The sequence below is a fragment of the Roseivivax sediminis genome (assembly GCF_900112685.1).
In the GTDB taxonomy this organism is placed as follows: Bacteria; Pseudomonadota; Alphaproteobacteria; order Rhodobacterales; family Rhodobacteraceae; genus Roseivivax; species Roseivivax sediminis.
In genome coordinates, this window is record NZ_FOMS01000008.1 from 1 (window position 1) to 56681 (window position 56681).

The 56681-nt window shown below is 68.0% G+C and carries 53 protein-coding genes (1 of these 53 running past the window's edge); 14 read left to right on the forward strand and 39 right to left on the reverse strand.

Translation table 11 applies throughout. The annotated features are described in order from the left end of the window. Positions 1-267, reverse strand: a 267-nt coding sequence (locus F3H57_RS13065; RefSeq protein WP_188129603.1) for a transposase, incomplete at its 3' end; no start/stop codon positions are given. A 424-nt stretch (positions 268-691) separates the two neighbouring features. After that, the gene (locus F3H57_RS13070) at positions 692-1912 is read right to left on the reverse strand and encodes an acyl-CoA dehydrogenase (protein WP_149756574.1); all 1221 of its coding nucleotides are present in this window, start codon (positions 1910-1912) and stop codon (positions 692-694) included. Between the two features lie 99 nt (positions 1913-2011). Between F3H57_RS13070 and F3H57_RS13075 the strand changes: the two genes are divergently transcribed. Next, on the forward strand, positions 2012-2926 hold the full coding sequence (locus tag F3H57_RS13075) for a LysR substrate-binding domain-containing protein (protein ID WP_223163073.1): 915 nt from the start codon (positions 2012-2014) through the stop codon (positions 2924-2926). On the opposite strand, the gene kynU is transcribed toward F3H57_RS13075, so the two are convergent. From kynU to F3H57_RS13140, 13 genes are all read right to left on the reverse strand, one after another. Continuing rightward, positions 2923-4134 (reverse strand): kynureninase, encoded by a 1212-nt coding sequence (gene kynU / locus F3H57_RS13080; protein ID WP_149756367.1) that lies wholly within the window; start codon positions 4132-4134, stop codon positions 2923-2925. The genes F3H57_RS13075 and kynU overlap by 4 nt on opposite strands. A 1-nt stretch (position 4135) precedes the next feature. Beyond that, the gene (locus F3H57_RS13085; RefSeq protein WP_149756368.1) at positions 4136-4969 is read right to left on the reverse strand and encodes a tryptophan 2,3-dioxygenase; all 834 of its coding nucleotides are present in this window, start codon (positions 4967-4969) and stop codon (positions 4136-4138) included. Between the two features lie 129 nt (positions 4970-5098). After that, positions 5099-6727 carry an indolepyruvate oxidoreductase subunit beta family protein gene (locus F3H57_RS13090; RefSeq protein WP_149756369.1) on the reverse strand — a complete coding sequence of 543 codons (1629 nt, stop codon included), beginning with the start codon at positions 6725-6727 and terminating at the stop codon, positions 5099-5101. After that, positions 6724-8868, reverse strand: coding sequence for a thiamine pyrophosphate-dependent enzyme (locus tag F3H57_RS13095; protein WP_149756370.1), 2145 nt, complete (start codon positions 8866-8868; stop codon positions 6724-6726). The genes F3H57_RS13090 and F3H57_RS13095 overlap by 4 nt, the downstream gene beginning before the upstream one ends. A gap of 138 nt (positions 8869-9006) precedes the next feature. Further along, positions 9007-9492, reverse strand: coding sequence for a MarR family winged helix-turn-helix transcriptional regulator (locus F3H57_RS13100; RefSeq protein ID WP_149756371.1), 486 nt, complete (start codon positions 9490-9492; stop codon positions 9007-9009). Between the two features lie 123 nt (positions 9493-9615). Continuing rightward, on the reverse strand, positions 9616-10404 hold the full coding sequence (locus F3H57_RS13105) for a cyclase family protein (RefSeq protein WP_149756372.1): 789 nt from the start codon (positions 10402-10404) through the stop codon (positions 9616-9618). A gap of 106 nt (positions 10405-10510) precedes the next feature. After that, positions 10511-11656 (reverse strand): iron-containing alcohol dehydrogenase, encoded by a 1146-nt coding sequence (locus F3H57_RS13110; RefSeq protein WP_149756373.1) that lies wholly within the window; start codon positions 11654-11656, stop codon positions 10511-10513. A gap of 31 nt (positions 11657-11687) precedes the next feature. Continuing rightward, a complete protein-coding gene (locus F3H57_RS13115) occupies positions 11688-13070 on the reverse strand; it encodes an aldehyde dehydrogenase family protein (RefSeq protein WP_149756374.1) in 1383 nt (460 codons plus the stop codon). A gap of 66 nt (positions 13071-13136) precedes the next feature. Then, positions 13137-14501 (reverse strand): glutamine synthetase family protein, encoded by a 1365-nt coding sequence (locus F3H57_RS13120; protein ID WP_149756375.1) that lies wholly within the window; start codon positions 14499-14501, stop codon positions 13137-13139. A 76-nt stretch (positions 14502-14577) separates the two neighbouring features. Next, positions 14578-15618 (reverse strand): TRAP transporter substrate-binding protein, encoded by a 1041-nt coding sequence (locus F3H57_RS13125; RefSeq protein WP_149756376.1) that lies wholly within the window; start codon positions 15616-15618, stop codon positions 14578-14580. Between the two features lie 64 nt (positions 15619-15682). Then, positions 15683-17011 (reverse strand): TRAP transporter large permease, encoded by a 1329-nt coding sequence (locus tag F3H57_RS13130; RefSeq protein ID WP_149756377.1) that lies wholly within the window; start codon positions 17009-17011, stop codon positions 15683-15685. Then, a complete protein-coding gene (locus F3H57_RS13135; protein ID WP_394349834.1) occupies positions 17001-17546 on the reverse strand; it encodes a TRAP transporter small permease subunit in 546 nt (181 codons plus the stop codon). The genes F3H57_RS13130 and F3H57_RS13135 overlap by 11 nt, the downstream gene beginning before the upstream one ends. Continuing rightward, on the reverse strand, positions 17543-18310 hold the full coding sequence (locus F3H57_RS13140; RefSeq protein ID WP_149756378.1) for an N-formylglutamate amidohydrolase: 768 nt from the start codon (positions 18308-18310) through the stop codon (positions 17543-17545). The genes F3H57_RS13135 and F3H57_RS13140 overlap by 4 nt, the downstream gene beginning before the upstream one ends. A 118-nt stretch (positions 18311-18428) precedes the next feature. Here F3H57_RS13140 and F3H57_RS13145 point away from each other — a divergent pair, with 118 nt between their 5' ends. After that, complete coding sequence (locus F3H57_RS13145) at positions 18429-19295, forward strand: MurR/RpiR family transcriptional regulator (RefSeq protein WP_149756379.1); 867 nt, start codon at positions 18429-18431, stop codon at positions 19293-19295. A gap of 119 nt (positions 19296-19414) precedes the next feature. After that, positions 19415-21400 (forward strand): copper amine oxidase, encoded by a 1986-nt coding sequence (locus F3H57_RS13150; RefSeq protein ID WP_149756380.1) that lies wholly within the window; start codon positions 19415-19417, stop codon positions 21398-21400. A 320-nt stretch (positions 21401-21720) separates the two neighbouring features. Here F3H57_RS13150 and F3H57_RS13155 read toward each other — a convergent pair whose 3' ends face one another. Genes F3H57_RS13155 through F3H57_RS13190 form a run of 8 tightly spaced genes read right to left on the reverse strand, consistent with a single transcriptional unit; the run spans position 21721 to position 30081 of the window. After that, positions 21721-22443, reverse strand: coding sequence for an SDR family NAD(P)-dependent oxidoreductase (locus F3H57_RS13155; protein WP_149756381.1), 723 nt, complete (start codon positions 22441-22443; stop codon positions 21721-21723). Further along, positions 22440-23222, reverse strand: coding sequence for a cyclase family protein (locus F3H57_RS13160; protein WP_149756382.1), 783 nt, complete (start codon positions 23220-23222; stop codon positions 22440-22442). Before F3H57_RS13160 ends, F3H57_RS13155 begins: the two co-directional genes overlap by 4 nt. Next, positions 23219-24469, reverse strand: coding sequence for an SDR family oxidoreductase (locus F3H57_RS13165; protein ID WP_149756383.1), 1251 nt, complete (start codon positions 24467-24469; stop codon positions 23219-23221). The genes F3H57_RS13160 and F3H57_RS13165 overlap by 4 nt, the downstream gene beginning before the upstream one ends. Next, complete coding sequence (locus F3H57_RS13170) at positions 24466-25635, reverse strand: thiolase family protein (RefSeq protein WP_149756384.1); 1170 nt, start codon at positions 25633-25635, stop codon at positions 24466-24468. The genes F3H57_RS13165 and F3H57_RS13170 overlap by 4 nt, the downstream gene beginning before the upstream one ends. Then, a complete protein-coding gene (locus F3H57_RS13175) occupies positions 25632-27248 on the reverse strand; it encodes an AMP-binding protein (protein WP_188129683.1) in 1617 nt (538 codons plus the stop codon). The genes F3H57_RS13170 and F3H57_RS13175 overlap by 4 nt, the downstream gene beginning before the upstream one ends. A 5-nt stretch (positions 27249-27253) precedes the next feature. Further along, positions 27254-27757, reverse strand: coding sequence for an aromatic-ring-hydroxylating dioxygenase subunit beta (locus F3H57_RS13180; protein ID WP_149756386.1), 504 nt, complete (start codon positions 27755-27757; stop codon positions 27254-27256). Further along, the gene (locus F3H57_RS13185; protein WP_149756387.1) at positions 27754-29106 is read right to left on the reverse strand and encodes an aromatic ring-hydroxylating dioxygenase subunit alpha; all 1353 of its coding nucleotides are present in this window, start codon (positions 29104-29106) and stop codon (positions 27754-27756) included. Before F3H57_RS13185 ends, F3H57_RS13180 begins: the two co-directional genes overlap by 4 nt. An 18-nt stretch (positions 29107-29124) precedes the next feature. After that, positions 29125-30081, reverse strand: coding sequence for a PDR/VanB family oxidoreductase (locus F3H57_RS13190; RefSeq protein ID WP_149756388.1), 957 nt, complete (start codon positions 30079-30081; stop codon positions 29125-29127). A gap of 174 nt (positions 30082-30255) precedes the next feature. Here F3H57_RS13190 and F3H57_RS13195 point away from each other — a divergent pair, with 174 nt between their 5' ends. From F3H57_RS13195 to F3H57_RS13210, 4 genes are read left to right on the forward strand one after another with little or no spacing between them, the layout of a single operon-like run. Continuing rightward, positions 30256-31281, forward strand: coding sequence for a TRAP transporter substrate-binding protein (locus F3H57_RS13195; RefSeq protein ID WP_149756389.1), 1026 nt, complete (start codon positions 30256-30258; stop codon positions 31279-31281). Further along, positions 31278-31796, forward strand: coding sequence for a TRAP transporter small permease (locus F3H57_RS13200; protein ID WP_149756390.1), 519 nt, complete (start codon positions 31278-31280; stop codon positions 31794-31796). The genes F3H57_RS13195 and F3H57_RS13200 overlap by 4 nt, the downstream gene beginning before the upstream one ends. Before the next feature lies 1 nt (position 31797). Then, positions 31798-33084, forward strand: coding sequence for a TRAP transporter large permease (locus tag F3H57_RS13205; RefSeq protein ID WP_149756391.1), 1287 nt, complete (start codon positions 31798-31800; stop codon positions 33082-33084). Positions 33085-33089: 5 nt separating this feature from the next. Then, on the forward strand, positions 33090-33572 hold the full coding sequence (locus tag F3H57_RS13210) for a MarR family winged helix-turn-helix transcriptional regulator (RefSeq protein ID WP_149756392.1): 483 nt from the start codon (positions 33090-33092) through the stop codon (positions 33570-33572). A gap of 333 nt (positions 33573-33905) precedes the next feature. Here the strand turns inward: F3H57_RS13210 and F3H57_RS13215 are convergent, their stop codons facing one another. Both F3H57_RS13215 and F3H57_RS13220 read right to left on the reverse strand, forming a co-directional pair. Then, positions 33906-34298, reverse strand: a complete 393-nt coding sequence (locus F3H57_RS13215; protein ID WP_394349836.1) for a RidA family protein — start codon at positions 34296-34298, stop codon at positions 33906-33908. A 5-nt stretch (positions 34299-34303) separates the two neighbouring features. Continuing rightward, positions 34304-34696, reverse strand: coding sequence for an acyl-CoA thioesterase (locus F3H57_RS13220; RefSeq protein WP_223163074.1), 393 nt, complete (start codon positions 34694-34696; stop codon positions 34304-34306). 227 nt (positions 34697-34923) lie between these two features. Here F3H57_RS13220 and F3H57_RS13225 point away from each other — a divergent pair, with 227 nt between their 5' ends. Beyond that, entirely contained in the window at positions 34924-37212 is a 2289-nt protein-coding gene (locus F3H57_RS13225) for a bifunctional salicylyl-CoA 5-hydroxylase/oxidoreductase (RefSeq protein WP_149756395.1), read from the forward strand. Next, entirely contained in the window at positions 37209-37973 is a 765-nt protein-coding gene (locus F3H57_RS13230) for an SDR family NAD(P)-dependent oxidoreductase (RefSeq protein ID WP_223163075.1), read from the forward strand. The genes F3H57_RS13225 and F3H57_RS13230 overlap by 4 nt, the downstream gene beginning before the upstream one ends. 76 nt (positions 37974-38049) lie before the next feature. On the opposite strand, the gene F3H57_RS13235 is transcribed toward F3H57_RS13230, so the two are convergent. The 8 genes from F3H57_RS13235 to F3H57_RS13270 all read right to left on the reverse strand — a co-directional run bounded on the left by F3H57_RS13235 (position 38050) and on the right by F3H57_RS13270 (position 45526). After that, positions 38050-39288: a flavin-dependent oxidoreductase gene (locus tag F3H57_RS13235; protein WP_149756396.1), complete on the reverse strand. Its 1239-nt coding sequence runs from the start codon at positions 39286-39288 to the stop codon at positions 38050-38052. A gap of 4 nt (positions 39289-39292) precedes the next feature. After that, complete coding sequence (locus tag F3H57_RS13240; RefSeq protein WP_223163083.1) at positions 39293-39736, reverse strand: cupin domain-containing protein; 444 nt, start codon at positions 39734-39736, stop codon at positions 39293-39295. 159 nt (positions 39737-39895) lie between these two features. Continuing rightward, complete coding sequence (locus F3H57_RS13245) at positions 39896-40582, reverse strand: ABC transporter ATP-binding protein (RefSeq protein WP_149756398.1); 687 nt, start codon at positions 40580-40582, stop codon at positions 39896-39898. A gap of 127 nt (positions 40583-40709) precedes the next feature. Then, entirely contained in the window at positions 40710-41465 is a 756-nt protein-coding gene (locus F3H57_RS13250; protein ID WP_149756399.1) for an ABC transporter ATP-binding protein, read from the reverse strand. Further along, the gene (locus F3H57_RS13255) at positions 41462-42445 is read right to left on the reverse strand and encodes a branched-chain amino acid ABC transporter permease (protein WP_149756400.1); all 984 of its coding nucleotides are present in this window, start codon (positions 42443-42445) and stop codon (positions 41462-41464) included. The genes F3H57_RS13250 and F3H57_RS13255 overlap by 4 nt, the downstream gene beginning before the upstream one ends. Continuing rightward, positions 42445-43362 (reverse strand): branched-chain amino acid ABC transporter permease, encoded by a 918-nt coding sequence (locus F3H57_RS13260; RefSeq protein WP_149756401.1) that lies wholly within the window; start codon positions 43360-43362, stop codon positions 42445-42447. Before F3H57_RS13260 ends, F3H57_RS13255 begins: the two co-directional genes overlap by 1 nt. Before the next feature lie 26 nt (positions 43363-43388). After that, positions 43389-44585, reverse strand: coding sequence for an ABC transporter substrate-binding protein (locus tag F3H57_RS13265; RefSeq protein ID WP_149756402.1), 1197 nt, complete (start codon positions 44583-44585; stop codon positions 43389-43391). A gap of 110 nt (positions 44586-44695) precedes the next feature. Then, positions 44696-45526, reverse strand: a complete 831-nt coding sequence (locus tag F3H57_RS13270; RefSeq protein WP_188129684.1) for an alpha/beta hydrolase — start codon at positions 45524-45526, stop codon at positions 44696-44698. A 232-nt stretch (positions 45527-45758) separates the two neighbouring features. On the opposite strand from F3H57_RS13270, the gene F3H57_RS13275 reads away from it, so the two are divergent. From F3H57_RS13275 to F3H57_RS13290, 4 genes are all read left to right on the forward strand, one after another. Next, positions 45759-46172, forward strand: coding sequence for a MarR family winged helix-turn-helix transcriptional regulator (locus F3H57_RS13275; RefSeq protein ID WP_149756578.1), 414 nt, complete (start codon positions 45759-45761; stop codon positions 46170-46172). Beyond that, complete coding sequence (locus F3H57_RS13280) at positions 46169-46969, forward strand: enoyl-CoA hydratase family protein (protein WP_149756403.1); 801 nt, start codon at positions 46169-46171, stop codon at positions 46967-46969. Before F3H57_RS13275 ends, F3H57_RS13280 begins: the two co-directional genes overlap by 4 nt. Beyond that, positions 46969-48126: an acyl-CoA dehydrogenase family protein gene (locus F3H57_RS13285; protein WP_149756404.1), complete on the forward strand. Its 1158-nt coding sequence runs from the start codon at positions 46969-46971 to the stop codon at positions 48124-48126. The genes F3H57_RS13280 and F3H57_RS13285 overlap by 1 nt, the downstream gene beginning before the upstream one ends. Before the next feature lie 94 nt (positions 48127-48220). Then, on the forward strand, positions 48221-49834 hold the full coding sequence (locus tag F3H57_RS13290; RefSeq protein WP_149756579.1) for an AMP-binding protein: 1614 nt from the start codon (positions 48221-48223) through the stop codon (positions 49832-49834). A 298-nt stretch (positions 49835-50132) separates the two neighbouring features. On the opposite strand, the gene F3H57_RS13295 is transcribed toward F3H57_RS13290, so the two are convergent. From F3H57_RS13295 to F3H57_RS13320, 6 genes are all read right to left on the reverse strand, one after another. Further along, a complete protein-coding gene (locus F3H57_RS13295; protein WP_149756405.1) occupies positions 50133-50921 on the reverse strand; it encodes an aspartate/glutamate racemase family protein in 789 nt (262 codons plus the stop codon). A gap of 3 nt (positions 50922-50924) precedes the next feature. Then, positions 50925-52241, reverse strand: coding sequence for a TRAP transporter large permease (locus F3H57_RS13300; RefSeq protein WP_316633270.1), 1317 nt, complete (start codon positions 52239-52241; stop codon positions 50925-50927). Between the two features lie 13 nt (positions 52242-52254). Further along, the gene (locus F3H57_RS13305; protein ID WP_149756406.1) at positions 52255-52755 is read right to left on the reverse strand and encodes a TRAP transporter small permease; all 501 of its coding nucleotides are present in this window, start codon (positions 52753-52755) and stop codon (positions 52255-52257) included. A gap of 66 nt (positions 52756-52821) precedes the next feature. Then, a complete protein-coding gene (dctP, locus tag F3H57_RS13310; protein ID WP_149756407.1) occupies positions 52822-53805 on the reverse strand; it encodes a TRAP transporter substrate-binding protein DctP in 984 nt (327 codons plus the stop codon). Between the two features lie 47 nt (positions 53806-53852). Further along, positions 53853-54833 (reverse strand): 3-hydroxybutyryl-CoA dehydrogenase, encoded by a 981-nt coding sequence (locus tag F3H57_RS13315; RefSeq protein ID WP_149756408.1) that lies wholly within the window; start codon positions 54831-54833, stop codon positions 53853-53855. Continuing rightward, the gene (locus F3H57_RS13320) at positions 54833-55909 is read right to left on the reverse strand and encodes an NAD/NADP octopine/nopaline dehydrogenase family protein (RefSeq protein ID WP_149756409.1); all 1077 of its coding nucleotides are present in this window, start codon (positions 55907-55909) and stop codon (positions 54833-54835) included. The genes F3H57_RS13315 and F3H57_RS13320 overlap by 1 nt, the downstream gene beginning before the upstream one ends. Before the next feature lie 263 nt (positions 55910-56172). On the opposite strand from F3H57_RS13320, the gene F3H57_RS13325 reads away from it, so the two are divergent. Continuing rightward, on the forward strand, positions 56173-56681 hold the 5' portion of the coding sequence (locus F3H57_RS13325; RefSeq protein WP_149756410.1) for an acetyl-CoA hydrolase/transferase C-terminal domain-containing protein. The gene runs 1324 nt beyond the window's last position; only the first 509 of its 1833 coding nucleotides appear in the window; it begins with the start codon at positions 56173-56175; its stop codon lies beyond the right edge, outside the window.

Consider the following 56681-nt stretch of genomic DNA (forward strand, 5'->3'; position numbering starts at 1 on the left):
GGTCCAGTCGAGGCCGACCAGGCGGAGCAGGCTCTCCACGAACCCGGTCGTCTGCCGGAGGGCCATACCGAAGAGGACTTTCATCGTCAGGCACGTCTGGATCGCGGCATCGCTATACTGCGGCTGCCTGCCTTGCTTGCCGGTCGGTGGCGGCACCCAGACCATGTCGGGATCGAACCAGATCGTCAGGGAGCCACGCTGCTTCAGCGCTTCGTTGTAGGCCGGCCAGTTCCTGGTCTTGTAGCTCGGCGGCGTAGGTCTGCTCATGCAGACCAGCTACCACGCTGGATTCACGAGATGAATCCCTCACCCCGCCTTTGCCCAACAAAGCCGATGTCGGTGGGAAAATATCCGGCTGAGAGTTGCTTCAATCTTCCGCAGCCGCTTTCGCAAGACCGCCGCAAGGCGTCCTCAGGCCCTACTCGGCCGGGCCGCTCCGAAGTCGCCGCAAATTCGGAGGCGGCAGCAGCGGTCGCGAGCGATTGTGGACAAGCGATGCCAAGGGATCAGGTAGCCGAAAGCTCCGTTTGTGCGGGCAACATCGCCGAGACCAAGCCGACAACGATCGGCAAAGACGCCCCCCCCTTCGCCGATCTGCTTGAGCTGTTGTTCGGCCTTGAACCGGCGCCACCACGTAGCGCGCCGGCCCTCTCGCTCGGGGCACTCCGGCAGGGGCGGCGGCGACAACGCGTCAGAAGAACGCCTGCAGCCCCGTCTGCGCGCGCCCGAGGATCAGCGCGTGCACGTCGTGAGTGCCCTCGTAGGTGTTCACCGTCTCGAGGTTGACCATGTGGCGGATCACCTGGAACTCGCCCGAGATGCCGTTGCCGCCGTGCATGTCCCGCGACATCCGCGCGATGTCGAGCGCCTTGCCGCAATTGTTGCGCTTGAGGATGGAGATCATCTCGGGCGCGGCCTTGGCCTCGTCCATCAGGCGGCCGACGCGCAGGCAGCCCTGAAGGCCGAGCGCGATCTCGGTCTGCATATCGGCAAGTTTCTTCTGGAAAAGCTGCGTCTGCGCGATCGGCCGGCCGAACTGCTTGCGGTCGAGCCCGTAGCCCCGCGCCGCCTGCCAACAATACTCTGCCGCGCCCAGAACGCCCCAGGAAATGCCGTAGCGCGCGCGGTTGAGGCAGCCGAACGGCCCCTTGAGGCCCTGCACGTTGGGCAGGAGCGCATCCTCCCCGACCTCGACGCCGTCCATCACGATCTCGCCGGTGACGGAGGCGCGCAAGCTCAGCTTGTTGCCGATCTTCGGCGCCGACAGACCCTTCATGCCCTTTTCCAGCACGAAGCCGCGGATCTTGCCCTCGTGCGCGTCGGACTTCGCCCAGACGACGAAGACATCCGCGATGGGCGAGTTGGAGATCCACATCTTGGAGCCGGAGATCCGGTAGCCGCCATCGGTCTTCTCCGCCCGCGTCTTCATCGCGGCGGGGTCCGACCCGGCATCGGGCTCGGTCAGGCCGAAACAGCCGATCCATTCGCCGCTGGCGAGCTTAGGCAGGTACTTCTGCCGCTGCTCTTCCGACCCGTAGGCGTAGATCGGGTAGATCACCAGGCTCGACTGCACCGACATCATCGACCGGTAGCCCGAGTCCACGCGCTCGATCTCGCGCGCGACGAGGCCGTAGGTCACGTAGGACGACCCGAGCCCGCCGTATTCCTCGGGCAGGGTCACGCCGAGAAGGCCCATCTCGCCCATCTCGGGGAAGATCTCGGGCGCGACGGTTTCCTCTTCGAAGGCGTCGCTGACGCGGGTCTGCAGGTTTTCCTGCGCGAAGGTGCGCGCGCTCTCGGCGATCATGCGCTCGTCTTCATCGAGTTGATCGGTCAGCCGGAACGGGTCCTGCCAGTCGAAGGGGCCGAGGTTGGGGGCGTCCTTGTCGCGCAGGGTCGGGGTCTGGCTCATCTCGTTCATGTCGGGTCCTCCTGGATTTGCGCGCAGCATACCTTGCGCCGGGCGCATGAAAAATCGACAATTGCGCAAGAATGCATGAGGAAACCGCAAGTGACGACGCTCTCCCGTCGCACCATCCCGCCGCTTGGCGCGCTGCGCGCGCTCGAAGCGCTCGACCGGCTGGGATCGGCCACCGCCGTCGCGGAGGAGCTCGACCTCAGCCAGAGCGCGGTCAGCCGGCAGATCCGCACGCTGGAGGACACGCTCGGCGTGCCGCTGGTGCGGCGCGAGAAGCGACGGCTGGAGCTGCTGCCGGCGGCGCGGGACTATGCCCAGACGGTGCGCGGTGCGCTCGACCGAATCGCGCAGGCGTCGCTGGCGCTGCGGCTGCCGGAACGGGCGGGCAGCCTCGATCTGGCGATGCTGCCGACCTTCGGGATGCACTGGCTGGTGCCGCGCCTGCCGGATTTCGCCCGCCGGCACCCGGACGTGACCGTGAACCTCGCCACCCGCATCCGGCCCTGCGACTTCGCCGCCGATCCCTTCGATGCGGCGATCGAGTTCGGCGGGGCGGAGCCGCGCCCCGGCACGCGCCGCCTGCGCCTGCGGCCCGAACGCATGCTGCCGGTCTGCGCCCCGGATCTGCTGCCGGGCGGGCCGGCGAGCCCCGCCGCGCTTACCGACTTGCCGCTTCTTCACATGGAGACGCGGCCGGCCTCCTGGCGCGACTGGTTCGCGGCGCAGGGCGTCAGCGCGCCGGGCCAGGCCGGGACCACGTTCGATCAGTTCGTCGCCATGCGCGAGGGCGCGCAGGCGGGACTGGGCGTGGCGCTGCTCCCTGATTACCTGGTGGAGACGGAGCTTGCGACGGGCCGGCTGGTGCGCGCGGCGAATGCGGCGCCGGTGACGCTCGGCGCCTATCACCTCGTCTGGCCGGCGGAGCGGGCCGAGAGCCGGGCGCTCAGGCAGTTCCGAGACTGGATCGCGACAGAGGCGGAGGCGGAGGACGACCCGCTACCGCGCTAGGTCACCGCCGACCGTGCCTGGTACTTCGCATCGCGCCAGAGTTCCTGCGACAGGACCTCTTCCAGCACGTCGACCGCGGCGCTCACGTCCCCGGAATCGAGGTAAAGCGGCGTGAAGCCGAAGCGCATGATGTCGGGCGCGCGGAAATCGCCGATCACGCCCCGGTCGATCAGTGCCTGCATCGCGGCGTAGCCTTCGGCGAAGCGGAACGACACCTGGCTGCCGCGCTGGCCCGGATCGCGCGGGCTGGCGAGGGACAGCTGCGGGCAGCGCGCCTCCACCTCCTCGATGAACTGCTCCATCAGGGCGACGGCGGCGGCGCGCACGTCGGTCATCGACACCCCGTCCCAGACGCGCAGCGCCTCTTCCAGAGCGGTCATCTGGATCACCGGCGGGGTGCCGACGCGCATCCGCTCGATCCCGCCGGCGGGCCGGTAGTCGAGGTCGAAGGCGAAGGGCGCGCCGTGGCCCATCCAGCCCTGAAGCGCGGGCCGCGCCCCGTCCGCGAGGTCGGGCCGGACATAGATGAAGGCCGGCGCGCCGGGTCCGCCGTTGAGGTACTTGTAGGTGCAGCCGACCGCGAATTCGCAGCCCGATCCGCCCAGGTCCACCGGCACGGCGCCGGCGCTGTGCGCGAGATCCCAGATCATCACCGCGCCCGCGTCCTGCGCCGTTCGGGTGATCGCGTCCATGTCGTGGCGCCGGCCGGTGCGGTAGTCGACCTCGGTCAGCATCACCGCCGCGACATCCTCGTCGATGGCGCCCGCCGCCTCTTCGGGCGCGACGACGCGCAGCTCGTGGCCCTGGCCCAGCGTCTCAAGAAGGCCGCGCGCCATGTAGAGGTCGGTGGGAAAGTTGCCGCTGTCCGACAGCACGACCCGGCGGCCGGGGCGCATCGCCAGCGCGGCGGCGAGCGCCTGGTAGACCTTGATCGACAGCGTGTCGCCCATCACCACCGAACTTTCGGGCGCGCCGATCAGCGCGCCGACACGGTCGCCCACGCGGCCGGGCTGGGTGAACCAGTCGGCCTGGTTCCAGCCGCGGATGAGCATCTCGCCCCACTCGCCGGAGATCATCTCCTGCGTGCGCGCGGGCACGGATTTCGGCAGCGGCCCCAGAGAATTGCCGTCGAGGTAGATCACCCCCTCCGGCAGATCGAACAGATCCTTGCGGGTGACGGAGGTCGGGGCGTGGCTGGTATCGGGCATCTCAGAGTCCTCCGCGGACGCTCCAGAGTTCGGGGAACAGTTCGACGTCGAGCATCTTGCGCAGGTAGTTCACGCCGCTCGTCCCGCCTGTGCCGCGCTTGAAGCCGATCACGCGCTCCACCGTGGTGACGTGGTTGAAGCGCCAGCGGCGGAAGTAATCCTCGAGGTCGACCAGCTTCTCGGCCAGTTCGTAGAGGTTCCAGAACCGCGCGGTGTCGGCATAGACCTCGTGCCAGGCGGCCTCGATGCCTTCGTCGCGGGCGTGCGGCGCGCGCATCCGGTAGGCGGCGGGATCGAAGCGGTGGCCCGTAGCCTCACTCAGCCGGTCGAGCGTGACGTGATAGAGCGAGGGGCGCGACAACTCCGCCTCCAGCATCGCGTGGAGTTCGGGGCGGTGTTCGTGCACGCGCATCAGGTTCTCGTTGCGATTGCCGAGCGCGTATTCGATCAGCCGGTACTGGTGCGACTGGAAGCCCGACGACCGGCCGAGGCTTTCGCGGAACGTGGTATAATCCGACGGGGTCATCGTGCGCAGCACGTCCCAAGACGAATTGAGCTGATCGAAGATTCGAGCGACCCGCGACAGCACCTTGAAGGACGGCTGCAGGGCCCCGGCGCAGATGGCCGAGCGCGCGGCGCCGATCTCGTGCAGGACCAGTTTCATCCACAGCTCGGAGGTCTGGTGCTGGATGATGAACAGCATCTCGTCATGCGCGTCCGAAAGCGGCGCCTGCGCGGTCAGGATCGCGTCCGTGCGCAGATAGTCGCCGTAGCTCATGTCGCGCGCGAAGGACATCTGCGCGCCATCGCCGGCGGGATCGTAGGCATCGGACATCGCAAGCCCCTTCGCGTCTGCCAAAGGCAGAAGCAGCGTAGGCCCGGCCGGGTTTTGCTTCAAGTATAAAATTTCAGGCTTGAAGCTTTGGGGCCGGCCGCCGGGAGAGGGAGCGGCGACCGGTCCGGATCAAGCCTCACCGGCGGTGGTGAAGGACCTGATCGTCTGCAGCGCGCCGTCCAGCGCCTCGCCTTGGGGAGCCTTGAGCGCCGCGGTGATCAGGCGCGCGGTCCAGTCGGCGGCGTCATCGCGCCCTTCGACCAGCGTCGCGCCCGACATGACCTTGTCGAACTTGGCAAGGCCGCGCGCGTGCGTGTCGCTGTAGCCCTTGATCAGCCGGCGGATCTTCAGCGTCTCGGTCGCGTGGGCATAATCCGTGTCGAGCCGACCGAGCGCGGTGTCGAGCCACGTCTCGATATGCGCCATCTCCCGGCCGTGGCGCAGCATGCCGCGCCGCCGCTTGCGCAGGCCCGCCACGACGTAGAGCATCGCGAACCCCGCGAGCCGGTCCGTGCGCAGCCGCCGCCCCCGGTTGATCGCCCGGTCGAGCGCGGAGACAAGGTGCGGCCGCGCCTCCACCCACGCGCCGAGGCGGGCGGGCATGACGCTGATCGCCTCTTCCGCGCGGGGGTGCATGTACTCGGTGACGTGAACGAGCGTGCCGTCCGGCGCGCGCATCTCGTCGTTGATCCGCTCGAACCTTCCCTTTCGGGTCTTGAGGTCGGCAACGCGCGGGATGTCGTCATAGGCCATCGCCGTGGCGAGGTACTTCGCCGCGTTCGCGGTGAAGTCGAAGCCCTGCGCCTCGCCCCCCGCTGCGCGGTCGCGCGCCAGGATCGCGTCGAGCCGGTCGAGGTATTCGCGGCCGTAGGCGACGTCCTGGTAATCCACCAGCTTGCGCAGGCCGGCCTGGGCCAGCGGCACGACCGGTTCCGGCAGTGCCTTGGCGCGGTCGGTCAGGGCCTCCCATTCGCTCAGCATCGCGTCCGGCCCGACCATGCGCTCGGGGTCCGCGTCCTCGTGGACCGGCGTGGCGGCCGGGGGCAGGACACCGCCCGGCTCCGGCGCGGCCTCGGTCAGCTCCGTCGTGGTGGGCGTGCGGCCGGCCGCGGCGGCCTCGCGCGCCGCCTCGAACGCGGCGAGGGAGGCATCGACGCCCCGGCCCGAGGCGCGGATCGTCTCGCGGTAGGTCTCGGCGGGGAAGGGCAGCGTGCCCGACCCGGCAAGCGCGCCGAAGAGGCTGGCGGAGATCACCGAGCCCGCATCGCGCGCCATCGCCTCCATGTCGAAGGCGACGAACTTCGCGGCGCTTTCCTCGGCCGCTTTCGCCACCGCGCGGCTGTCGGCCAGACCGGTGCCCGGCACGATCTTCTCGCTGACGGCCAGGGCGCGATGCGACGAGGCGATGAGCGTGGTGCGGTCCGGCGTGACGAAGCCGCGCATGATCGCCCGGCCCGCCTCCATCATCTCTGCGGCGATGAGGATGTCGACATCGCCCTCGGCGGGCGCGAGCGCGAAGACCGGCTGGCGGTCGCTCTCGGGCAGCATCTCCACGTAGTAGATCGTGGCGCCGGTGCGCTGCGCGACCCCGGCGACGGAGGTCGCCTGCGCGGCGTAGCCGTTGCGCTCCGCGAGGTCGATGATCCAGTTGGTCAGGACGCCCCCGCCCTGGCCGCCGACCGCCATGACGGCGAGCTTGAGGACCTGTCCCAGCCGCGGATCGGGCGATTTCGCATCGAGCGTGACGGCCTGGTTCATCGCACCGCCTCCCGCGCGAGCCGCTTGCCGGCGCGGCGCTCCTGCAGCCAGTCGATCGCGCGGCGCTGCCAGCGGGCCATGCGCGTCTCCATCGGTTTGGGGTTATGGACGAGGTCGGCCTGATAGAACGACGGGCAGAGGATGGCGGCATCCGCCACCTCGCCGCAATTGCCGCAGCCGACGCAGGACTGGTCGATATGCGCGATGGGATCGTCGCGCAGCGGATCGTCCGGCATCTTGAGCGTCAGCGAGGGGCAGCCCGACAGCCGCATGCAGGCGTGATCGCCGGTGCAGACCTCTTCGTCGACGCCGAACTTGGGCCGCTCGACGCGCCGTCCCTCCTTGATCGCCTTGGCCAGCAGCGGCTTTTCGCGGCGTTGACGGTTGAGCATGCATTCCGACGACGCGACGATGACCTTCGGCCCCTCGTGGTCCGTGGTCAGCGCCTCGCGCAGCGTCTCGCGCATCTTGTTCACGTCGTAGGTGCGGTCGATCTGCCGGACCCATTTGACGCCGACGCCCTTCACCGCCTCGGTGATCGGGTTCTGGGTCGCCTTGGTCTTGTTGTTCGCACGCGACGACAGGATGTCCTGCCCGCCGGTCGCGGCGGAGTAGTAGTTGTCCACGACGATGGTCACGCCGTCGGACTTGTTGAACACCGCGTTGCCGATGGAGGACGACAGCCCGTTGTGCCAGAACCCGCCGTCCCCGATGATCGAGATCGGGCGCTTTTCTCCGCCGCCGTCGAACGCGGCGTTGGAGGCCGGGCCGAGGCCGTAGCCCATGGTCGTGCCACCGATCTCGAACGGCGGCATGATCGAAAAGAGGTGGCAGCCGATATCGGCCGACACCTGGTGCGGTCCGGTCTCTTCCTCCACCAGCTTCATCGCGGCGAAGATCGGCCGTTCGGGGCAGCCGGTGCAAAAACCGGGCGGACGGCCGGGCACCACTTCGGAGAGGTCCGGCACCGGGCCGGGACGGTTCGGCGCGCGGGCGCGGTCGGGCATCGTATCGCCCGCGTACTTGGCGAGGAACGCCTCCAGCCCGTCGAGCATGACCTGCCCGGTATATTCGCCCGCCATCGGCAGAACGTCCTTGCCCGCGACCTTCACGCCGTGCCCGGCCTTGTGCAGGATCGAACGGAGCGATTGTTCGATATGGTCGGGCTGGCCTTCCTCCACGATCAGCACGGCGTCCTTGCCTTCGCAGAAGGCCAGGAACTCGTCGTCGACCAGCGGGTAGGTCACGTTCAGGCAGTAAAGCGGGATCTCGGTGTCGCCGTAGACGTCCGCGAGGCCGAGGCGCTGCAGCGCGCGGATCACGCCGTTATACATGCCGCCCTGAAGGACGATGCCGACCTTGCCCTGCTCGGGTCCGAAGAACTCGTTGAGCTTGTTGTCCTTGATGTAGTCGACGGCGGCGGGCCAGCGCACCTCGATCTTCTGCTTCTCGTGCTGGAAGGAGGCGGGCGGCAGGACGATCCGGCTGGTGTCGCGTTGCGGGCTCGACAGTGCCTCACGCACCGTGAGTGGCGGGGGCACGTTGTCCTTGGCCTCGAATGCACCGTGGACGTGGCAGCAGCGGATGCGAAGCTGCAGCATGACCGGCGTGTTCGATGCCTCCGACAGCTCGAAGCCCTGGCGTACCGCGTCGGTGATCGACGGCAGGTTCGGGCGCGGATCGAGAAGCCAGATCTGCGACTTCATCGCGAAGGCGTGGCTCCGCTCCTGCATGATCGAGGAGCCTTCGCCGTAATCCTCCCCGACGATGATGAGCGCGCCGCCGTTCACCCCGCCCGAGGCGAGGTTGGCGAGCGCGTCGGACGCGACATTGGTGCCGACGGTCGACTTGAAGGTGACGGCCCCGCGGATCGGGTAATGCACGCTGGCCGCCAGCATCGCGGCGGCGGCGGCTTCGGAGGCGTTGGCCTCGAAACGGATGCCAAGCTCGCCCATCAGCTCTTCGGCATCGGCGAGCACGTCCATCAGATGGCTGATCGGTGCGCCCTGATAGCCGCCGACATAGCCCACGCCGTTTTCCAGAAGCGCCTTGGTGATGGCGAGGATGCCCTCGCCGCGAAAGGTCTCGCCCGCGCCGATGCGCAGCTGCTCCACCTCTTTCTTGAACGATCTCTCAGCCATAGTGTGCCCTCCCATCCGGGGTTTGGGCATTTATATCCATTTGCATAGATTTTTGCAAAGGTGGAGATTGCAGGCACTGCGGAAATTCCCGGCACTGCGGAAACAGCCAATGCAAATGGCGTGATCGGCGCGCAGCGCCTAAAGGTCGTGCAGCCGCACGTTCCGAAGGACCTTCTGCAGGGTGCCGACAAAGGCCGCCCGCTCCGCGTCGTCGATGCCGGCGAACATCTCCTCGTAGCGGGCGTGCATCGTCGGCCAGACCGCATCGAACTCCGCGCGGCCCATCTCCGTCAGGTAGATCTCGCGCACGCGGGCATCGGTGTCACGGGCCTGCCGGCGAATCAGGCCGGCCTTTTCCATCGCCTCGAGCGTGCGGGACATGGTCGACTGCTCGGTCACGGCGTAGACCGACAGCTCGTTGATCGTCAGCCCCGGCACCACCGCCAGCACGGCAAGCGTGCGCATCTTGGCGGTGGTCAGGCTCTGCGCCCGCAGCGCCGCCTGCAGGTTGGCGTTGTAGCGCCCCATGATGCGATTCATCAGGTAGGGCGCGAACTGCCACAGCCCGATCTCGCCCAATGTCTGATCGGCGCGAAGCGGGCCGTCCGCCTGATCTTCTGCCATCGGTGTCACCCGGTCCTCTCCGTCACGGATCCTACCGGGCCGGCACCTAGGCCGCATTCAGAAAGCGTCGAACCCTCGCATCCGCGTCCGGAGAGGCCCAAGCGCCGCATCAGGCGCTCCGGCTCACGCCGGCACAAGCGCCATCGCCCGGATCGGGCTGCCGGTGCCGCGCACGATCTTGAGCGGGGCCGCGATCAGCACAGCGCCCTTCGGCGGCAGCTGGTCGAGATTCGCGAGCGACGCCAGCCCGAAGCAATTGTCGCGGTGCAGGAAGTTGTGCGCGGGGAACGGTGGCTCCAGCCCGCCGGCGCAGCCTGCATCGGTGCCGATGCATTGCGTGCCCCAGCCGACGATCTTCTTCGACAGCAGGTATTCGATCGCCTCGGGGGTCGGTCCGGGCGAATGCGGGCCGGTCTCGTCGGCGTTGAGGAACGCGGCTTCGTCGTGCGCCCGCTTGTCCCAGTCACTGCGCATCACCACCCACTCGCCGGCACCGATCTCGCCATGCTCGGACTCCCACGCCTTGATGTGGTCCGGGGTGAGCAGGAAGTCGGCGTCCGCCGCGCTTTCGGCAGAGAAGTCGAGAACGTTCACCGGCGCCACGACGCGCTGCAGCTCGAGCGTGTCGGTAAAGCCTTCCTCATAATCCTTTCCGGTGATCCAGTGGTGCGGGGCATCGAAATGGGTGCCGGAATGCTCGCCAAGCACCATCCAGTTCCAGGCGAAGAACGGGCCGTCCTCGTCGTATTCGCTGATCTTGTGGATCTCGACCTTGGGGGTGTTCTTGGCGAAGTCGGGCGGCAGGTGCAGGATCGGGGTGTCCGGGCCGAGCGTCGCCGACAGGTCCACGACCTTCACCTTCCCCGCGAGCAGCTGCGCCCCCAGATCCTTCACGATGTCCGTTGCCGACATTTCCGTTCTCCCGATGATCGCGCATTTCCCTGGCAGGTTAGCGAGATACATATGCAGATGCAAATATCGGCTGGAAGGCCCGCGCCGGTCGGCGCGGGCCGCAGGCTCAGATCGCCTTATCGAAGAGGCCGCGCAGGTTCTCGGCGGTCAGAGTGACCGGGTTGCCGCCGCAGGACGGATCCTCCAGCGCCATCGCAACAAGGTCGTCCGTGCGGTCCGTCGTGACACCCAGGTCGCGCAGCTTGCGCGGGATGTCGAAGCCGTCGTTGAAGTCCTGCACGAAGGCGCGGAAGCCGTCATAACCGCCGTCGATCCCCAGATACGGCGCCGCGCGGTCGAAGCGGTCGCGGATCTTCGGCGCGTTGAGGTCCAGGACGGCAGGCATGCACACGGCGTTCGTGGTGCCGTGATGGGTGCCCCAGATCGCGCCAACCGGGTGGCTCATGGCGTGGATCGCGCCGAGGCCCTTCTGGAACGCCGTCGCGCCCATCGCCGCCGCCGACATCATGTTCGCCCGCGCCTCCAGATCGTCCGGCGTGGCGTACGCGCGCGGCAGGTTGTCGATCACCAGCCGCATCCCCTCGAGCGCGATGCCCTGGCTCATCGGGTGGTAATGCGGCGACGAGAACGCCTCCACGCAATGCGCAAACGCATCGAGGCCGGTCCCGGCGGTGATCGCCTTGGGCATGCCCACGGTCAGCTCGGGGTCCGCGATCACCACGGAGGGCAGCACCTTGGGGTGGAAAATGATCTTCTTCACATGCGTCTCGGAATTGGTGATGACGCTTGCGCGCCCCACCTCGGACCCGGTGCCGGCGGTCGTCGGCACGCAGATGTTGGGCACGATGGCGCTGGCATCCGCGCGCGTCCACCAGTCGCCGATATCCTCGAAATCCCAGATCGGGCGCGTCTGGCCGCACATGAAGGCGACCATCTTGCCCAGATCGAGCCCCGAGCCGCCGCCGAAGGCGATCACCCCGTCATGGCCGCCGGCGCGGAACGCCTCCACCCCGGCGGCGAGGTTGACCTCGTTCGGGTTGGGATCGACCTCCGCGAAGAGCGCGCGACCGAGGCCCGCGCCTTCGAGGATGTCGAGCGCGCGAGTGGTGATCTCCAGCGGCGCCAGCCCGCGGTCGGTGACCAGTAGCGGCCGGGAAATGCCGGCAGCGGCGCAGGCGTCGGGCAGTTCCGCAAGGCGCCCGGCGCCGAAGCGGATGGCGGTGGGATAGGACCAGTTGCCGGTCGGGCTCATGGCAAGTGCCTCGTCGTTGCTGTGGGGCCGCTCAGGCCGTGGTTTTCTTCAGGTGATAGGATTTCGGCCGCGTCAGCGCGTGGAAGCCCAGCACCGACAGGCCGGCGCCGCGCCCGGTGTCCTTGCAGCCGGTCCAGCAGAGCGCCGGGTCGAGGTAGTCGGCACGGTTCATGAACACCGTCCCGGTCTCGATCCGGTCGCCGATGGCGGCGGCGCGGTCGACGTCGCGGGTCCAGACGCTCGCGGTCAGGCCGAACTTGCAGTCGTTCATCAGCCGCACCGCCTCGTCGTCGTCCGTCACGGGCATGATGCCGACCACGGGGCCGAAGCTTTCCTCGCGCATCACCTCCATGTCGTGGGTGACGCCGGTGAGGATCTGCGGCGTGAGGTAGGCGCCGCCGTCATCGGCGGGCATGGTCGCGATATGCGCGGTGGCGCCGTCGGCGACGGCCTTCTCGACCTGGTCGCGCACGACCTTGGCAAAGCGGACATTGGCCATCGGGCCGATCGTGGTCGCCTCCTCCAGCGGGTTGCCGAGGACCAGCTCGTTCGCCCAGGCCACGGCCTTCTCGACGAAGCCCTCGTAGAGCCTTTCGTGCACGTAGATCCGCTCGATCCCGCAGCAGCACTGGCCGGCATTGAACATCGCACCGTCCATCAGGCCGTTCACGGCGGCATCGAGGTCGGCGTCGTCCATGACGTAGCCGGGATCCTTGCCCCCGAGCTCCGTCGCCACGGGCACGAAGGTGCCCGCCGCCGCGCGTTCCATCGCCTGCCCGCCGCCGACGGAGCCGGTGAAGTTCACGAAGTCGAACGCCCGCCCTGCGATCAGCTCGTTGGTGGTCTCGTGGCCGAGGAACACGTTCTGGAACACGTCCTCGGGGATGCCGGCAGAATGGAAGGCGCGCGCCATGCGCTCGCCCACCAGCAGCGTCTGCGTGGCGTGTTTCAGAACCACGGTGTTGCCCGCGATCAGCGCCGGGGCGACGGTGTTGATCGCCGTCATCCACGGGTAATTCCACGGCGCCACCACGAACACCACGCCCCAGGGCAGGCGGCGGATGTAGCGGCGGAAGGCGTCGTCGTCGCCCACCTCGATATCGGCCAGCGCCTCTTCGGCGATCTCGGCCATGTAGGCGCCGCGTTCCTCGAAACCGCCGAATTCGCCGCCGTAGCGCACCGGGCGGCCCATCATGTGCGCCAGTTCCGGCACGATCTCGTCGTTCATCGCGCCGACCGCGGCGATGCCCTTCATCACCAGATCCGCGCGTTCGCGGATCGGCCGGGCGGCCCAGTCGGGCTGCGCGGCGCGGGCGCGGGCGGCGGCCGCGCGGCCCTCCGCGACGCTCAGCACCGGGCGTTCGGCGAAGACCGATCCGTCGATCGGCGAGATGCACTTCAGCGTGTCGCTCATGTCGCTCCTTTCGCGCGCCGCCGCCCCGTGCGGGGCCGGTCCGGCGCAACCCTTTCCAGCGTGGGCCTAGGCCCTCTCGAAGCCGCGCGCCAGTTCCCAGTCGGTGACCGCGCGGTCGAATTCCTCCTGCTCCCATTCGGCGCTGCGCACGTAGTGATCGACCACCGCGTCGCCCATCGCCGCCCGCAGCATGGCCGAGCCGCGCAGGGCCTCCGTCGCATCGCGCAGGTTGCGCGGGATCTCGGCCACGTCGTCGCTTTCGTAGACGTCGCCGTCGTAGGCCGGCGCCAACTCAAGCCCGTCCTCGATCCCCTTGATCCCAGCAGCCAGAAGCGCCGCCTGCGCGAGATAGGGGTTCATGTCCGACCCGCCGATCCGGCATTCCATGCGCACCGCCTTGCTGCCCGATCCGCAGAGGCGGAAGCCGGCGGTGCGGTTGTCCTCCGACCAGACGGTCTTGGTCGGCGCGAAGGTCCCCGGCGCGAAGCGCTTGTAGGAATTGACGTAGGGCGCGAAGAAGAACGTGATCTCCTGCGCATGGGCGATCAGGCCCGCGCAGAACGCCCGCATCGTCTTCGACATGCCGAGCGGCGCATCGGCGTCGTAGAACGCCGGCGCCCCGTCCTTCCAGAGCGACATGTGCACGTGGCTCGACGAGCCGACCTTGTCGGCCGCCCATTTCGGCAGGAAGGTCGCGGAGAGCCCGTTCTGCCAGGCGATTTCCTTCGTGGCGTGCTTGGCGATGGTGTGATGATCCGCGCAACCCAGAGCATCGGCATAGCGGATGTTCAGCTCCTGCTGGCCGACCTCGGCCTCGCCCTTGGTGTTCTCGACCGGGATGCCAGCAGCGACGAGGTGATTGCGCAGGGGCCGCAGCACTGCCTCTTCCTTCGTGGTCTGGAACAGGCAGTAATCCTCGTTATGGCCGTTGAACGGCACGAGATTGCGATAGCCGTCCTTCTGCAGCGCGCGATAATCGCCCTCGAAGAGGAAGAATTCCAGCTCCGTCGCCATGGCAGCATCGAAGCCCATCTCGGCCAGCCGCGCGACCTGCCGTTTCAGCATCTCGCGCGGAGAATGCTCCACCGGCGCGTGGCCGTGGTGATCGAGCACGTCGCCCAGCACCAGCGCCGTCTTCTCCAGCCACGGCATCCGCCGCAGGGTCGAGAGGTCCGGGCGAAGCGTGTAGTCGCCGTAGCCCTTGCGCCAGGAGGTCGAGGCGTAGCCGTCCGGCGTCGACATCACGAGGTCGGTGGCCAGAAGATAGTTGCAGCAATGCGTTTCGGCATGCGCGTGGTCGATGAAGTTGGAGACGTGGAAGCGCTTGCCCATCAGGCGGCCCTGCATGTCCACCATCGCCAGCAGCACGGTGTCGATCTCGCCCGTCGCGGCCTCTTCCTTCAGGGCGTCGAATGTCAGGTTGCCGGCCATGTCGGTGATCCTCGGTGTCTCTCACGTGGCGGACGGCCCGCGCGGGGCGGGCCGTCCGTGTGTCGCGGCGGCGGCCTCAGCCGTTGGTGTAGGGCGGGCCGGCTTGGTTGATGACCTCGTTGTACTCGCGGAAGATGCCGACGATCCTCTCGTGCACCTCGCCCTCCTGGGCGATCTCTTCCCAGAACTCCTTCGCCGCGGTCTCGACCTCGGCCCATTCCTCGGCCGGGACGGTGCGCAGTTCCAGCTTCTCGCCCTGGGCGCGCAGCCGCGCCTCTCCGCCCCAGTACCACTGGTTGCGGTAGGTGTGGCCGGCCTCGATCGCCGCCATGACCAGCTGCTTGAGGTGGTCCGGCAGGTCGGCCCAACGCTCCTGGTTGACGAAGAACGACCCGATCCAGGCGCCCGAGATGTTGTTCGTGAGGAAGTAGTCGGTCACGTCCGCCCAGCCGACGGTGTAATCCTCGGTGATGCCCGACCAGGCCATGCCGTCAAGCTCCCCGGTCTGGACCGCGACCTCGGCGTCCTCGTAGGGGATGTTCACCGGCACCACGCCGAAGCGGCTCAGGAAGCGACCCGCCGTCGGGAAGGTGTAGAGCTTCAGCCCGTCGAGGTCGTCGACCGACGTGATCTCGCGCTTGGTGTTGAAGTTGCAGGGGTCCTGCCCGGCGGCCGACAGCCACTTCACGCCGACCTTGGCATATTCCTCGTCCCAGATCTCGGCGAGGCCGTACTGGTTGAACAGCACCGGCACGTCGAGGATGTGCTTGGTCGCGAACGGGAAATAACCCCCGAACACGCGCAGCGGCGTGGGCGAGGCCATGCTGTCGTCGTCCGAGTGCACGCCGTCGATGGTGCCGCGCTGGAGCGCCTGGAACAGCTCCCCGGTGGGCACGATCTGGTCGGCGTAGAACAGCTCGATCTCGAGCTCGCCGTTCGCGGCATTGTTGATGTAGTCGATGATCGGCTTGGTCACCTGTTCGCCCAGCGCGGTGCCCGCGTAGGTCTGGAAGCGCCAGCGGATCGGCTCCTGCGCGCGGGCGATGCCGGGGGCGGCAAGGCTCGCCGGGGCAGCGATGGCCGCGCCCTTGATCATGTTGCGTCTGGTTAAAGCCATGTTGGTCTCTCCTGTTGTCGGGTTATGGGAGGGGCCGGTTTTGCCCGGCCTCTTCGGTTTGAAATCAGCGTGAATAGACGAGCTCCGGCAGCCACAGCGCGATCTGCGGAAAGACCATCACCAGCGCCAGCGCGACGATCATCACCCCCACGAACGGCACGATGGAGCGGTAGATGTCTCGGATGGTGATCTCGGGCGGTGCCATCGCCCGCATCAGGAACAGGTTATAGCCGAAGGGCGGCGTCATGTAGGCGATCTGGCAGGTGATGGTGTAAAGGACGCCGTACCACACGAGGTTGAAGCCCAGCTCTCCGACCAGCGGCACGTAAAGCGGCGCGACGATGACCAGCATCGCGGTATCGTCGAGGAACGTACCCATGACGATGAAGCTCAGCTGCATCAGGATCAGGATGACCCAGGGCGACAGGCCCCATTGCGTCGTGAACAGATCCTCGATCGCCTTCACCGCACCCAGCCCGTCGAACACCGCCCCGAAGGCCAGCGCGGCGAGGATGATCCACATGAACATGCAGGTGATGGCGAGCGTCTGGCGCACGCTGGTTTCGAACACGCGCCACGTCATCCGGCGCTTCAGGATCGCGGCCACGAAGGCGGCGATGGCGCCGATGGCGGAGGATTCGACGAGGCTCGTCCAGCCGTTCACGAAAGGCACCATCATCACCGCGAAGATGCCGACCGGCAGGAGTCCGGCGCTCAGCAGACGGAGCTTCTCGGCCCGGGTGTATTGAGCCCGCTCCTCGGGCGGCAGCGTCGGCCCCAGCGACGGCGTTATCCGGCAGCGGATGGCGATGTAGATTACGAAGAGCGCCGCCATCATCAGCCCCGGGATCGCGCCTGCCAGCCAGAGCTGCCCCACAGGCTGCCGCGCGATCATCGCATAGAGGACCAGCACCACGGAGGGCGGCACGAGGATGCCCAGACTGGACCCCGCCTGTATGACCCCCGTGACCATCAGCTTGTCGTAATTGCGCTTCAGAAGCTCCGGCAGCGCGATGGTCGCGCCGATCGCCATGCCCGCGACGCTGAGGCCGTTCATCGCCGAGATCAGCACCATCAGCCCGATCGTCCCGATGGCCAGACCGCCGTTCAGCCCGCCCATCCAGACGTGGAACATCTTGTAGAGGTCGTCGGCGATCTTGGACTCCGACAGCACGTAGCCCATGAAGATGAACATCGGCAGCGTCAGCAGCGGGTACCACCGCATCACCTTGATCGCCGCCGAGAAGCCGATGTCGTAGCCGCCCCGGTCACCCCACAGGAACACCGCCGCCACGACGGCGACGAACCCGATGGCCCCGAACACCCGCTGCCCGGTGAAGAGCATGAGCATCATCGTGGAGAACATGAGCGCCGCGATCAGCTCATAGGGCATCGCTGGGCTCCTGGTTCTGGTGGCGCAGCGGCTCGCCGGTCTTGATGAAGAGGATGTCCTTGGCCAGCTCGCTCAGCGCCTGCAGCAGCATGAGCGCGATACCGATGCACATCGTCACCTTGATCGGCCAGAGATAGGGGCGCCAGGCGGAGGGGCTGCGCTCTCCGCCGTACTGGAAGGAATAGATGGTGGACTCGATCCCGCCCCAGAGCAGGATCACGAGGTAGACCAGCAGGAACAGAACCGTGAAACAATCCGTCCAGGCCTTCTTGCGGGGGCTGAACTCGCCGTAGAACAGGTCCATCCGGACATTGGCGCCCATCTGCATCGCGTAGGGCCCGCCGAGGATGTAGTAGCCGACCATCACGAACTGCGCCATTTCCAGCGTCCAGAGCGTCGGCGTGAAGAAGGTCTTGTTGACGGACGAGAACAGCAGGATCCCCATCAGCACGAAGATCCCGAACATGATCACCCGTCCGAGGACGTAGTTGAAGCGGTCCACCACCGCGACATAAGCCCGGAGCGCGCCGATCATTCCGCCACCCTGTCTACGCCACCGGCCCCCTGCCCGAGCGCGTCCCACGCGCGCGTCAGCGTCTCCTGCAGATGTGCGGCCATGGCGCGCGCGGTCTCGGCCGTGGCGATCAGGTCGTTGCGGATTTCGATCATCACCGCCGGGCGGCCGGCATCGTCGCCGTGCCGCCGTAGCGTGTAGGTCACACCATCGGATGCCGCGTAGGGTTCGTTCAGGGCGGCGCGGTACCGTCCGCGCGGCGCTTCGACCTCCAGCGCGGCGCGCGCGAAGCTTTCGTCATGATGGCACAGGAACCCAAGCTCCACCGCGCGGTGCTGCCCGTGATAGACCGGCGTGAAACTATGGATGGTGACAAGCGCGGCGCGGCCGGCCGCGACCTCCTCCACCGCCGCATGGAACGGATCGTGCACCAGCGCCACGCGCTGCGCGCGCGCGGCTGCGTCTAGGTCGCGATTGCCAGGAACCGCGATCACCTCGCTCTGAGCGGGCACCGCGTCGTGCGCCTCGGGCGGGCGATTGCAGTCGTAGACGAGCCGCGACAGCGTACCCGCGACCAGCGGCGCATCGAGTCCCTCGGCCAGCGCCACCGCCACGTCGCGTGCGCCGATATCCCAGGCGGCATGGCTGTCCCGCGCCTCGGGCGCGAGGCCCAGCGCGTCCAACTCTTCGGGGATCGCCAGCGCGGCATGTTCGCATACCAGCACGAAGGGCGACCGGCCGTACCGGTTCACCATCTCCACCGCTGTCCACGCGCTGTCGCCCATGATGCTTGCCCACTGTCCCGAGTATTGTAGACATCACTACAGCAGCCACTTGCATGTCAATCTTGCTTCTGAAATTTTTCATACACAGAATTCAGGTCTGAACAGAAAGGAACGCCGCTTGGACAGGACGCCGCTGGTCCGGGACCTCCTGAGGGAAAAACAGGATGAATTGACCGCGTCCGAACGGCGGCTGAGCGCGGTGCTGCTGAACGACTCACTGGTGATGGGCCTGCAATCCATCACCAGGCTGGCGGAAAGCGCCGAGGTCTCGACGCCGACCATCGTGCGTCTTGCCCGGAAACTGGGCTTCGAGGGCTTCCCCGATCTTCAGGACGCGATCCGCGAAGAGGTGGCGGCGCGCATGAAACAGCCGCTCGCCAAGCTCGACGCGGCCGAGCGGGCGGAACCACCCGACCACATCGTCTCGCGCTTCGTGCGCGCGGTGTCCGAGAACATCAACCGCACGCTCGACCGGCTCGACCTCGAGGAGTTCGACCGCGTGGCGGAGCTGCTCTCGGACCCCGAGCGCCGGCTGCACCTTCTGGGCGGGCGCATCACCCGCTCGAACGCGCATTACTTCTTCAATCACCTGCAGATCATCCGCCCGCAGGTCTTTCTTCTCGACAGCTCGCCCAGCGTCTGGCCGCAATCGCTGCTCGACATGGACGAACGCTCCACGGTGATCGTCTTCGACATCCGCCGCTACGAGAAGGAGCTGGAGAAGCTCGCCGGGCTGGCCGTCGACCAGGGCGCCAATATCGTGCTGTTCACCGACACCTGGGGCTCGCCCATCGAGAAGCACGCCGCGCATTGCTTCCGGGTGATGGTCGAGGTGCCGTCGAGCTGGGATTCGACGCTGGCGATGAACCTGCTGATCGAGGCGCTGGTCGCCGAGGTCCAGAGCCGCCGGTCGGATTCGAGCGCCGAGCGGATCACCGCCCTGGAGAACATGATCGGCGAATCGCGGATCTTCCGCAGTCTCTGAGCGCGCACCGCAGGCCGCGGTTGACCGGCGCCCGCGACTCGGAGTTTGATGAAATTGCATAGACCCAGACAGGCAGCCACCCGTTCACAGAGCTGCAGCCCAACAGGGGGACTACAACCATGAGATTCCGCACGACGTCCACCGCCGCCGCCGCGCTGATCGCAGCGACCGGCGCCGGGGCGCACCCGCTCGATGGCCTGACCGCCGAGGAGATCGACAGCGTCCGCGCAGTGCTGGCCGGGGCCGGTCACATCACCGAGGACAGCCGCTGGCACCTGATCGAGCTCTACGAGCCCGAGAAATCCGAGGTGTTGACCTGGTCCGAGGGCGACGCCGTGCCGAGGGAGGCGATCGTCAACGTCACCGCGGACGGCACAACCTATCGCGGCATCGTCGACATCGCGGACGGCTCGGTCACCGAATGGGCCGAGGCGGAGGGCGAGCCGATGCTGCTGGTCGAGGAATTCGTCGGCGCGATGGAGCTTGCCCTGTCGAATCCCGATTTCGTCGCCGGGCTCGAGGAACGCGGGCTGACGCCCGACGACGTGTTCTGCCTGCCGCTCACCGCCGGCGCCTTCGGCGATCCGGATGAGGAGGGCCGGCGGCTGATGAAGGTGCCCTGCTACGTGCTGCCCGAAGGGTCGAACTGGTATGCCAAGCCGATCGAGGGGCTCTATGCCACGGTCGACCTGCGCGGCGACGAGGTGGTCGAGGTCATCGACACCGGAGTGGTACCGCTGCCCGAGGATTCCTGGGGCTACACCGCCGAAGAGATCGCCGCCCGCGACGACATGGAGATGCGCGAGGACACCCCCCGCGCCGGAGTGGCGCAGCCCGAGGGCTCCGGAAACGTGACCGTCGATGGCAGCCTGATCGAATGGGACATGTGGTCGATGCGCTGGCGCATCGACAAGCGCCCCGGCGTGGTGCTGTCGCAGATCGAAGCGGACGGCCGCGAGGTGCTCTACCAGGCGCACCTGTCGGAGGTTTTCGTACCCTACATGGACCCCTCCGAGGGCTGGTACTGGCGCACCTACATGGACAGCGGCGAATACGGCTTCGGCATCTTCCTGTCGCCCTTGCGCGCCGGGGTCGACTGCCCGAGCTACGCCACCTTCCTGCCGGCGCTCGTTCATGCGGACGACGGCACGCCGCTCGAGATCCCCGACGCGATCTGCGTGTTCGAGCGGCAGGTGGGCGATCCCGCCTGGCGGCATTTCGAGATCTTCGCGCAGGGCCCTGACACCTTCACCCCGACCGAGGGGCGCCCGGCGACCGAACTGGTGGTGCGCTCGGCCTCCGAGGTCGGCAACTACGACTACCTGATCGACTATCGCTTCGACCAGTCGGGGCGGATGCGGGTCATGGTGGGCTCCACCGGGCTGGACGCGGTGAAGGGTGTCGCGGCGACCTCCATGGAAAGCGAGACCGCGGAAGCGGACACGCAGCACGGCACCCTGATCGCGCCGCACCTCGTTGCGCCGAACCACGACCACTTCTTCAACTTCCGGCTGGATTTCGACATCGACGGGCAGGCCAACAGCTTCATGCGCACGGGGATCGTGCCGGCCACCGCGCCCGACGACATCCCGCGCCGGTCGATGTGGGTGACCGAGCAGGAGATGCCGCAGACCGAGGGCGAGGCGAAGTACAAGGTGAACCCGGACACGCCGGCGATGTACCACGTGGGCAACATGGGCGTGACCTCGGGGCTCGGGCATCACCCGAGCTACATGATCAACCCCGGCAATTCGGTGGCCTACACGCCGCTCGACGTGGAAAACGATCCGCCGGCGATGCGCAATCCCTATATCGAGCACACGATGTTCGTGACGCCCTATGACCGGGACGAGAGGTACGCGGGCGGCGAGTATGCCTTCCAGAGCGACGGGTCGGACACTCTGGCGACCTGGATGCAGTCGGACGACAGCATCGCGGACACCGACATCGTGACCTGGTACACGATGGGCTTCCACCACATCCCGAGGATGGAGGACTGGCCGGTGATGCCGCTGATGTGGAAGGGGATCACGCTCGCGCCGTTCAACTTCTTCGACCACAACCCGGCGATCACCGTCCCGGCTGTGGGCGGGGACCAAGAGTAGAACGAGCTATAGCGCACATAGCATCGCCCCCGCCCCATTGGCGGGGGCGTTTTTGCGACGGGGCGCCAGCGTTCAACGGGTCCACCCATGGCGTGAGCCGCGCATCGTCGGGCCGCGGTGCGGCGATCCTGCCCGTCGAACAAATCGCTTTATGGCAGCCATGTCCGGATGACCTCCGATCTTCGCGCCAAGCGTCGCCAAATCGCCGTGCCGGGGGGCGGCCCGGCGATGCGCGGCGGCCTTCGGCCTTTGCTCCGCGCCGAGGGATCGGTCGGGCGCAGCGCGCGCTGCGCTCGGCACCGACCGACCGAACGGCCCTCTCAGATCGGCACCGACCCCACGCTCGCCCCGCCACAGACATACAGCGTCTGGCCGGTCACGAAGCCGTTCTCGGGCTCCGCGAAGAACATGAAGGCCCGCGTGACGTCCCCGGTCTCGCCCAGCCGCCGCACCGGGATGCGCTGCGCGAGGCCCTCTTCCTGGTCGGAGCCCTTGGGCACGATACCCCAGAAATTGTCCGTCCGGATCGGCCCCGGCGCGACCACGTTCACGGTGATCCCGTGCGGCGCCAGTTCCAGCGCCCAGGTCCGCGCCATGCCGAGCATCCCGGCCTTCGACGCACCGTAGGCGGTGCGCGTCGGCGCCCCCAAAGCGGCGCGGGAGGAGTTGAACATCACCCGCCCGAAGCCGCGCGCCTTCATCGCCGGCAGGAACGCCTGCACCAGCGTCAGCGCCGACCCCAGGTGAAGCTGCGCCAGCCCGGTGATGTCCTCCGGTTTCGCCTCTTCCACGAGGTTCGGCCAGATGACGCCTGCGTTGTGCACCAGATGCGTGACCTCGTGCCGCTCCGCGATGCCGCGCGCCGCCTCGGCCACGGCCCCGGCGTCCAGCAGATCGCATTCGACATGCTCGATCCGGTCCGCCGCCGTCTCGGGCGCGTGCCGCGCCACCGACACCACGCGGTAGCCGCGCTCCAGCATCGCGAGGGCGAGGTCGAGTCCGATGCCCTTGTTGCCCCCGGTGATGACCGCCGTGTAGCTCATGCCGTTTCCTTCTCCACCAGCGCCAGCACGCGCAGCGGGCTTCCCGTTCCGTTGCGGATCTTGAGCGGCGCAGCCAGCAGCATCGCGCCGGTCGCCGGCAGCCGATCGAGGCCGGACAGGCATTGCAGCCCGTAGCGCCCGGCGCCGTGCAGGTGATAATGCGCCGGATAGGGCGGCTCGAAATGCGTGGCCTGGCCCGCGTCCGTGCCCACCGTCTCGGTCCCGAAGCCGCGGATGCCGCGCTCTTCCACGAGGTAAAGCACCGCGCCCGCGTCGGGCCCCGGCGAATGCGCGCCGTCCTCGCGCATGTTGAGGTATTTGGCCCCCGACCGCTTCGACCAGTCGGTGCGCATCAGCACCCAGGCGCCTTCGGGGATGGCGCCATGCTCGGCCTCCCACGCCTCGATGCGAGCGCGGGTGAGGATGTAATCCTCGTCTTCCGCCGACTCGGCCGAGCAGTCGATGACGCAGACCGGCCCGACGAAGGCCGCCGGGTCGATCTCGTCAACCGCGCCATTCGCCACGTCACGCCCCGAGATCCAGTGGCAGGGCGCGTCGAAATGCGTGCCGGTATGCTCGGACATGTGGAGGTTGTGCCACTTCCACGCCGGGCCGCGGTGATCGTAGGCCGAGATTTCCTCCATCCGGAAGCGCGCACATTGCCCGAATTCGGGCGGCAGCACGATCACCGGGAAATCGGGGTCGAGCGTGTGGGTCAGGTCCACCACCTCGACCGCGCCCGAGGCCATCGCCCCGGCCAGATCCGCCAAGACGCTCATGCCCCGCCCTCCGACACTTGCCGTTCCACAACCTTCGGATCCTGCCGCAGCCGGTCGCGCAGGTCCTGCGCGACGTCGCCGCACCAGATCTCCTCCGTCCCGTCGCGGAGGCCCTGGACCAGCGAGCGCGCCAGCGCCTTCGGCAGCACCTTGGGCGGCGGCACGTCCTGGTGCCAGTCGTCCTCCGTCGGGCCGACAAACAGCGTCGCGACCCGCACGCCGCCCGGCCTCAGCTCCGCCCGCAGCGTCTGCGCCGCCGAGAGCGCCGCCGCCTGGCTGGCGTTGAAGCCGCCATAGGCCGGATCGCTCGCCAGCGCGTGCACCGACAGGATGTTGACCCAGGCCACCGCGTTGTTGACGCCGTCCGCGCCGCGGGCCCGCATGCCCGGCCCGAAGGCCTGCGCAAGCCGCATGAGGCCAAAGGCGTTCACGTCCATCTCGCGCTGCGCGAAGCCGACGTCGCCGCGGGACAGGATGCCGCCCGGGCGCACGAAGCGCGCGTTGTTGACGAGGATGTCCACCTTGCCGCCGATCTCTCCGGCCAGTTCCACGACCGAGGACGTGTCGGTGACGTCGAGCGGCAGAAGCTGCACACCCTCCATCGCGGCCAGCGTCTCGCGCTGCGGATAGGGCCGCCAGGTTTCGGCCTCGCCCACGAACACCACGCTCGCGCCCGCATCCAGCAGCGCCTTGGCCAGCGCCGGGGCGTTCGCCTGCCGCGCGTCGGTGAGCAGGACGCGGCGGTGCTTCGGATCGCAGGTCAGCTCCCGCAGCTCGGGATCGTCGGCCATGTTCGGTGTCTCCCCCTCGGGCAGCGCCATCAGCACCCCCTGCCCGGCCCGGTCCAGCCGGTTGATGAGCCGCACGCGCCCGCCCTTCTCGCAATCGCCGTGAACATGCGCGACGACCGACACGCCGACGTCGAGCCGCACCGTCCCCGTGCGCCACGGCGCCGCACGGCGGAAGTAGAGGTTGGGCGAGGTGCGCACCGTCGTCTCCGCGATCAGGGTGCCGGCGGGATCGGTGTCGCGCCAGCGCAGATCGGTCGACAGGCACCCGTGGCAGGCATCGCGCGGCGGATACTGGACCGCGCCGCATTCCGCGCAATGCTGGAGGGCAAAGCGCGCCTCGGCCGCCGCCGCACTCAGGCCGAGTGCCGCGCGCGACCGCGCGGCCGGCGGCGACAGCGGCACCGCCTGCGGTTTCTGCGGGTTCTTCTTCGGCGGGGGCGCGATCGGATCGGTCATGCCGCCCCCTCGATCACCGCGGCGCCGGAGCACAGCCCGCGGTCGTAATTGATCATCCCGAAGCCCGAGACGAGCGCCTTCCGCGCCTCCGCGACCTGCGTCGGCCCGGCGGTCTGCGTCACCTGCCGGATCGCCTCCACCAGCCCGATGAAGCCGCCGCCCGCGCCCGCCTGCCCGGCCGAAAGCTGCCCGCCAGAGGTGTTGTGCGGCAGATCGCCCGTGACGGTCAGGTCCTTGTTCCGCAGGTACTCCGGCGCGGCGCCCTTGTCGCAGAAACCGAGGTCCTCGAATTGCAGCATGGAGATCACCGGGTAGTCGTCATAGGTCTGGACGAGGTCCATGTCCTCGGGGCCGCAGCCCGCGCAGGACCACAGCGTGTCGCGGTCCATCTCCCACCCGCCGCGGAGCTGCATGGGATCGTCCGGGAAGGCATTGTGCCGCTCGATGGTCGAGGAGATGCGCGCCGCCGGAAGACCGCGCTTGGCAGCCTCGTCTTCGGTCATCACAAGGAACGCCTCCGCCCCGGCGCAGGGCATCACGCAATCGAAGAGCGCGATGGGGTCGGCGATGGGCCGCGCCGCAAGGTAGTCGTCCAGCGTCAGCGGCTTCTTCATCACCGCGTTGGGGTACCGCAGGGCGTTGTCGCGCTGCGCCACGCAGATCCGGCCGAAATCCTCGCGCGTCGCGCCGTACTCGGTCATGTAGCGGTCGGTCAGCAGGGCGAACATCGCGTTCGGCCCGCCGTAGCCGTAAGGGTACGCGGCATCCATCGCGAAGCGCGAGAAGCTCGACAGAAGCTTGCGGAACGAATCGATCTGGTTGGTGTCGCCCGCGACGCAGGCGACGATGTCGGCATCGCCCGCCTGCACCGCCCGCGCCGCGCGGCGCAGGGCCACCACGCCCGAGGCGCCGCCCATCGGGATGGAGTCGAGCCAGCGCGGCGTGAAGCCGAGATGCTGTGTCAGCCCGACCGGCGTGTCGGGGAACAGCGTGAAGGACGCGACCGACAGCCCGTCGACGTCCTCCTTGCGCAGCCCGGCGGCGTCCAGAGCGCCTTTCAGCCCGCGCGCCAGCCAGTGATGCGCGGTCTCGGTCGAATAGCGGGTGTAGGGCGTGGAGAAGGGCGCGGCGATCACCACCCCGTCATAGGATTGCGGTGTTCTCATGCGGCCTGACGCTTCTTCATCTTGCGGGTGTCGATGGTGCCCGCGTCCGCCAGAAGATCGGCGGCCAGCGTCTTGAGCACCCCGCGCTGGATCTTGTTGGTCGCGGTGAGCGGCAGCTCACCTACGAAGGCGACGTAGCCGGGCACCTTGTAATAGGCCATCTGGCCGAGCGCCCACTCCACGATATCGCGGGCCAGCGCCTCTCCGGCCTCGCCCGAGACCTTGAGGCAGGCGAAGACCTCGTCGCCGCGCACGTCGTCGGGAACCGCCGCGACGCCCGCCGCCTCGATCGCCGGATGGCGCATGAGCACCGATTCCACCTCCACCGCGGCGATGTTCTCGCCCGAGCGGCGGATCACGTTCTTCTTGCGGTCGACGAAGACCATGTCGCCGGACGGCTCCTGCCGCACGACGTCACCGGTGTGGAACCAGCCCCCCTCCCAGACCTTCGCGGTCTCTTCGGCGTTCTTCCAGTATTCGGTGAAAAAGCCCCGGCGCGGGTCGTCGCCCTTACGACGCACCAGGAGTTCACCGGGCGTGTTCGGGGCCACGTCGGCGCCGGCATCGTCCACGAGCCGCACCTCCAGTTCCGGCCCCGGTCGGCCGAAGCACGCCTCGCCCACGCGGCGCGGTTCGTGATTTGCGGCCACCACAGCGCCGGCGCCGGTTTCGGTCATCGCCCAGGCCTCCATCAGCGGGAAGCCGAAGCGCGTCTCGAACGGGCCGTGCAGCTTGGGATCGACCCCCGCGCCGAAGCCGAAACGCACCGAATGGGCGCGGTCAGCGGGATCCTCCGGCGCGCCCATCAGCATCGACGGCATCACGCCGAGGTAGTGCAGGCAGGTGGCGCCACTCTCCTTCACGGAGGCCCACCACGTGCGCGGGTGGAACCGGTCGAGCGCGGTCAGGCAGCCGCCCACGGCGACCATCGCCATGAAGGAATAGGCCATCGCGTTCATGTGGAAGATCGGCAGCGGCGTCAGCATCCGTTCACCGTCCTCGGTCAGCGTGCAGACGCCGCCCGCGCCGGCGTACCAGCGCCCGGCCTCGAGGAAATAGGTGTTGGAGAGAACGCAGCCCTTGGGCTGGCCCGTGGTGCCGGAGGTATAGAGCATCGCCGCCTCGCGCGCCTCGGGCGCGACATCGGCGTCGAAAACCGGCCCGCCGCGCGGCGCCGGCACGTCCTCGCCCGGCGCGCAGACCGGCAGGTCGAGGCCCGCCGCCTGCCCGGCCGCGCGCAGTTCCTCGCAGCGCGCGGGGATCGCGACGACCAGCGCGGGCTCGGCGTGGCCGGCCATGTATTCCAGCTCTGCCGCGCGCAGGTCGGGGTTCACCGGCACCACCGACAGGCCCAGCCCGTTGAGTGCGATCCAGTAGAGGAAGAAATCCGGCCGGTTCTCGAGCAGCAGCATGACCCGCTGGCCGGGCGCGTAGCCCGAAGCCGCGAACGCCTCTCGCAGCGCGAGGACCCGCGCCTGCGCAGCGTCATAGGTGATCTCTCCCGCCGCGATCCCGTAGATGTCCGCCGTCTCGGCCAGAACGTTCAGCACCGGCCGCTCGGGCCAGAGGCCCGCCGCCGCCGCGAAGGCCTCGGCGACCGTCTCCGCTTCCATCGGCCTCATGGCAGAAGCTGGATGTTGCCGAAGGCGGCGTCGCAATTGAGGATGTCGACCCGTTTCTGCCGGATCAGCAGCCGGTCGGCATCGCGCACAAGGTCGTGCGTCGCGGTCAGCGCGAGCAGGATCTGCTCGTCGAGCCGCGTCTCCACGTAGTGCATCTGCGTCGTCACCAGATATTCGCCCGCCTCGTTGTCGATCCTGTCGACATAGGGTCGCTGGATGACGTGATGGCACCGCGTCTTGGGCTTCTGCGAAAAGGTCCGCGCCCCGGCCAGACGCTCGATCCGGAGGCGCAGCATGAACTGGTCCTCCCACATCAGCGAGGTCTCGTGGATCGGATCCTCCTGCTGATAGTCGAGCGGCATCCAGTACATGCCGTCCTTCGTCCACAGGTTCAGCCAGTCGTCGTAATGGCCGAAATCGAGCATCCGGACCTCGTCGTAGACGAAGTCGATCAGGTCCTCGCGGGTCACGTCGCGGTTCTTGACGTCGAGCGTGGTCATTCCGCGGCCTCCAGCACTTCGGCCTCGGGCATCGAGGCGGTCATGAACTTCACCCAGGCATTGAACTGGTTGCGCATCTGCCGCTCCGTCGTGCCGTTCTCCACCGCTTCGGCGTCGAAATCCTCGTCGTCCTGGTAGAGCCGCTGGACGTTCACCCATTCCAGCCCGTCGGCCATCAGGCCCTCCTGCGCGCGTTCGTACATCTCAAGATCGTCGTGCCCGACGATTGAGGTCGGCGCGTTGATCATCCGGTTGTACATCGCGGTGCGCGCGACCAGCTCGTCGGGCGCGTCGACCAGACGGTAGATCCAGCTTTCCACCAGCGTCTTGTCCGGCCCCAGCGGGATGAAGTTGCGGAGCTGCTGGATCGGCCCCTTGATCATGATGTTGGGGAAATAGACCGTGTTGTGCCGGTTCTCGCCCAGGATCTCCTTGGCGCGTTCCTCGCCATAGGCTTCTTTCATCGCCTCTTCGTAGCCGGGGATCTCGGAATAATCGGCGTGGATCGAAGTGTGCACGCCGGTGTGTCCGTGCCCGTTCGGCCAGGTGCGGATGCCCATTTCCTCGAAGAACTCGTAAGGGCTCATGAACGGCGCGATGATCTGCATCGCCGGGGGCTTCGGCGCGTCCTTCGGCATGTCCATCTCTTCCCAGATCTTCACCGCCGTCCCGGCGCTGCTTTCATGCGCGACCATCGGGTGGCAGGTGTCGGTCTGGTTCTCGACCAGCATCTTCCAGTTGCAGCGGTGCATGTAGCGCAGGGGCTGGCCCACGACCTCGAGCCGCCCGGCCGGCGAGCGGTCGACCATGTTGTCGAAGGACGACAGCGAATCCCCGAAATATTCCTCGAAGGAGATCCCCTCTTCGGCCAGCCGCGCGAAGATGAAGCCGCGATAATTGTGGACGTCGCCCACCGCCTTCATGCCCCGGGCGCTCTCGGTCTCGGAAAGGCCGGTGCCGTCGTAGCCCTTCTTCAGCGGGATCGCGAGAAGGCAGCCGTCGGTCTTGAAGGACCAGGCGTGATAGGGGCAGCGGAAGAACTTGCCGGTGTTGCCGGTGCGGTCGATGGCGATCTTGGTGCCCTTGTGCGGGCAACGGTTGTAGAGAACCTTCACCTCGCCATCAGAGTGCCGCACCATGATGACCGGCTGATCGCCGATCTGCGTGGTGTAGTAATCGCCCTTCTTCGGGACCTGGCTGTCATGGCCGACGAAGACCCAAGTATTGGCGAAAAGGTGCTTCATCTCGAGCCGGTAGACCTCCGGCGAGGTGTAGATGTCGCGGTGCACCTGGTAGGGCGTCACCAGCGCCTCGACGTCGGCGCGGGTCTGATACTTGGCCTGGGGCATGTCCTTGGTCCTCCCTTCTCAGAGGTCGAGTTTCAGGCGGGCGGATTTCGCCCGGCTGACACAGATCTGCATGACCTTGTTCGAGGCGCGTTCTTCGGACGACAGCACCACATCGCGATGGTCCGGCTCGCCCTCCAGCACGTCGGTCTGGCAGATGCCGCAATCGCCGCGCTGACAGTCGTAGATGAGATCCTCGCCCGCCTCTTCGAGCACCTCGATGATCGTGCGGCCCGGCGGGATCGTGTAGACTTCGCCGGAGGAGGCAAGCTCCACCTCGAAGGCCGTGTCGCCGTCCTGGTCCGCCGGGGCGTCGAAAAGCTCGAAATGGATCTGTTCGGCGGGATAGCCCTCGGCCTCGGCCGCGGCCTTCACCGCCTTGATCATCGCCTTGGGTCCGCAGACATAGACATGCGCCGAGGGATCGGCCGCCTTCACGATGCCGGCCACGTCCAGCGGCCCGCCCGCGCGGTCGTCGTGATGCATACTCAGCGCGTCGCCATGCGCCTCGGCCAGCCGGTCCGCGAAGGCCGCGGCCGCCTCGGACCGCACGGCGTAATGCAGCGCGTAGGGCGCGCCGCGCGCCTTGAGCGCGGTCGCCATCGACACGATCGGGGTGATCCCGATGCCGCCGGCGATCAGAACGGAGGGCGCGTCGCCCCCGGCCAGCGGGAAATCGTTCGACGGCCCCTCGACGGCGACGGTGTCGCCCTCGCTCAGCCCGTGCATGTAGCGCGACCCGCCGGTGCTCTCGGCCTCCAGCCGGATGCCGAAGCGGTAGGCGGCCGGCGCCGCCGCCCCGCCGTCCCAGTCGATCAGGCTGTAGGACCGCGTGGTACCGTCGGGCAGGTGCACGTCGACATGGGCGCCCGGATCGTAGGCAGGCAGCGGCGATCCGTCCGGCGCCTCCAGCGTCACGGCCCGAATCAGCTCCGCCGCCTCGGCGATTTCGGTCACCTTGAGATCCAGTGCCGTCATGCCACCCCCTTTGGATGCAGGCGCAAATGCCTTTCGATGCTTCAAGCATGAAAGATCCTGCGCCGTTGCGTCAAGCTTCAAGCCCAAAAAAATGCGTTTTCATGTTTTTCGTTTGTCATGAGCCGAAATCGGCGCTTACCCTCGGCGCCAGATCCATCACAGGGAGTGTCACCAATGAACAGGATCGCACGAACACTGACTGCAAGCGCGGTCGCGCTCGCAGCGGCCTCCGTTTCGGTCTCGGCGCAGGAGACGACGCTGCGGCTGTCGAACTGGCTGCCGCCGTCGCATCCGATCGTGAAGGACATCGTCGTGCCCTGGGCCGAAGACGTCGAAGAGGCGACCGAGGGCCGCGTGACGGTGGAGATCCTCGATGCAGCGCTCGGCCCGCCGCCGGCGCATTTCGACCTCGCCGCGACCGGCGCGGCGGATGTCACCTATGCGCCGCACGGCTACACGCCCGGACGGTTCGGCCTGACGGACATCGCCGAGCTGCCGCTGATCACGCCGTCCTCGACCGCGCTGTCGGTCGCCTACCAGCGCGTCCACGAGGAGATGCTGGCCGAGGCGGGCGAACACCAGGGGGTGAAGGTCCTGTCGGTCTGGACCCACGGGCCCGGGCACCTGTTCACCACCGGCGCCGACGTCACGCCGCTCGACACGGTCGAGGGGCTGAAGATCCGCGTGGGTGGCCCGCTGCCGTCGCAACTGGCCGAACAGATGGGCATGGTGCCGCTGCAATCGCCGTCGACCCAGACCTACGAGGTGCTGTCGGGCGGCGTCGCCGACGCGATCTACTTCCCCTACGAGTCGGTCACCTTCTTCAACCTCGACGAGCTGCTGACCAAGGCGCTGCGGGTGGACGGCGGGCTCTACAACACGTCGTTCTTCATGGTGATGAACCAGGCGAAGTGGGAGAGCCTCTCCGAAGAGGACCAGGCTGCCATCGATGAGGTCTCGGGCGAAGCACTGGCCCGCATGGCCGGCCAGGCCTGGGACAACGCCGACGAAGCGGGCCTCGAGGCGATGGAAGGCAGCGTCGAATTCCACGACGCCACCGAGGAAGAGCGCGCGCAGATCGAGGCCTGGTCCGAGCCGCTTTACGAAGAGGTGCGCGCCAAGTTCGAGGCGAAGGGCGTGGATTTCGACGCCGCGCTCGAGATGCTGACCTCGGAGGCCGAGAAGGTCGCGTCGGAATGAGCGCACCTCAAACCACCACAGGGCGCCGCGCCGGCGCCCTGCGATCCGCCTTCCGGCGCATCACGGCAGTCCTGACCGGCGTGCTGCTGCTGACGCTGACCGCGATCACGCTGGTCGACGTGCTGGGGCGCTACTTCTTCTCCAGCCCCCTGCCCGGCGCGACGGAGCTGACCGAGCTTCTGGTCATGGCCATCGTCTTCGCCGGCCTGCCGGCGATCTGCCTCGACGACGGGCACATCACCGTCGATCTGTTCACTACGCGCCTGAAAGGCCGGGCCGAGGGCGTGCAGACTTTCCTGTCTCGCCTCGTCGTCGCGGTCATGCTCGCCATCGTCGCCTGGCAGATGTGGGAGCACGGCGCCCGCATCGGCAGCTACGGCTCCACCACCACCTATCTGCGCATCCCGCTTCAGCCGGCAGCGCAGGCGGCCAGCGTGCTCTGCGCCGTCTCCGCGCTGATCGTCGCGACGCTGGCGGTCCTGCGCCTGCCCAAGGGCCGCTCCGAGGAGATCTGACATGGACTGGCCCATCGGCCTCGCGCTTCTGCTCGGGCTCATCTTCGCGGGCGTGCCGATCGCCTTCGCGCTCTCGGCCATCGGCCTTGTCGGCGTGATCTCGATCATCGGCCTCGATCCCGCATTCGCCATGCTGGGGCAGGTCTATTTCGACAGCGGCCGCAGCTACACGCTGTCGGTGGTGCCGCTGTTCCTGCTCATGGGCAACTTCATCGTGCAATCGGGCATCGCGTCCGAGCTTTACGACGCCGCGAATGCCTGGCTGCGCCACCGCAAGGGCGGGCTGGCGATGGCCACCATCGTCGCCTGCGGCGGCTTCTCTTCGGTCTGCGGATCGTCGCTCGCCACCACCGCGACGATGGGGCGGATTTCCCTGCCGGCGATGAAGCGCTACGGCTATTCCGACAGCCTCGCAGCGGCATCGGTCGCCGCCGGCGGCACGCTCGGCATCCTGATCCCGCCCTCGGTGATCCTGGTGATCTACGGCATCCTGACGCAACAGGACATCGGCAAGCTGTTCCTCGCCGGGCTCGTGCCCGGGCTCATCGGCATCCTGTTCTACATGGGCGCGGTGCGCCTGTCGCTTTGGATGCGGGCCGAAGATCACGGCCGGATCGACAAGCTGCCCCTTGCCGAACGGCTGCGCGCCACGCGCGGCGTCGCCGGGGCGCTGGTCCTGTTCGTCTTCGTGCTGGGGGGCATCTACCTCGGCGTCTTCACCGCGACGGAGGCCGCGGGCATGGGCGCCGGCGGGTCGATCCTGATCACCGCGCTGCGTGGAAAGCTGGGCCTGCGCGAGACGCTGGCGACGCTCTTCGACACCGCCAAGACAACGGCAGTGATGTTCTTCATCCTGTTCGGCGCGCTCTATTTCCTGAACTACGTGAACCTCGCGGGGCTGACGACCGACCTGCGCGGATGGATCAACGGGCTCGGCGTCGGGCGGATCGAGCTGATCCTGATGCTGATCGTGCTGTTCCTGATCCTCGGCTGCCTGCTGGAGAGCCTGTCGATGATCCTGCTGACGGTGCCGGTGCTCTATCCCATCGTGCAGGGCATGGGGATCGACCTGATCTGGTTCGGCGTCTTCGTCGTCGTCGCGACGGAGCTGAGCTACATCACCCCGCCCATCGGCATGAACGTCTTCGTCATGCGGCTCGTCGCGCCGGACATCCCGCTGGAGCGGGTGTTCGCGGGCGTCCTGCCCTTCGTCATCGTCGATGTCGGCCGGCTGCTGTTGCTGATCGCGGTGCCGGGGCTTGTCCTCTTCATCCCGAACTCGATGTGAGCGTCATGGGCACGGAACCGCGCCAGGGTGATCTGAACGAGGGGGGCGACGGCGACGCCCCCTTCGTGGCCGACTACCTGCTATTCCTGCTCGCCTCCACCAGCGCGGCGGCGAGCGCGGAATTTCACGCCGTGGTGCGGGCCGAGGGGCTTCGGGTGCGGGAATGGCGCGTGCTGGCGTGCCTCCACGACGAGGACGGCCAGATGACCACGCGGCTGGCAGAGCTTGCGCTGATGGAGCAATCGCGCCTGACCCGGATCATCGACCAGATGCACACGTCCGGGCTCGTCGAACGTCGCAGCGACGCCGAGGACCGACGCCGCGTCCGGGTGTTCCTGACGGAGCGCGGTGCCGCCGTGGCCGCAAACATGATCGAGAAGGCGCGCGCGCACGAGGCGGCTCTCATCGCCCGCCTGCCGGGCGCGAGCGGCGAGACCTTGAAGCGCCTGCTGAAGCGGGTGCACGCGGAACTGGTGGACGGGGAGTAGGGGTGCCGCCCGGAAATGGCGCCCGCTTTTCGCGCCGGTCGCCGGCCACGGGCGCGAATTGCACACAGAGCCACCGAAGGGGCCGGGCGCGCGCCGGACCGGGGTCTGGCGCTGCAGCGTCCAAGGTCAGCGCTTTATCCGCGCCACGCCCCTCTGCAATATGAGCGCTGCAAGAGGATGACATCGCGCCAGACCGGAGGGCCGGTCCGGCGCACGCCCGGCCCCTGCGGTGCTGTTCGGGCGGGCAGAGCTTTGCTCCCCCTCGGCCCGCCGTGTGCCGGCGACACGCGCCCCGCCCTTCGCAGGGTGGGCAATCTGCCCACCCCGCGCCGGTCACGACTGCGGCAGCACCGCGGTCGCCTCGATCTCCAGTTGCGCGTCGTCCTCGACCAGCGCGGTGACCACGACCATGGTCATCGCAGGGAAATGGTAGCCCATCACCTCGCGGTAGGCCTTTCCGATCTCCTTCTGGCGGGCGAGGTACTCTTTCTTGTCGGTCACGTACCAGGTCAGTCGGGTGATGTCGGTCACCTCGCCGCCGGCGGCGCGCACGACATCGGCGATGTTCCTGAGCGCCTGGCTCATCTGGCCGATGAAGTCGTGCGTCTCGAACACCTGCTCGGCGGTCCAGCCGATCTGCCCGCCGACGAACAGAACGCGGCCCTCGGCCACGACGCCGTTCGCGTAGCCCTTCGCCGGGGTCCAGCCCTCGGGTTGAATGGTCATCGTGCTCACGGGGCCTCGTCCTCCTTGTAGCTCGTCAATGTCGCGCGCTTGTCGTCGGGCCAGCGGATCGACGCCATCCGGTCGAGATCCACCAGCACCAGGGTGCCCCGCGCCGTAAGCCGTGCTTCGTCGCAGGACGCCGCCCGCAGGGTGAAATCGAGGCTCGCGCCGCCGATCCGGGTGACAAAGAGCATCCAGTCCAGCGCGTCCCCCAGCCGCGACGATGCGTGGAACTCGGTCTCGATCCGGCCCATCGGCACGCCGACGCGCTCCACGCTGTGCATCTGGCGGAACGACCAACCCACGGCGTCGCCGAAGAACGTCTCCACCACCTCGTTGATCATCTCGAAATAGCGCGGATAGAACACGATCGCCGCGGGATCGCAGTGCTGGAACATCACCCGTGTCCGATGCCGAAACGCCGCCATCGTTCAGCCCCGCCTCGCCTGGATCGTCCTGTCCCTCGCGCACATGCCGCGTCTCCTTCCGCCGGACGGCCACGGCCGCCTCTTCTTTCATCACTTTTCCTGACCGCGACAAAAACTTCAAGCCTAAAGTTTTAGGCTTGAAATGACTGCCGCGCGATGTGACATTCGACGGAAATGTTGCAGGGAAGGAGCGCGCGATGAAGACCGTCTGTCTCGGGGGCGGCCCGGCCGGCCTCTACTTCGCCATCAGCCTGAAACTTCGCCAGCCCGACTGGGAGGTCGTGGTGATCGAGCGCAACCGCGCCGACGACACCTTCGGCTGGGGCGTGGTGCTGTCGGACGAGACGCTCGACAACCTCCAGGCCAACGACCCGTCGAGCGCGAAGCTCATCCGCGATCACTTCGCCTACTGGGACGATATCAAGGTGGTGAAGGAGGACGTGGAGATCACGTCGACCGGCCACGGCTTCTGCGGCCTCGGGCGCAAGACCATGCTGCTGCTGCTTCAGGACCGCGCCCGCGAGCTTGGCGTCGACATGCGCTTCGAGACCGAGGTGGACGACATCGACGCGCTGCGCACCGAGTACGACCTCGTGGTCGCCGCCGACGGCATCAACTCCAAGACCCGCACCCGCTACGAGGACGCCTTCAGGCCCGAGATCGACACGCGGGCGTGCAAATTCGTCTGGCTGGGCACGCACGCGAAGTTCGACGACGCCTTCACCTTCATCTTCAAGAAGACGAAAGCCGGCTGGATCTGGGCGCATGCCTACCAGTTCGACGCCGACACCGCGACGTTCATCGTCGAATGCGCCGAGGACACCTGGCGCGGGCTCGGCTTCGACACGATGGGCCAGGAGGAGATGATCGCGCTTTGCGAGAAGATCTTCGCCGATCACCTCGGCGGCCACCCCCTTATGTCGAACATGAAGCACCTGCGCGGCTCAGCGTGGCTGAACTTCAACCGCGTGCTGTGCGAGAAGTGGCACCACGAGAACGTGGTCCTCTTGGGCGATGCCTCGGCCACCGCGCATTTCTCCATCGGCTCGGGCACCAAGCTGGCGCTGGAATCGGCAATCGCGCTGGCGGATCTGGTCACGAAAGAGCCGTCGCTGGAGAAGGCCTTCGAGACCTACCAGGAGGACCGCCGCCTCGACGTCCTCCGCCTGCAATCGGCCGCCCGCAACTCGACCGAGTGGTTCGAGGAGGTGGAGCGCTACCTTCACCTCGACCCGGTGCAGTTCAACTATTCGCTGCTGACCCGGTCGCAGCGCATCAGCCACGAGAACCTGCGCCTGCGCGACGCCGACTGGCTGCGCTCGGCCGAGGAATGGTTCCAGACGCAGGCCGGCGCCAACGGCGTTCACCGCGCGCCGATGTTCGCCCCCTTCCAGTTGCGCGACATGCGCCTGAAGAACCGCGTCGTCGTCTCGCCCATGGCGCAGTACAAGGCCGTGGACGGCAAGCCGACCGACTGGCACTTCGTCCATTATTCCGAACGCGCCAAGGGCGGCGCGGGCCTCGTCTATATCGAGATGACCTGCGTGAGCCCCGAGGGCCGGATCACGCCGGGCTGCCCGGGTCTCTACGCGCCCGAGCACGAGGCCGAATGGACGCGCCTGTGCGACTTCGTGCACGGCGAGACGGACGCGAAGCTCTGCATGCAGATCGGCCATTCCGGCCGCAAGGGCTCTACCCAGCTGGGGTGGGAGACGATGGACGCGCCGCTGGCCTCGGGCAATTGGCAGACCATGTCCGCCTCGCCGATCCCGTGGGACGAGGGGCACGAACCGCCGAAGGAAATGGACCGCGCCGACATGGACCGCGTGCGGGACGAATTCGTCGCTGCCGCCGAGATGGCCGAGCGCGCCGGTTTCGACATGATCGAGCTGCACGCCGCCCACGGCTACCTGCTGTCGTCGTTCATCTCGCCCATCTCCAACGTGCGGGAGGACGAGTACGGCGGATCGCTCGAGAACCGCATGCGCTACCCGCTTGAGGTCTTCCGCGCCATGCGCGCGGTCTGGCCTGAGGAAAAGCCGATGTCGGTGCGGATCTCCGCGACCGACTGGGTCGGGGAGCGCGGCGTCGAGGGCGAGGAGGCCGTCGAGATCGCGCAGATGTTCCGCGACGCGGGCGTCGACATCGTCGATGTCTCGGCGGGCCAGACGAGCGTGGAGGCGAAACCCGTCTACGGGCGCATGTTCCAGACGCCGTTCTCGGACCGCATCCGCAACGAGAAGGGCATCCCGACCATGGCGGTCGGCAACATCTACGAGCCCGACCACGTCAACTCCATCCTCATGGCCGGCCGCGCGGACCTCGTCTGCCTTGCGCGCCCCCACCTCGCGGACCCGTACTGGACGCTGCACGCAGCCGCGGCCTTGCAGGACGAGGAAAGCGCCTGGCCCCTGCCCTACCTGCCCGGCCGCGACCAGATGCGCCGCCTCGCCGAGCGTGGCGAAGGCCTCGGGATCCGGGTATGAGCGGGATCGCCATGACGGATCTGACCGGCAAGACGGCGCTCGTCACCGGCGGCGGCGCCGGCCTCGGCGCGAACCTCGCGCGCGGGCTGGCGGAGGCGGGCGCGACGGTCTGGGTCGCCGGGCGCCGGGCCGAACCGCTGGAGGCGCTGGCGAAAACGCACGAGCGGCTGCACGCGGTCGAAGTCGACGTGACCGACGAGACCGCCGTGAAGGCGATGTTCGACTTCACCGGCGCCTGCGACATCGTGATCGCCAATGCCGGCGCTTCGGTCAGCGCGCCGTTCACGAAGACGGACATCGATACGTGGCGGCAGATGGTCGACGTGAATCTCACCGGCGCCTTCCTGACACTGCGCGAAGGCGCGATCCGCCTCAAGGGCGCGGAATGGGGGCGGCTGATCGCGGTGGCCTCCACGGCGGGCCTGAAGGGCTACGGCTACGTCTCGGCCTATGCGGCGGCCAAGCACGGGGTCGTCGGCATGGTGAAATCGGCGGCGCTGGAGATGGCGAAGACCGGGATCACGGTGAACGCGCTCTGCCCCGGCTTCCTCGATACGGAGATGACCGACCGTTCGGTCGCCAACATCGCCGAGAAGACCGGCATGACGCCGGAAGACGCGCGCGCCAGCCTCGAGAAGATGTCGCCGCAGCGCCGCCTGATCCGGCCAGAGGAAGTCACCGCCGCGGCACTCTGGCTCTGCGGGCCGGGCTCGGAAGGGATCACCGGACAGACGGTGGCCATCGCGGGCGGCGAGGTCTAGGCGCCCCCGGTAGGGTGGGCAATCTGCCCACCGCCGGGCGAAGGGTGGGCAGATTGCCCACCCTACGGACCCGCGCTCACGACGCCCGGCGCACCTGCGAGAACCCCGCCATCGCGGCGTAGCCGCCGACGATGGCCTTGCGGTCCTCGTGGCTCAGCACCTTGTCGATGTCCCTGAACCCGGCGGGGGCGAGCTTTTCCACCGCGTCGATCACGCGCTCCGGCCCGCCGACGCGGTTGGTGCGCACCACGTCCGCCGTCTTCGGCAGCCGCTCCTTCTCGTAGGCCCAGAGCGCCGCGCGGGGATGTTCCGCCCCCGCCAGCGCATCCGCCAGGCAACGCGCATCGAGGATCGCCTGGCTCGCGCCGTTCGATCCGACCGGGTACATCGGGTGCGCCGCGTCGCCCAGCAGCGTCACCCGCCCGAAGGTCCAGCGCGGCAGCGGGTCGCGGTCGGCCATGGGATACTCGTAGATCGCCGGCGTGGCCCGGACGAGCCCGGCGATGTCCATGCCCGGCACGTGAAAGCGCAGCGCGTGCGGCAGCACATTCGCCAGCGGCGCCTGCCGCGACCAGTTGTCGGGCGGCGGGGTGGAGACCGCCGGATCCTTGATCCGCACGTTCACCACCCAGTTCATCAGCTGCGTCTTTCCCGTCGCCGGCGCGATCGGGTAAAGCACGAACTTGCCCCCGAGCCCGCCGCCGATCGCCATGGACTCGCCGTCCTCCCAGACCGGCCACTCGGCGGCGCCGCGCCACATCACCACGCCCTGCCAGGACGGCGCGCCCTCGTTCGGGTAGAACACCCGCCGGCCCGCCGAATGGATGCCGTCGGCACAGATCAGCACCTCGCCGCGCACGGTTTCCCCGGCGCCGCCCTCGGCGGCATCGGTGAAATGCGCCGTCACGCCAGCCTCGTCCTGCACGAAGCCGGCAAGGCGCCGCCCGGTGCGGATCGCCCCGGGCCCGAGCCGGTCGATCACCGCGTCGTGGATCGCCTTCTGCAGCCGCCCGCGGTGGATCGAGAATTGCGGCACCTCGTGGCCGGCATGCATGCCCCTGAGCTCGGACCAGACCTCCTGCCCCTGCCGGGTAAGGTACGTCAGCTTGCGCGTCCGCACCCCGACCTTGTCCAGCGCCGGCAGCAGGCCGAGCCCCGCCAGTTCGCGGATCGCGTGCGGCAGCACGTTGATGCCGACACCGACCTCGCGCACCTCGCGCGCCGCCTCGTAGATCACGCAAGGGATGCCCCGCGCATGGCACATCAGCGCCGTGGTCAGCCCGCCGATCCCCGCGCCCGCAATGATGACGGTCATCGGATCACTCCTCGGGCGGCAGAAAGTCGACCTCGTGCTCGGCCGAGACGGCGACCACGTCGGCGGGGTTCGCGTCCGGCCCCAGGTTGTGCAGCGCCCAGAACAGATCGTAGAGCCGCCGCGTCGGCGACACCCAGAACAGGCACTTGATGGTCGTGTCGGTCTTGTTGAAGATCCCATGCGGGATGCCCATCGGCATGCGGACCAGATCGCCCGGCTCGGCATAGGTCTCCACCCCGTTCAGCAGGAAATCGAACCGTCCCTCGAGCACGTAGATGAACTCGTCCTGCGTCGGGTGGATGTGCGGCGGCACGAAGGTGCCCTTGGGCAGCGTCGCATGCCAGGACATCGAGTTCTTGGACTTCTGCTTGGGCACGTAGGTCTGGCCGAGGATGTTCCAGGCGATGTCCTCCATGCCGGAATTCGATCTGGTGATGCCGGGAAGCATGGTCATGGCTTGCTCCTTTTCAGGGTTGAGATGTCGGGCCGTGCCTCGGGCGATCCGCGGCGTGGCGGGCCGGGGCCTCCGGCGGGAGTATTTGGGACGAGAAGAAGCCGGGAGCGCCGCGCGCCGGTCGCAGGAGGGACGCTTGCGGCCCGGCGGACTTCAGACATGGAGGAAGCGGTCTTTCACGTCCGGGGTGGCGAGGATTTCGGCTGTGGTGCCGGTCCAGACCACGCGGCCCTTTTCGATCACCACGTGGCGGTCGGCGAGGCGGGTGAGCGCATCGACGTTCTTGTCGATGACGAGGATCGCCTCGCCCTCGGCCTTGAGCGCCTCGAGGCAGGCCCAGATGTCGGCGCGAATGAGCGGCGCGAGCCCCTCGGTCGCCTCGTCGAGGACGATGAGCCGCGGGTTGGTCATCAGCGCGCGGCCGATGGCGAGCATCTGTTGCTCGCCGCCCGAGAGCTGGGTGCCCATGTTGCGGCGGCGTTCCTCGAGGCGCGGGAACAACTCGTAGATGCGGGGCAGGTCCCACTTGCCGGGACGGGCGGTGGCGCGCAGGTTCTCTTCCACGCTGAGCGTGGGGAAGATCTGGCGGCCTTCGGGCACGAGGCCGAGCCCGGCGAGCGCGACGCGGTGCGGCTCCGCCCCGGTGAGGTCCTCTCCGTCCACGGTGACGCGGCCGGCGCGCGGTTTGAGCATGCCGAAGATCGACTTGATCGTGGTAGTCTTGCCCATGCCGTTGCGGCCGAGGAGGGTGACGACCTCGCCGTCGGCGACCGACAGATCGACGCCGAAGAGGATGCGGCTTTCGCCATAGGCGGCTTCGAGGGCTTCGACGTTCAGCATGGGCGCGATCCCCCGGCGTCGCGCGGGGCGGCGGGCCGGGGCCTCCGGCGGGAGTATTTGGGACGAGAAGAAGGGGCGGGCGGGCGCGAGGGGCCGGGCGTCGGACGCGAGGTGGCAAAGGGTGCGGTCATGCCGAAGCCTCCTCTTCCTCGCCGAGATAGGCGGCGCGGACGGCGGCGTCGGCGCGGACGGCCTCGGGCGTGCCGGTGGCGATGATGCGGCCGTAGACGAGGACGGACACGCGCGTCGCGAGGCGGAATACCGCGTCCATGTCGTGCTCGATCAGCAGCATGGTGAAGCGCCCCTTCATCGCGGCGAGCGCGGCGACGAAGGCCTCCGCATCCTCGCCGCCGACCCCGGCGAGCGGCTCGTCGAGGAGGAGAACCGAGGGTTCGGTGGCCAGCGCACAGGCCAGTTCCAGGCGGCGGTGTTCGCCGTGGCTGAGGGCGCTGGCGCGGGCCTCCGCGCGGTGCTCGAGGCCGGCCTCGGTCAGCGCGCGCATCGCCGCGTCGTTGAGCGCGGCCTCGGTCGCGACGGGCGCCCAGAACCGGAAGGAGGAGCCGTGCCGCGCCTGCACCGCGAGGGCCACGTTCTCCAGCACCGTGAAGCCGGGCAGCGTCTGGGTGATCTGGAAGCTGCGGGCGAGGCCGAGATGCACGCGGTCGGGCATCGAGGTGCCGGTGATGTCGCGCCCGTCCAGGGCGATCCGTCCGGAATCGGAGGCGAGCTGGCCGGAGATCTGCGCGATCAGCGTCGTCTTGCCGGCGCCGTTGGGGCCGATGATGGCGTGGATCTCGCCCGGCTCCGCGGTCAGGGAGACGTCGTCGGTGACCTTCAAGGCGCCGAAGCTCTTGGTCAGGTGCGTTATGTCGAGCCGGCTCATTTGCGTCTCCGGATCTGCTCCACGAGGCCGGTGATGCCGCGCGGGGAGAAGAGGACCATGAGGACGAGGAAGACACCGAACCAGAGCCGCCAATGGTCGGTTGCCATGCCCAGCACCTCCTCGAGCACCAGCGCGGCAACTGCGCCGCCGATGGCGCCCGCGAGCGTGCCGATGCCTCCGAGGACGACCATCACGATAAGCTCGCCGGAGCGGTGCCAGGACATGAAGGCGGGCGAGACGAACTCCGCCTGGTTGGCCAGGAGCACCCCGGCGACGCTCGTCATGCAGCCCGAGATCACGAAGGCGGTGAGCTGGAAGCGGAAGGGCGAATAGCCGATCGCCTCCATCCGGGTCGGGTTCTCGCGGATGCCGGTCAGCACCCGGCCGAAGCGCGACCCGACGATGCGGTGGCAGAGCGCGAAGAGGCCGATCAGCACCGCGAGCGTGGCGTAGAAGAGCGCGAGGTCGTTCTCGAGCACCTGCGTGCCGAAGAGCGTGGAGCGTTGCGACAGGCCGTAGCCGTCGTCGCCGCCATAGGCCGAGAGCGAGATGAAGAAGAAGAACGCCATCTGCCCGAAGGCCAGCGTGATCATGATGAAGTAGACGCCCTTGGTGCGCAGGGAGATCGCGCCTGTGACGAGCGCGAAGAGCGCGGAGATCAGGACCGCGCCGAGCATCTGCAGAAGGATGTCACTCACCCCGTAGCTCGACAGGATGGCGACAGCGTAGGTGCCGAAGCCGAGATAGGCGGCGTGGCCGAAGGACACCATAGCGCCGTAGCCGAGGATCAGGTCGAGCGCCATTGCCGCGATGGCATAGGCCAGGATGCGGGTGCCGATGAGCACGAGGAACGGATCGCCCGCCGCCGTCACGATGGGCGGGAAGAGCGCGAAGAGAACGAAGAGGATCGCGGCGGCCTTCACGCGCCCGGCAAGGGCTGGGGCGCGCGGCGCGGCGGCGGGGGCGGCGGTGTCGGTCATCAGCCGCGCCCTCCGAAAAGGCCGGCGGGTTTCACGCAGAGGATCGCCGCCATCAGGATGTAGACGAGCATCGGCGCGAGCATCCGTCCTGCCTGCCCGGCCGCCGAGGGGTCCAGCACCTCGCGCAGGAGGATCGGGCCGAACACGCCGCCGAGCGTGTCGACGATGGCCACGAGCAGCGCGCCAAGGAACGCGCCCTTGATCGAGCCGATGCCGCCGATGACCACAACCACGAAGGTCAGGATCAGCACGCTCTCCCCCATGCCCGTGTCGACCGACAGGATCGGCGCGACCAGCGCCCCGGCGAGGCAGGCGAGCACTGCGCCCAGCGTGAAGACGATGGCGAAGAGCTTGCCGATGTCGATGCCGAGGGCGGAGACCATCGCGCGGTTGGTCGCGCCCGCGCGCAGCAGCATGCCGATCCGCGTGTGGTTGATGACAAGGTAGAGCCCGCCGGCCACCGCCAGCCCCGCGACGATGATCGCGATGCGGTAGACCGGGTATTGCAGCGGCCCCATGAGCGGGACGGAGCCCGACAGGATCTCCGGCATCGGCACCGACAGCGGCGAGACGCCCCAGACGATCTTGACCGTCTCGTTGGCGATCATCACCAGCCCGAAGGTCGCGAGCACCTGGTCGAGATGCGAGCGCGCATAAAGCCTTCGGATCACCACAACCTCGAGGATCAGGCCCACCGCCACCGCCGCCGGCAGCATGAGCAGGAGCCCCCACCAGAACGATCCGGTGAGGGCCGCGAAGGTGGCCACGAAATACGCGCCCACCATGTAGAGCACCCCGTGCGCGAGGTTGACCACGTCCATGATCCCGAAGACGAGCGTGAGGCCCGCCGCGATCAGGAACAACAGGACGCCGAGCTGCACTCCGTTCAGGAGCTGGAGCACGAAAAGGTTTGTCATGGCCGTGGTCCTTCCCGGTCAGGCGATCAGGGAGAGGGCATCTCGCACTGGTCGGCGTAGGTATCGACATAGTCGTCGAAGATCTTCTCCTGCGCCGAGGTCGCGAAGAAGCCGTCCTCGCGCTCCACCGCCTCGACGAGGTAGAAGTCCTGCACCGGGTAGTTGTTGACCCCGAAGGAGAAATCGCCGCGCGGGCTGTCGAAGTCGGCCTCCTTGAGCGCCGCGCGCAGGGCGTCGCGGTCGGTCAGGTCGCCGCCGACCTTCGAGACGGCGGAGTTGATGAGCTGCGCCGCGTCGTAGGCCTGCATCGCGTAGGTGCCGGGGACGGCATCGTATTCCTCGATATAGGCCGAGACGAATTCGGCATTCGCCTCATTGTCGAGGTCGGGCGCCCAGTTCGCGCCACCCAGAAGGCCGAGCGCCGCCTCTTGCGTCGCCGGCAGCGTGGTCTCGTCCACTGTGAAGGCCGACAGGAACGGGATCGAGGAGAGGCCCGCCTGATCGTATTGCTTCACGAGGTTCACGCCCATGCCGCCGGGCATGAAGGTGAACAGCGCGTCGGGCTGGAACGCCGCGATCTGCGCCAGCTCGGACGAGAAGTCGAGCTGCCCGAGCTCGGTGAAGACCTCGCCGGCGACCCCGCCGGTATAGGAGTGCTTGAACCCCGCGAGGCTGTCCTTGCCGGCCTGGTAGTTCGGCGCCATCAGGAACACGTTCTGGTAGCCCTCCTGCTCCGCGTAAGCGCCCATGACCTCGTGGTTCTGGTCGTTCTGGTAGGACGTCACGAAGAAGTTCGGGTGACAGTCCGGCCCGGCGAAGTTCGAGGTGCCGGCGTTGGTGGAGATCAGGATCGTCCCGGTCTCGGTCACCGGCTGGTGGATCGCCACGAGGATGTTGGAGAAGATCGGTCCGACGACGAAATCGACCTCTTCGCGCTGCACCAGTTCGCGCGCGTCGTCCGCGGCCTTGTCGGGGCGCTGCTCGTCGTCGATGACGACGATCTCGGTCTCCATCCCGCCGATCTCGCCCATGCGCTCGGCCGCCAGCATGAAGCCGTTGCGCGCCTGTTCGCCCAGGGCGGCGGCGGGGCCGGACAGGGTGTAGATCAGGCCGATCTTCAGCACGTCGTCCTCGGCTGCTGCCGGCACGTCCTGCGCGGCGGCCGCGGTCGCGAGGCCGAGCGACAGGGTGGTCGTCGCCAGAAGCGTTGTCTTGAGGGTCATTGTCGTCTCCCGTGTTGGTTCTGTGTGCGGCCGCGCCATCTGCCGGGCGTCGTGCCGAATGTCGGTATTGAAGGGCGGGCTCGGTTCCGCCCGCAACCCCCTTTCGTCGTTCAGGGCGCCTCCACCGGATCCAGCGCGGCGCGCATAAGTGGGGAGGTTGCATCCGCCAGACCGTCGATCACGTTGAAGTGGTGGCGGTCGGGTTCGGCGACCTCCAGCGTCGGCGCCCCGAGGCCCCGCCAGACGTTGGCGATCAGCGCGGTCTGGCGCAGGAATTCCTGCCGCTCGCCGCCGCCGACCCAGGCGGTCAGGCGCACGCCCTCAAGCGGACGCTTGAGCGCCGGGGAGCCCGCCTCCGCGCTGTCCATGTCGAGGCGCAGCGAGGCGTTGCGCGAGGTCTTCAGCATCGGGCGCAGATCGTGCAGGCCGGAGATCGACACGACATGCGCGAGGCGGTCGCGCGTCTGCGCTCCGAGCGGGCTGTCATGGCACATCATCGCGGTCACGAGATGCCCGCCGGCGGAATGGCCCGACAGAACGATGGGGCCGCCGACCTCGCCTGCCGCGTGGTCGATGGCGGCGCCGATCTGGGCCGTGATCTCCGCGATGGTGACATCGGGGCAGAGCTCATAGGACGGTATCGCGCAGGCCCAGCCGCGCGCCACCGCGCCGGCGGCGAGATGCGACCAGTACGACTTGTCGAGCGCGGCCCAGTAGCCGCCATGCACGAAGACGAAGAGGCCCTTGGGCGTGCCCTCGGGCAGAAAGAGGTCGTAGCGGTGCCGCGCGCCGTCGCCATAGGCCACGCCGAGCTGCGCCCTAGCGCTATCGCGGAACGCCGCCGCGGGGGCGACCCAGCGCTGCGGATACTCCGATCCGTTCGGAATATTCGCGCCGTTTTCGTAGGCGTCGTCCCAGTCGCGTATCTCGTGCACGATCACGCGGCACTCCCTGTCGATCTGCGCCGATCTTCGCCGGCATTTCCCGAAGCCTGACCCGGCCGAACCAGTATTTCAAGCTCAAACGTTTTTTGCTTGAAATAAATTTTGCCGCCACCTAGCCTTTTGCCCAGCAGCGCAGCGAAGAACAGGAGGCGCGGGGCCCGTGGCGCAACGAGGGACCGACACGACACCCGAGGATGCGGGCGCCGAGGCCTCCAAGGCCCGCCTGCGCATGTGGCTACGGATGCTCAAGAGCACCCGTCAGGTGGAGGCCGTCCTGCGCGAACGGCTGCGCGCCGAATTCGACACCACCCTGCCCCGCTTCGACGTGATGGCCGCGCTCGCCCGCTACGAGTCCGGGCTGAAGATGAGCGCGCTCTCCGGCGTCCTGCGCGTGTCCAACGGCAATGTCACCGGCATCGTCGACCGGCTGGCTGAGGACGGCATCGTCGTGCGCGTGCAGGTGCCGGGTGACCGCCGCGCCTCTCTCGTGCGGTTGACCCGCAAGGGACAGGAAGAGTTTGCCCGCCAGGCCGAAGCGCACGAGGCGTGGATCGGCGAGCTTCTGTCCGATTTCTCGGCGGAAGAGGCCGACACCCTCTCGGACCGCTTCGACGCGGTCAGCCACAAGGAGGACGAGACGTGACCGACACGCCCCAGAACTTCCGCTGCGAGATCGAGGGGGGCATCGCGACCCTCCGGCTCGATCGGCCGGACCGCAAGAACCCGCTGACTTTCGAGTCGTATGCCGAGCTGCGCGACTGGTTCCGCGCCCTGCCCTACAGAGACGACGTGAAGGCCGTGGTGTTCGGATCGAACGGCGGCAACTTCTGCTCGGGCGGGGACGTGCACGACATCATCGGCCCGCTCACCAAGATGACGATGAAGGAGCTTCTGGCCTTCACCCGGATGACCGGCGATCTCGTCAAGGCGATGATCAATTGCCACAAGCCGGTGATCGCGGCGGCCGACGGCGTCTGCGTCGGCGCCGGCGCGATTGTCGCCATGGCCTCCGACCTGCGGGTCGCGACGCCCGAGACGAAGACCGCCTTCCTGTTTACCAAGGTCGGGCTCGCGGGCTGCGACATGGGCGCCTGCGCGATGCTGCCGCGCATCATCGGCCAGGGCCGCGCGTCCGAACTGCTTTATACCGGCCGCTCCATGAGCGCCGAGGAAGGCCAGGCCTGGGGCTTCTGGAACAAGGTCGTCCCGGCGGCTGAGCTGGACGCCGCCGCGCAGGACATGGCCGCACGCATCGCCGCCGGCCCGAATTTCGGGCACATGATGACCAAGACCATGCTGAACCAGGAATGGTCCATGTCGCTCGAACAGGCCATCGAGGCCGAAGCGCAGGCGCAGGCGATCTGCATGCAGACCGAGGATTTCACCCGCGCCTACAACGCCTTCGTCGCGAAGGAAAAGCCGGTCTTCGAGGGCGATTGATGGCCGACCTTTCGTATCTCGACTGGCCGTTCCTCGAGGATCGCCACCGCGATCATGCCCGCGCGCTCGACACCTGGGCCGGCGAGGCCGGTCCCATCGACCACCACGACACCGACGCCACCTGCCGCGATCTCGTCGCCCGGCTCGGCGCCGATGGCTGGCTGATGCCGACCGCCGTCGATCCGGCCGATCCGCAGCCCCTCGACGTGCGCACGCTGTGCCTGTCGCGCGAGACGCTGGCACGGCATGACGGGCTGATGGACTTCGCCTTCGCGATGCAGGGGCTCGGCACCGGGGCGCTGTCTCTCTTCGGCTCGCCCGATCAGCAGGCCGAGTGGCTGCCGCTGACGCGGACCGGCAAGGCGATCTCCGCCTTCGCGCTGACCGAGCCTCGGTCGGGCTCGGACGTGGCGAATTCCACGATGACGGCGACCGACGATGGCGACGCCTGGGTCCTCGACGGGGAGAAGACGTGGATCTCCAACGGCGGGATCGCGGATGTCTACACGCTCTTTGCCCGCACCGGCGAGGGGCCGGGCGCCAAGGGCCTGTCGGCCTTCGTGGTGCCTGCCGATACGCCGGGCCTGACGATCGCCGAGCGGCTGGAGACGATCGCGCCGCACCCGCTTGCGACCTTGCGTTTCGACGGCGCGCGGCTGCCGAAATCGGCGCTGATCGGCCAGCCCGGACAGGGCTTCAAGATCGCGATGTCGGTGCTCGACGTGTTCCGCACCACCGTCGCCGCCGCAGGGCTCGGCTTCGCGCGCCGCGCGCTTGACGAAGCGCTTGCGCGGGTGACGAGCCGCGAGGTTCAGGGCGAGCCGCTGAGCGAACTCCAGATGGTGCAGGGCCACATCGCCGACATGGCACTGCGCGTCGATGCGGCCGCCCTTCTCGTCTACCGCGCCGCCTGGACGAAGGACAGTGGCGCGCCCCGCGTCAGCCGCGAGGCGGCGATGGCCAAGCTCTACGCCACCGACGAGGCGCAGAAGGTGATCGACGCGGCGGTGCAGCTTCACGGCGGCGACGGCGTGAAATCGGGCGAGACGGTCGAACGGCTCTACCGCGAGATCCGGGCGCTGCGCATCTACGAGGGCGCCTCGGACGTGCAGAAGGTCATCATCGCGCGCCAGACGCTGAGCGCCGCCGCGCGCTAAAGATCAAGACAGAGGCGGGACAACCCGCCCGTCATCCCGGCCCGAGGCCGGCAACAGGGAGTTTGGACTGATGACAGAGCAGTCTGTGCACGACGTGCTGGGCCCATCGGCCCATACCGACACCTTCACCCGCGACAACCTTCCCCCGCTGGACCGCTGGCCCGACTTCCTGCTGGACGGGTTCGACTACCCCGAGCGGCTGAACGCGGGCGTGGAGTTGACCGACGCGATGGTCGCCCGTGGCCACGGCGACCGCACAGCGCTGATCGGCAATGGACGCCGGCGCACCTACAAGGAGCTGGCCGACTGGACCAACCGGCTCGCCCATGCGCTGGTGGACGATCTGGGCGTGAAGCCGGGCAACCGCGTGCTGATCCGCTCGGCCAACAACCCGGCGATGGTGGCGGCGTGGCTGGCGGCGACCAAGGCCGGCGCGGTGGTGGTGAACACCATGCCGCTGCTGCGCGCCGGGGAGCTGGCAAAGGTCGTCGACAAGGCCGAGATCGAATTCGCGCTCTGCGACACGCGGCTGATGGACGAGATGGTCATCTGCGCCAAGTCGAGCCGGTTCCTGAAGAAAGTGGTCGGCTTCGACGGCACCTCGAACCACGATGCGGAGCTTGACCGCCTCGCGCTGGAAAAACCGGTGCTGTTCGACGCGGTCGACACTGGACGCGACGACGTGGCGCTTCTGGGCTTCACTTCCGGCACCACCGGATCGCCCAAGGCGACGATGCACTTTCACCGCGACATCCTGACGATCGCGGACGGCTACGCCAAGGAAGTGCTGGGCGTGACCCCCGACGACGTCTTCGTCGGCTCGCCGCCGCTGGCCTTCACCTTCGGGCTGGGCGGGCTCGCGGTGTTCCCGCTGCGCTTCGGCGCGGCGGCGGCGCTGCTCGAGACCGCCTCACCCCCGAACATGATCGAGATCATCCAGAAGTACCGCGCCACGGTCAGCTTCACCGCACCCACCGCCTACCGCGTGATGCTGCGGGCGATGGACGAGGGCGCGGACCTGTCCTCACTCCGTGCCGCCGTCTCGGCCGGGGAGACGCTGCCGGCGCCGGTCTACGAGGAGTGGATGCAGAAGACCGGCAAGCCGATGCTCGACGGGATCGGCGCGACGGAGATGCTGCATATCTTCATCTCCAACCGCTTCGACGACCACCGCCCGGCCTGCACCGGCAAGCCCGTGACCGGCTACGAGGCCAAGGTGATCGGCGAGGACGGGCAGGAGGTGCCGCGCGGCACAATCGGCAAGCTCGCCGTGCGTGGGCCGACGGGGTGCCGCTACCTCGCCGACGACCGGCAGACCGACTATGTCCGGGACGGCTGGAACGTCACCGGCGACGCCTTCGTGATGGACGAAGGGGGCTACCTGCACTTCGCCGCCCGCAACGACGACATGATCGTGTCGTCGGGCTACAACATCGCGGGGCCGGAGGTGGAAGCGGCACTGCTCGCACACGAAGCCGTGGCCGAATGCGCCGTGGTCGGCCAGCCCGACGAGGAGCGCGGCGCCATCGTCTCCGCCCACGTGGTGCTGGCGGAGGGTCACACCGGCGACTCCGCGCTGGTCAAGGCGCTGCAGGACCACGTCAAGGCGACAATCGCGCCGTTCAAGTATCCTCGCGCAGTGAGCTTCGTGGAGGCCCTTCCGAAGACCGAGACCGGCAAGATCCAGCGCTTCCGCCTGAAGGACTAGGGCCGGAAGGTGCCGGGCACATCGTGCTTCCTGGGAATCGCGCCTTGCGCCAAGCCTTGGCTGCCCTGAGCTCCCTACTTAACCCCCGAGCCACCGAAGGGGCCGGGCGCGCGCCGGACCGGGGTCTGGCGCTGCGCCCTCCGAGGACTGCGCTTTATCCCGGCCACGCGCCTCCGCAATACGAACGTTGCACGCGGGTGACATCGCGCCAGACCGCCGGGCCGGTCCGGCGCGCGCCCGGCACCTGCGGTGCTGTTCGGGCGATCAGAGCATTGCTCGACCGGCGCGAGGCCGCCCCTCACATGTCCCGTGCCGGATGCCGCGCGGGATGCTCCAGGAACTCGTCGATCACCTCGCGCGGGGGCTGGAGGAAATCGCCCGTCCGGCTGACCGACAGGCCGAACTCGCGCTTGAGTTCCACCGCGCTTTCGGCGGCTTTCACCGCCACCGGGATGCCGTTCAGCACCGGCAGCCCCTCGATCCGGTGGGCATGGACCTGCGAGAACAGCAGCATCGGAATGCCCCCGCCGGGGATCAGCACGTCCGTCCCCCGCCCGATCATCGGCATCGCCTGCTCGGCGAAGAGCCGCGCGACCTCGTCCCGCCGCGCGTCCGAGCCGAAGGCGCCGAGGATCTGGCCCGGCTCGAAATCCATCGCGTAGACGTCCGAAACGCGCTCGCGCAGGCCGTACTTGCTGATCTGATGATGAAACCACGGGATGAACCGCCGGTTGATCGTTATGATCCCGATGCGCTGGCCGAGCGTGCAGGCGTGCAGCATCGACGCCTCGCCAAGCGCGATGACGGGAATGTCCACCGCCGCCCGCGCCTCGTAGAGGCCCGCGTCCTGGAAATGGCCGACGACGAAGGCGTCGTAGCCCTCGCGTTCGGCCTGCACGGCGTTGCAGATCATCTCGCGCGCGCAGCGCCATTCGACGAGCGGATGGGCGTAGCTGTCATAGGGCGTGATGCCGTGGACCACGATCTCCGTACCCTCGCGCGCCACCGCGTTCAGATGCTTTTCCAGCTCGGTCCAGTAGACCCCGCCATTCTCGCTGTCCACGTAGCTTTGGTACCATATCCGCATCGTCTATCCTCCGACCCCCGGCAGCCATGTCGCCAGCCCCGGCACCAGCACCAGAAGCACCAGGAGGATCAGCGTGCACAGGATGAACGGCGCTACCGACTTGGTGACATCCCACAGCGTCGTGCCCCTTGGCGCGACGCCCAGCATCACGAACAGCAGTAGCCCGAAGGGCGGCGTGACGAGGCTGAGCTCCAGCGCCACCAGCATGAAGACCCCGAACCACACCGAATCGAAGCCGAAATGCAGCACCAGCGGCATGAAGATCGGCAGCGACAGCATCATGATCGACAGCTGATCCATGAACATCCCCATCACCAGAAGCACGAGGAAGATGAACAGCAGCATCACGTAGCCCGACACCTCGAAGCCCGTCGCCCACTGGACGACGCCGCGCGAGGCGCCGGAAAAGGCGAGGATCTGCGCGAAGGTGGTCGAGGCGACGATGATCGTCAGCATCATTGCCGACACCGCGAGCGTGCCGCGCAGGGATCGCACGATCACCCCGCGGTCGAGCTTGCGGTAGAGAAGCGCGAGGATCACCACCGACAGCACGCCGAAGGCGGCGCTTTCGGTCGGTGTGGCCCAGCCCAACAGGATCAGTCCGATCACCGCGAAGATGACCAGCCCCATCGGCGCCACGTCCCGCAGGAGCGCTACGGCGATCTCGCGCGCCGGGGCGCGTTCGGCGTCGTAGCTGGGCGCGGCCTCGGGATCGAGCGCGATGATAACGCGGATGGCGATGCCGAAGAGCACCGCCAGCACCAGCCCCGGCAGCACCCCCGCGATCAGAAGCGCGCCGACGTCGATCCGCGCGAGGCTGCCCAGCAGCACCGCCAGCGAGGACGGCGGAATGATCATCGCAAGGCTGCCGGTCGCGAGGATCGGCCCCATCACCAGCACGTTCTTGTAGCCGCGCGCCTTCATCTCGGGCATCAGCGTCGTGCCCAGCATCGCGGTGTTCGCCATGGACGACCCCGACAGCGTCGCGAAGAGCGTGCCGCCGGCCACCGTCATGTAGCTCAGCCTCCCACGCGCGGTGCCGAGGCACTTGTCGAGCGCGTCGAACACCCGCAGCGCCAGCCCCGACTGGAACAGAAGCTCCCCCATCAGCACGAAAAGCGGTACGGGCACGAGGCTGAACGAGGTCACGCTGTCCGTCGCGTTGGCGATCAGCTGGTCGATCCCCGGCATGCCGCCGAGAAAGAGGATCGCGCCGAGGATGTTGATGCCGAGGAACGCGACCGCCACCGGCAGGCCGAAGGCCATCAGGACCAGGACGCCCCCGATCATCAGCGCCGTCGCGGAATACCATGCCATCATGCGCGGATGCCCCTCAATGGCTGGCGCGCGAGGCGTCGAAACGCTCGCCGCGCAGAAGCAGGCGCAGGAACTCCGTCCCCATCAGCGCAAAACCGGCGCAAAGCATCACCGGCAGGATCCACGCCGGCAGCGCTATGGAGCGGATGTCGACCGCGCCGCGTTCCACCGCCTCGAAGGCGACGACGCCGGCCCGCCAGCTCAGCAGCGCCAGGATCGCGATGCTGAACACCAGCATCGCGCGGTCCACCGCTGCTCCCACCCGGTCCGGCAGAAGCCCGATCAGCGCGCGGATCGCCACGTGGCCGTTTTCCCGCACGAGCCACGGCGCCCCGGCCATGGTCGCGAACAGAAGACCGTATTCGATCAGCGCCGAGGTCGCCTGCACCGGCGCCCGGCCCATGTTGCGCAGCACCACGTCCGTCACGATCCCGACAACCATCAGCGCCAGCGTCAGCGCCGCTAGCACCGCAAGGCCGTGGATCACGCCGTCATAGATCTTGAGTAGCCGGGCCATGTCCCCTCCGCTGCCAAAATGGGGGAGCGGCGCGCGCCGCTCCCCCGACCGTTCCGTGAGTTGCGATCAACGGTCGTAATACGCCTCGCGCAGGGCGTCGTAGCGCTCGGTCCCCGAGGCCTCCATGCGCGCCCAGGCGCTGTCGTAGGCGGCGTCGAGATAGGCGTCGCGCGCCGCGCCCTCGAGTTCGATCACCGTCATGCCCTCTTCGCGCACGGTGGCGTCGGTCTCCTGGATCACCTCCTGGAAGTTGTCGTAGGAGATCTGCTCGTATTCCGCCGCGACCTCGGTGAGGATTTCCTTGGCCTCGTCGCTGAGGCTGTCCCACTTGCCGGGGTTCATGTAGATCCCGAGGTCGGTGTTGAAGAAGCCCGGATCGACGCGGTACTGCAGGAACTTGTCCCAGCTGAGGTCCTTGATCGCGACGATCGGCCAGCCGGCGCCGTCGAAGGTGTTGCGCTCCAGCCCGGTATAGACGTCCGGCACGGGCACGGAGATCGGCACCGCGCCGAGGCTTTCGAAGAACGCCTTGTAGATCGGCTGCGAGCGAAGCTGCGCGCCGTTGAACTCAAGGCTGCCGTCCTCGGCGCGGCCGGGCTCATCCACGGTGTAGATGTGGAACTGGATGCCGCTGTCGATATGGGCCAGAAGCTGCACGCCCAGCTTTTCGGCGAACGCCTCCTGCATGATTTCGAAGCCGCCGTTCTCGCGCGCGTCCATCGCGGTGACGGTCGATCCGACCCAGGCATCCGCCTCGGGCATGGTGCCGAGGTGGAAGGAGGCGGGGCCGTAATGCATGTCGACGACGCCGCGCGCGGCGGCATCCATCTGCTGGTTCTGCGGCACCGCTTCGGGCCCGCCGATATACTGGATCTGGACCACGCCTTCGCCGCGCTCGTTGAGCAGATCGACGAAGCCGAGGAAGGACTGGCTGAAGGCGAGCTGGCTGGGGAACGCGGTCACGGCACGGATCGTCTCCTGCGCCGCGGCGGGTGCGGCCAGCGCCGCGGCGAGGCCGAGCGCGCTTGCCAGGGTGGTGAACTTGGTCATCTGCTTGTCTCCCTGTGAAGGACTGGCCGGTCCCGGTTCGCCCGGGGTCAGGTGGCCGGTGGTTTGAACAATCCCGCCTGCCGTAGCGCCGAAAGGAACGCGCCCATGCGTTCCTTCTGGTAGGCCGGCACGTCGCGGCCCGCGTAGTCGAAGAAGCCCTGCCCCGATTTCATCCCGATGCGGCCGGCCTCCATGTTCTCGCTGACGATGGCGGGCGGGGCGAAGCGGTCCTCGCCAGTGGCCTCTGCCATATAGCGACTCGCATGATAGAGGATATCGCCGCCGCCCCAGTCGATGAATTCCAGAAGCCCGAGCACGGAGAAGCGCAGACCGAAGCCATATTTCACCGCGCGGTCCACGTCCTCTGCGCTGGCGACGCCTTCCTCGACCAGCCGCGCCGCCTCGTTCATGGCGAGCGCCTGGATACGCGGGACGATGTAGCCGGGGGAGGCCTTGCACACGACCGGCACCTTGCCGAGGGTCTCCAGAAGCGCGGTGGTGTGCGACAGCGTCTCGGGCGAGGTCTCCTCGCAGGGCGACACCTCCACCAGAGGCACGAGCAGCGCGGGATTCAGCCAGTGAGCGTTGAGGAAGCGGTCCGGATGCGCGGTCAGCCCGGCAAGATCGGTCGCCAGCATCGTGGAGGTCGTGGAGGCGAGGATCGCCTCCGGCCCCGCCGCCCGGTCGAAGAGCGCGAAGGCGGCGGCCTTGGCGTCGCGCACCTCCGGCACCGCCTCGAAGACGATCTCGGCGTCCTCGAGCGCGGCCTCCGCCTCGGCCAGCGGGTAGATCGACACACGTTCCCTGAGGGTCGGCAGATCGGCCCGGTCGAAGCCGCCGAGATCGGCGATCATGCCGAGGCCGGCCTCGACCTCCGACAACACGGCGGTCACGTAGGCATCGAAGTCCTGCGGCGAGCGGTCCCGCGCATCGAGAAGCGCGATCTCTCCGCCCGCATAGGCCAGCGCCTGGGCGATGCCGCGGCCCATGCGGCCGGCGCCGATGCAAGCGGCGTATGGCATCGCCATCAGATCCCCTCCGCGAGGGTCTTCTGGAACGCCTTCGGGTCGCGGTCCGCGAGGCCCAGCGCCTCGAGCGTCCGCCCCTCGCTGCGCCAGTCGCGCCCCGTGACGGCACTCGCCAGCGCCAGGAGGCCCGCGGCAACCGGCGTCTTCACTCCCGCCCATTCGCCGACGGAGACCAGCAGAGCGAGTCCGACGGCGATATCCTCGGTCATGTAGCGGTGGGTCTGAAGGTCGAGGTGCTCGTGCCAGTCACCCGATCCGACAAGCTTGTCATGGGCGAGGTTGCCGTACATCCAGTTCGACGTGTTGTAGTGGTCCGCCAGCGGGAAATGCGGCGCGCCGTAGCCCAGCGCCTCGCGCACCGCGACACGTTCGGCGTCGAGCGCGTCGTGCACCGACCGGATCGCCGGCTGCGTGCCCTCGTTGTGGATGTCCCACTTGTCGAAATGCTGGATCGGCCCCGCGTTCATCAGGATCAGCGGCGGGTGGATGATCGGCCCGGCATTCATCAGCGCGCCCGACAGCGCATCCTCGCAGCGCTCGATCGCGCCGGGATAGACCTGCCCCAGCTTTTCCAGCGCCATGTCGGTCAGCCGCGCCGGCAGAACGCCCGTCGGCAGGCGCGAGGCGCGCGTGGTGATCCGCACCTCCGCCTCGCCCTGCTTGCGGCAGAGCCACGGCAGCGTGCCGGTCTCGCACAGCGCCACGTCGGCGCTGCAGCCGGCAGCGCGGATCCGCTCCAGCATGATCCAGGCGCCGAAGGAGCCCGGCGAGAGGTAGATCACCTGCCCATCCACGAGATGCGGCGCCAGCGCGTCGGCAAGATCGGCCTGCGCGAAGGCCGGCATCGGTGCGAGGATCACCTCCGCCCCGTCCAGCGCGCGCCCGAGGTCGTCCGTCGTATCGACGGCGATCTGCCGCGTGCCTTCGTGGTCGGTCACGGTCAGGGTCGGCGGCGTGCCGAGCGGGGCGAAGCTGGCCCCGTCGCGGCGCCACCAGCGCACCTCGTGCCCCGCCTCAGCAGCATCCGCCACAGCGGCATAAGACCCGTTTCCACCCCCGAGGACTGCAATCTTCACCCGGCTACTCCCGTCTTGCGTGCGGGCGGCCACTTCATGCGGACGCATGTGGACACACCCGGTGTTTCCCGTTCTCCGAACCAATGCGAGCAAAATTTATCTGCAACTGCAAGTTTTTTATTTTAAGCTTGAAAGAAAAAACCGGTCAACCGATGCCGCCGCCCGTTTCGGCGGCACCTTGCCGGAACCTGTCGACAGCCGCGCCCCTTCCCCCTAGCTGACCGTGAGGATCGCCGCCCCTGACTTCCCGAGAGGCCTCCCCCGTGACACCATCGCCCGTCCGCTTCGACGATGCCGACGCCGCCGCACGGGAGATCGTCGCGCGCGCCGGGCCGGAATTGCGCGTCGGCCTGCCGCTCGGCCTCGGCAAGCCGGTCACGTTGATCAACGCGCTCACCCGGCTGGCGGCGGAGGACCCCGGGCTGCGGCTGTCGATCTTCACCGCGCTGACACTGGAGCGGCCGGCGCCGTCCTCGGACCTTGCCGAGCGCTTTCTCGGCCCGGCGATGGACCGCCTCTTCGGCGCCTACCCCGAGATCGACTATGCCCGCATGCTGCGGGACGGCACCCTCCCGGAAAACATCAAGGTGCAAGAGTTCTTCTTCTTCGCCGGCCGCTGGCTCGGCACGAACGCGGCGCAACAGGATTATGTCTCGGTGAACTATTCGGACGCCTGCTCCGTCCTGCTGGCGCAGCGGCCGAACGTGATGCTGCAACTCCTCGCGCCCGGCAGCGACCGGCTGAGCCTGTCGTGCAACCCCGACATCTCTGT

Coding starts and splice junctions, on each gene's coding strand:
- F3H57_RS13115 (WP_149756374.1), bottom strand. CDS start 13,070: ATGAGCGACACGCTGAAGTGCATCTCGCCGATCGACGGATCGGTCTTC.
- F3H57_RS13160 (WP_149756382.1), bottom strand. CDS start 23,222: ATGAGCGTCTTGGCGGATCTGGCCGGGGCGATGGCCTCGGGCGCGGTC.
- F3H57_RS13185 (WP_149756387.1), bottom strand. CDS start 29,106: ATGCCCCAGGCCAAGTATCAGACCCGCGCCGACGTCGAGGCGCTGGTG.
- F3H57_RS13260 (WP_149756401.1), bottom strand. CDS start 43,362: ATGACAAACCTTTTCGTGCTCCAGCTCCTGAACGGAGTGCAGCTCGGC.
- kynU (WP_149756367.1), bottom strand. CDS start 4,134: ATGCCCGATACCAGCCACGCCCCGACCTCCGTCACCCGCAAGGATCTG.
- F3H57_RS13240 (WP_223163083.1), bottom strand. CDS start 39,736: ATGCTTCCCGGCATCACCAGATCGAATTCCGGCATGGAGGACATCGCC.
- F3H57_RS13150 (WP_149756380.1), top strand. CDS start 19,415: ATGAGATTCCGCACGACGTCCACCGCCGCCGCCGCGCTGATCGCAGCG.
- F3H57_RS13220 (WP_223163074.1), bottom strand. CDS start 34,696: ATGTTCCAGCACTGCGATCCCGCGGCGATCGTGTTCTATCCGCGCTAT.
- F3H57_RS13135 (WP_394349834.1), bottom strand. CDS start 17,546: ATGATCGGCGCGCTCCGGGCTTATGTCGCGGTGGTGGACCGCTTCAAC.
- F3H57_RS13110 (WP_149756373.1), bottom strand. CDS start 11,656: ATGAGCCCGACCGGCAACTGGTCCTATCCCACCGCCATCCGCTTCGGC.
- F3H57_RS13250 (WP_149756399.1), bottom strand. CDS start 41,465: ATGAGCCGGCTCGACATAACGCACCTGACCAAGAGCTTCGGCGCCTTG.
- F3H57_RS13070 (WP_149756574.1), bottom strand. CDS start 1,912: ATGAGCCAGACCCCGACCCTGCGCGACAAGGACGCCCCCAACCTCGGC.
- F3H57_RS13125 (WP_149756376.1), bottom strand. CDS start 15,618: ATGGCTTTAACCAGACGCAACATGATCAAGGGCGCGGCCATCGCTGCC.
- dctP (WP_149756407.1), bottom strand. CDS start 53,805: ATGACCAAGTTCACCACCCTGGCAAGCGCGCTCGGCCTCGCCGCGGCG.
- F3H57_RS13300 (WP_316633270.1), bottom strand. CDS start 52,241: ATGATGGCATGGTATTCCGCGACGGCGCTGATGATCGGGGGCGTCCTG.
- F3H57_RS13100 (WP_149756371.1), bottom strand. CDS start 9,492: ATGGCAGAAGATCAGGCGGACGGCCCGCTTCGCGCCGATCAGACATTG.
- F3H57_RS13175 (WP_188129683.1), bottom strand. CDS start 27,248: ATGGAAGCGGAGACGGTCGCCGAGGCCTTCGCGGCGGCGGCGGGCCTC.
- F3H57_RS13225 (WP_149756395.1), top strand. CDS start 34,924: ATGAAGACCGTCTGTCTCGGGGGCGGCCCGGCCGGCCTCTACTTCGCC.
- F3H57_RS13105 (WP_149756372.1), bottom strand. CDS start 10,404: ATGTCGGCAACGGACATCGTGAAGGATCTGGGGGCGCAGCTGCTCGCG.
- F3H57_RS13130 (WP_149756377.1), bottom strand. CDS start 17,011: ATGCCCTATGAGCTGATCGCGGCGCTCATGTTCTCCACGATGATGCTC.
- F3H57_RS13155 (WP_149756381.1), bottom strand. CDS start 22,443: ATGAGCTACACGGCGGTCATCACCGGGGGCAACAAGGGCATCGGACTC.
- F3H57_RS13095 (WP_149756370.1), bottom strand. CDS start 8,868: ATGGCTGAGAGATCGTTCAAGAAAGAGGTGGAGCAGCTGCGCATCGGC.
- F3H57_RS13205 (WP_149756391.1), top strand. CDS start 31,798: ATGGACTGGCCCATCGGCCTCGCGCTTCTGCTCGGGCTCATCTTCGCG.
- F3H57_RS13265 (WP_149756402.1), bottom strand. CDS start 44,585: ATGACCCTCAAGACAACGCTTCTGGCGACGACCACCCTGTCGCTCGGC.
- F3H57_RS13200 (WP_149756390.1), top strand. CDS start 31,278: ATGAGCGCACCTCAAACCACCACAGGGCGCCGCGCCGGCGCCCTGCGA.
- F3H57_RS13140 (WP_149756378.1), bottom strand. CDS start 18,310: ATGGGCGACAGCGCGTGGACAGCGGTGGAGATGGTGAACCGGTACGGC.
- F3H57_RS13315 (WP_149756408.1), bottom strand. CDS start 54,833: ATGGCGATGCCATACGCCGCTTGCATCGGCGCCGGCCGCATGGGCCGC.
- F3H57_RS13165 (WP_149756383.1), bottom strand. CDS start 24,469: ATGACCGATCCGATCGCGCCCCCGCCGAAGAAGAACCCGCAGAAACCG.
- F3H57_RS13120 (WP_149756375.1), bottom strand. CDS start 14,501: ATGGCCGGCAACCTGACATTCGACGCCCTGAAGGAAGAGGCCGCGACG.
- F3H57_RS13285 (WP_149756404.1), top strand. CDS start 46,969: ATGGCCGACCTTTCGTATCTCGACTGGCCGTTCCTCGAGGATCGCCAC.
- F3H57_RS13305 (WP_149756406.1), bottom strand. CDS start 52,755: ATGGCCCGGCTACTCAAGATCTATGACGGCGTGATCCACGGCCTTGCG.
- F3H57_RS13245 (WP_149756398.1), bottom strand. CDS start 40,582: ATGCTGAACGTCGAAGCCCTCGAAGCCGCCTATGGCGAAAGCCGCATC.
- F3H57_RS13170 (WP_149756384.1), bottom strand. CDS start 25,635: ATGAGAACACCGCAATCCTATGACGGGGTGGTGATCGCCGCGCCCTTC.
- F3H57_RS13190 (WP_149756388.1), bottom strand. CDS start 30,081: ATGACGGCACTGGATCTCAAGGTGACCGAAATCGCCGAGGCGGCGGAG.
- F3H57_RS13215 (WP_394349836.1), bottom strand. CDS start 34,298: ATGACCATTCAACCCGAGGGCTGGACCCCGGCGAAGGGCTACGCGAAC.
- F3H57_RS13210 (WP_149756392.1), top strand. CDS start 33,090: ATGGGCACGGAACCGCGCCAGGGTGATCTGAACGAGGGGGGCGACGGC.
- F3H57_RS13195 (WP_149756389.1), top strand. CDS start 30,256: ATGAACAGGATCGCACGAACACTGACTGCAAGCGCGGTCGCGCTCGCA.
- F3H57_RS13235 (WP_149756396.1), bottom strand. CDS start 39,288: ATGACCGTCATCATTGCGGGCGCGGGGATCGGCGGGCTGACCACGGCG.
- F3H57_RS13090 (WP_149756369.1), bottom strand. CDS start 6,727: ATGAACCAGGCCGTCACGCTCGATGCGAAATCGCCCGATCCGCGGCTG.
- F3H57_RS13085 (WP_149756368.1), bottom strand. CDS start 4,969: ATGTCCGATGCCTACGATCCCGCCGGCGATGGCGCGCAGATGTCCTTC.
- F3H57_RS13275 (WP_149756578.1), top strand. CDS start 45,759: ATGTGGCTACGGATGCTCAAGAGCACCCGTCAGGTGGAGGCCGTCCTG.
- F3H57_RS13255 (WP_149756400.1), bottom strand. CDS start 42,445: ATGACCGACACCGCCGCCCCCGCCGCCGCGCCGCGCGCCCCAGCCCTT.
- F3H57_RS13180 (WP_149756386.1), bottom strand. CDS start 27,757: ATGACCACGCTCGACGTCAAGAACCGCGACGTGACCCGCGAGGACCTG.
- F3H57_RS13295 (WP_149756405.1), bottom strand. CDS start 50,921: ATGCGGATATGGTACCAAAGCTACGTGGACAGCGAGAATGGCGGGGTC.
- F3H57_RS13230 (WP_223163075.1), top strand. CDS start 37,209: ATGAGCGGGATCGCCATGACGGATCTGACCGGCAAGACGGCGCTCGTC.